Source organism: Streptomyces sp. NPDC050264 (assembly GCF_040655895.1).
Lineage (GTDB): Bacteria > Actinomycetota > Actinomycetes > Streptomycetales > Streptomycetaceae > Streptomyces.
This window is the reverse complement of sequence record NZ_JBFAKV010000041.1, coordinates 1-41,468: the sequence shown is the minus strand read 5'-3', so window position 1 is coordinate 41,468 and position 41,468 is coordinate 1. Positions and strand designations below refer to the sequence as shown.

Annotated in this window: 41 protein-coding genes and 5 pseudogenes; 29 read left to right on the top strand and 17 right to left on the bottom strand. The window is 68.3% G+C overall.

Going from position 1 to position 41,468, the window contains the following annotated elements; translation table 11 throughout:
* Positions 1-822: 822 nt before the first annotated feature.
* Positions 823-2,316 (bottom strand): MFS transporter, encoded by a 1,494-nt coding sequence (locus AB0J02_RS41025; RefSeq protein ID WP_363199021.1) that lies wholly within the window; start codon positions 2,314-2,316, stop codon positions 823-825.
* A complete protein-coding gene (locus AB0J02_RS41020) occupies positions 2,316-2,486 on the bottom strand; it encodes a hypothetical protein (RefSeq protein WP_363199020.1) in 171 nt (56 codons plus the stop codon). The genes AB0J02_RS41025 and AB0J02_RS41020 overlap by 1 nt, the downstream gene beginning before the upstream one ends.
* Positions 2,487-2,579: 93 nt before the next feature.
* Between AB0J02_RS41020 and AB0J02_RS41015 the strand changes: the two genes are divergently transcribed.
* Both AB0J02_RS41015 and AB0J02_RS41010 read left to right on the top strand, forming a co-directional pair.
* Complete coding sequence (locus AB0J02_RS41015; protein WP_363199019.1) at positions 2,580-3,140, top strand: TetR/AcrR family transcriptional regulator; 561 nt, start codon at positions 2,580-2,582, stop codon at positions 3,138-3,140.
* Between the two features lie 59 nt (positions 3,141-3,199).
* Positions 3,200-3,298 (top strand): annotated as a pseudogene (locus AB0J02_RS41010) (PPOX class F420-dependent oxidoreductase); the annotation flags it as partial.
* Positions 3,299-3,344: 46 nt separating this feature from the next.
* Here the strand turns inward: AB0J02_RS41010 and AB0J02_RS41005 are convergent.
* Positions 3,345-4,514: a mandelate racemase/muconate lactonizing enzyme family protein gene (locus tag AB0J02_RS41005; protein ID WP_363199018.1), complete on the bottom strand. Its 1,170-nt coding sequence runs from the start codon at positions 4,512-4,514 to the stop codon at positions 3,345-3,347.
* A gap of 187 nt (positions 4,515-4,701) precedes the next feature.
* On the opposite strand from AB0J02_RS41005, the gene AB0J02_RS41000 reads away from it, so the two are divergent.
* Complete coding sequence (locus AB0J02_RS41000) at positions 4,702-6,018, top strand: hypothetical protein (protein ID WP_363199017.1); 1,317 nt, start codon at positions 4,702-4,704, stop codon at positions 6,016-6,018.
* A 49-nt stretch (positions 6,019-6,067) separates the two neighbouring features.
* Complete coding sequence (locus AB0J02_RS40995; RefSeq protein WP_363199016.1) at positions 6,068-6,772, top strand: FadR/GntR family transcriptional regulator; 705 nt, start codon at positions 6,068-6,070, stop codon at positions 6,770-6,772.
* A 37-nt stretch (positions 6,773-6,809) separates the two neighbouring features.
* Here AB0J02_RS40995 and AB0J02_RS40990 read toward each other — a convergent pair whose 3' ends face one another.
* The 3 genes and pseudogenes from AB0J02_RS40990 to AB0J02_RS40980 all read right to left on the bottom strand — a co-directional run bounded on the left by AB0J02_RS40990 (position 6,810) and on the right by AB0J02_RS40980 (position 8,556).
* On the bottom strand, positions 6,810-7,235 hold the full coding sequence (locus tag AB0J02_RS40990) for a PPOX class F420-dependent oxidoreductase (RefSeq protein WP_363199015.1): 426 nt from the start codon (positions 7,233-7,235) through the stop codon (positions 6,810-6,812).
* 82 nt (positions 7,236-7,317) lie between these two features.
* Entirely contained in the window at positions 7,318-7,833 is a 516-nt protein-coding gene (locus AB0J02_RS40985; protein WP_363199014.1) for an SRPBCC family protein, read from the bottom strand.
* Positions 7,834-7,866: 33 nt separating this feature from the next.
* Positions 7,867-8,556, bottom strand: a pseudogene (locus AB0J02_RS40980) (type 1 glutamine amidotransferase domain-containing protein).
* 159 nt (positions 8,557-8,715) lie between these two features.
* Between AB0J02_RS40980 and AB0J02_RS40975 the strand changes: the two are divergent.
* Together AB0J02_RS40975 and AB0J02_RS40970 are read left to right on the top strand one after the other, a co-directional pair.
* Complete coding sequence (locus AB0J02_RS40975; RefSeq protein WP_363199013.1) at positions 8,716-9,654, top strand: LysR family transcriptional regulator; 939 nt, start codon at positions 8,716-8,718, stop codon at positions 9,652-9,654.
* 102 nt (positions 9,655-9,756) lie between these two features.
* Positions 9,757-10,296 carry a hypothetical protein gene (locus AB0J02_RS40970; protein WP_363199012.1) on the top strand — a complete coding sequence of 180 codons (540 nt, stop codon included), beginning with the start codon at positions 9,757-9,759 and terminating at the stop codon, positions 10,294-10,296.
* Positions 10,297-10,512: 216 nt separating this feature from the next.
* Here the strand turns inward: AB0J02_RS40970 and AB0J02_RS40965 are convergent, their stop codons facing one another.
* Both AB0J02_RS40965 and AB0J02_RS40960 read right to left on the bottom strand, forming a co-directional pair.
* Positions 10,513-10,959 (bottom strand): ArsI/CadI family heavy metal resistance metalloenzyme, encoded by a 447-nt coding sequence (locus AB0J02_RS40965; RefSeq protein ID WP_363199011.1) that lies wholly within the window; start codon positions 10,957-10,959, stop codon positions 10,513-10,515.
* Positions 10,960-11,003: 44 nt separating this feature from the next.
* Positions 11,004-12,386 carry an NAD(P)-binding domain-containing protein gene (locus tag AB0J02_RS40960; protein ID WP_363199010.1) on the bottom strand — a complete coding sequence of 461 codons (1,383 nt, stop codon included), beginning with the start codon at positions 12,384-12,386 and terminating at the stop codon, positions 11,004-11,006.
* Between the two features lie 103 nt (positions 12,387-12,489).
* Between AB0J02_RS40960 and AB0J02_RS40955 the strand changes: the two genes are divergently transcribed.
* Positions 12,490-12,864, top strand: coding sequence for a metalloregulator ArsR/SmtB family transcription factor (locus AB0J02_RS40955; protein ID WP_363199009.1), 375 nt, complete (start codon positions 12,490-12,492; stop codon positions 12,862-12,864).
* A 79-nt stretch (positions 12,865-12,943) separates the two neighbouring features.
* Here the strand turns inward: AB0J02_RS40955 and arsB are convergent, their stop codons facing one another.
* Together arsB and AB0J02_RS40945 are read right to left on the bottom strand one after the other, a co-directional pair.
* On the bottom strand, positions 12,944-14,035 hold the full coding sequence (gene arsB, locus AB0J02_RS40950) for an ACR3 family arsenite efflux transporter (RefSeq protein WP_363199008.1): 1,092 nt from the start codon (positions 14,033-14,035) through the stop codon (positions 12,944-12,946).
* Positions 14,035-14,346, bottom strand: a complete 312-nt coding sequence (locus AB0J02_RS40945) for a metalloregulator ArsR/SmtB family transcription factor (RefSeq protein WP_363199007.1) — start codon at positions 14,344-14,346, stop codon at positions 14,035-14,037. Before AB0J02_RS40945 ends, arsB begins: the two co-directional genes overlap by 1 nt.
* A 69-nt stretch (positions 14,347-14,415) precedes the next feature.
* Here AB0J02_RS40945 and AB0J02_RS40940 point away from each other — a divergent pair, with 69 nt between their 5' ends.
* From AB0J02_RS40940 to AB0J02_RS40910, 7 genes and pseudogenes are all read left to right on the top strand, one after another.
* A complete protein-coding gene (locus AB0J02_RS40940) occupies positions 14,416-14,829 on the top strand; it encodes an arsenate reductase ArsC (protein WP_363199006.1) in 414 nt (137 codons plus the stop codon).
* A 970-nt stretch (positions 14,830-15,799) separates the two neighbouring features.
* The gene (locus AB0J02_RS40935) at positions 15,800-16,474 is read left to right on the top strand and encodes a GAP family protein (protein WP_363199005.1); all 675 of its coding nucleotides are present in this window, start codon (positions 15,800-15,802) and stop codon (positions 16,472-16,474) included.
* Positions 16,475-16,822: 348 nt separating this feature from the next.
* Positions 16,823-17,362, top strand: a complete 540-nt coding sequence (locus AB0J02_RS40930; RefSeq protein ID WP_363199004.1) for a hypothetical protein — start codon at positions 16,823-16,825, stop codon at positions 17,360-17,362.
* 63 nt (positions 17,363-17,425) lie between these two features.
* A complete protein-coding gene (locus tag AB0J02_RS40925) occupies positions 17,426-18,778 on the top strand; it encodes a peroxidase (RefSeq protein ID WP_363199003.1) in 1,353 nt (450 codons plus the stop codon).
* 53 nt (positions 18,779-18,831) lie between these two features.
* Positions 18,832-19,953: a catalase family protein gene (locus tag AB0J02_RS40920; RefSeq protein WP_363199002.1), complete on the top strand. Its 1,122-nt coding sequence runs from the start codon at positions 18,832-18,834 to the stop codon at positions 19,951-19,953.
* Positions 19,954-20,284: 331 nt separating this feature from the next.
* Positions 20,285-20,914: pseudogene (locus tag AB0J02_RS40915) on the top strand (IS5 family transposase); the annotation flags it as partial.
* A gap of 127 nt (positions 20,915-21,041) precedes the next feature.
* Positions 21,042-21,203, top strand: a complete 162-nt coding sequence (locus tag AB0J02_RS40910) for a hypothetical protein (protein WP_363199024.1) — start codon at positions 21,042-21,044, stop codon at positions 21,201-21,203.
* Between the two features lie 36 nt (positions 21,204-21,239).
* On the opposite strand, the gene AB0J02_RS40905 is transcribed toward AB0J02_RS40910, so the two are convergent.
* Positions 21,240-21,842, bottom strand: coding sequence for a TetR/AcrR family transcriptional regulator (locus AB0J02_RS40905; RefSeq protein WP_363199001.1), 603 nt, complete (start codon positions 21,840-21,842; stop codon positions 21,240-21,242).
* A gap of 197 nt (positions 21,843-22,039) precedes the next feature.
* On the opposite strand from AB0J02_RS40905, the gene AB0J02_RS40900 reads away from it, so the two are divergent.
* From AB0J02_RS40900 to AB0J02_RS40885, 4 genes are all read left to right on the top strand, one after another.
* Positions 22,040-23,365: an MFS transporter gene (locus AB0J02_RS40900; RefSeq protein ID WP_363199000.1), complete on the top strand. Its 1,326-nt coding sequence runs from the start codon at positions 22,040-22,042 to the stop codon at positions 23,363-23,365.
* A complete protein-coding gene (locus AB0J02_RS40895) occupies positions 23,358-24,323 on the top strand; it encodes a D-2-hydroxyacid dehydrogenase family protein (RefSeq protein ID WP_363198999.1) in 966 nt (321 codons plus the stop codon). Before AB0J02_RS40900 ends, AB0J02_RS40895 begins: the two co-directional genes overlap by 8 nt.
* Positions 24,324-24,373: 50 nt before the next feature.
* Positions 24,374-25,285: an MBL fold metallo-hydrolase gene (locus AB0J02_RS40890; RefSeq protein ID WP_363198998.1), complete on the top strand. Its 912-nt coding sequence runs from the start codon at positions 24,374-24,376 to the stop codon at positions 25,283-25,285.
* Between the two features lie 1,143 nt (positions 25,286-26,428).
* The gene (locus AB0J02_RS40885) at positions 26,429-26,620 is read left to right on the top strand and encodes an antitoxin (RefSeq protein ID WP_363198997.1); all 192 of its coding nucleotides are present in this window, start codon (positions 26,429-26,431) and stop codon (positions 26,618-26,620) included.
* An 88-nt stretch (positions 26,621-26,708) separates the two neighbouring features.
* On the opposite strand, the gene AB0J02_RS40880 is transcribed toward AB0J02_RS40885, so the two are convergent.
* On the bottom strand, positions 26,709-27,290 hold the full coding sequence (locus AB0J02_RS40880) for a hypothetical protein (protein WP_363198996.1): 582 nt from the start codon (positions 27,288-27,290) through the stop codon (positions 26,709-26,711).
* A 355-nt stretch (positions 27,291-27,645) separates the two neighbouring features.
* On the opposite strand from AB0J02_RS40880, the gene AB0J02_RS40875 reads away from it, so the two are divergent.
* The 3 genes from AB0J02_RS40875 to AB0J02_RS40865 all read left to right on the top strand — a co-directional run bounded on the left by AB0J02_RS40875 (position 27,646) and on the right by AB0J02_RS40865 (position 29,176).
* Positions 27,646-27,918: an Imm51 family immunity protein gene (locus tag AB0J02_RS40875; RefSeq protein ID WP_363198995.1), complete on the top strand. Its 273-nt coding sequence runs from the start codon at positions 27,646-27,648 to the stop codon at positions 27,916-27,918.
* 110 nt (positions 27,919-28,028) lie between these two features.
* Positions 28,029-28,442 carry a hypothetical protein gene (locus AB0J02_RS40870; protein WP_363198994.1) on the top strand — a complete coding sequence of 138 codons (414 nt, stop codon included), beginning with the start codon at positions 28,029-28,031 and terminating at the stop codon, positions 28,440-28,442.
* Positions 28,443-28,690: 248 nt separating this feature from the next.
* Positions 28,691-29,176, top strand: coding sequence for a hypothetical protein (locus AB0J02_RS40865; protein ID WP_363198993.1), 486 nt, complete (start codon positions 28,691-28,693; stop codon positions 29,174-29,176).
* On the opposite strand, the gene AB0J02_RS40860 is transcribed toward AB0J02_RS40865, so the two are convergent.
* Entirely contained in the window at positions 29,169-30,371 is a 1,203-nt protein-coding gene (locus AB0J02_RS40860) for an IS110 family transposase (RefSeq protein ID WP_363199022.1), read from the bottom strand. The genes AB0J02_RS40865 and AB0J02_RS40860 overlap by 8 nt on opposite strands.
* A 581-nt stretch (positions 30,372-30,952) precedes the next feature.
* Between AB0J02_RS40860 and AB0J02_RS40855 the strand changes: the two genes are divergently transcribed.
* The 4 genes from AB0J02_RS40855 (at position 30,953) to AB0J02_RS40840 (ending at position 33,791) form a co-directional block, all read left to right on the top strand.
* Positions 30,953-31,618 (top strand): HNH endonuclease family protein, encoded by a 666-nt coding sequence (locus AB0J02_RS40855; RefSeq protein ID WP_363198992.1) that lies wholly within the window; start codon positions 30,953-30,955, stop codon positions 31,616-31,618.
* Between the two features lie 230 nt (positions 31,619-31,848).
* Positions 31,849-32,178 carry an alpha/beta hydrolase gene (locus AB0J02_RS40850; RefSeq protein ID WP_363198991.1) on the top strand — a complete coding sequence of 110 codons (330 nt, stop codon included), beginning with the start codon at positions 31,849-31,851 and terminating at the stop codon, positions 32,176-32,178.
* Positions 32,179-33,052: 874 nt separating this feature from the next.
* Complete coding sequence (locus tag AB0J02_RS40845) at positions 33,053-33,277, top strand: hypothetical protein (RefSeq protein WP_363198990.1); 225 nt, start codon at positions 33,053-33,055, stop codon at positions 33,275-33,277.
* A gap of 253 nt (positions 33,278-33,530) precedes the next feature.
* On the top strand, positions 33,531-33,791 hold the full coding sequence (locus tag AB0J02_RS40840) for a hypothetical protein (RefSeq protein ID WP_363199023.1): 261 nt from the start codon (positions 33,531-33,533) through the stop codon (positions 33,789-33,791).
* 107 nt (positions 33,792-33,898) lie between these two features.
* On the opposite strand, the pseudogene AB0J02_RS40835 reads toward AB0J02_RS40840, so the two are convergent.
* Positions 33,899-34,015 (bottom strand): annotated as a pseudogene (locus AB0J02_RS40835) (GNAT family N-acetyltransferase); the annotation flags it as partial.
* Positions 34,016-34,505: 490 nt separating this feature from the next.
* Here AB0J02_RS40835 and AB0J02_RS40830 point away from each other — a divergent pair.
* Positions 34,506-35,276 (top strand): annotated as a pseudogene (locus AB0J02_RS40830) (helix-turn-helix transcriptional regulator); the annotation flags it as partial.
* Between the two features lie 93 nt (positions 35,277-35,369).
* On the opposite strand, the gene AB0J02_RS40825 reads toward AB0J02_RS40830, so the two are convergent.
* The 3 genes from AB0J02_RS40825 to AB0J02_RS40815 form a co-directional block, all read right to left on the bottom strand.
* The gene (locus AB0J02_RS40825) at positions 35,370-36,851 is read right to left on the bottom strand and encodes an FAD-binding oxidoreductase (protein WP_363198989.1); all 1,482 of its coding nucleotides are present in this window, start codon (positions 36,849-36,851) and stop codon (positions 35,370-35,372) included.
* A 109-nt stretch (positions 36,852-36,960) separates the two neighbouring features.
* Positions 36,961-38,229: an MFS transporter gene (locus AB0J02_RS40820; RefSeq protein ID WP_363198988.1), complete on the bottom strand. Its 1,269-nt coding sequence runs from the start codon at positions 38,227-38,229 to the stop codon at positions 36,961-36,963.
* A complete protein-coding gene (locus tag AB0J02_RS40815) occupies positions 38,226-38,969 on the bottom strand; it encodes an SDR family oxidoreductase (protein ID WP_363198987.1) in 744 nt (247 codons plus the stop codon). The genes AB0J02_RS40820 and AB0J02_RS40815 overlap by 4 nt, the downstream gene beginning before the upstream one ends.
* A gap of 226 nt (positions 38,970-39,195) precedes the next feature.
* Here AB0J02_RS40815 and AB0J02_RS40810 point away from each other — a divergent pair, with 226 nt between their 5' ends.
* Genes AB0J02_RS40810 through AB0J02_RS40800 form a run of 3 tightly spaced genes read left to right on the top strand, consistent with a single transcriptional unit; the run spans position 39,196 to position 41,454 of the window.
* Positions 39,196-40,236 carry a phosphotriesterase-related protein gene (locus AB0J02_RS40810; RefSeq protein WP_363198986.1) on the top strand — a complete coding sequence of 347 codons (1,041 nt, stop codon included), beginning with the start codon at positions 39,196-39,198 and terminating at the stop codon, positions 40,234-40,236.
* Complete coding sequence (locus AB0J02_RS40805) at positions 40,226-40,567, top strand: cupin domain-containing protein (protein WP_363198985.1); 342 nt, start codon at positions 40,226-40,228, stop codon at positions 40,565-40,567. Before AB0J02_RS40810 ends, AB0J02_RS40805 begins: the two co-directional genes overlap by 11 nt.
* Positions 40,564-41,454 carry an SDR family NAD(P)-dependent oxidoreductase gene (locus tag AB0J02_RS40800; RefSeq protein ID WP_363198984.1) on the top strand — a complete coding sequence of 297 codons (891 nt, stop codon included), beginning with the start codon at positions 40,564-40,566 and terminating at the stop codon, positions 41,452-41,454. The genes AB0J02_RS40805 and AB0J02_RS40800 overlap by 4 nt, the downstream gene beginning before the upstream one ends.
* Positions 41,455-41,468 lie beyond the last annotated feature (14 nt).

Here is a 41,468-nt window from a genome sequence, read left to right as displayed (position 1 = left end):
GTCGCCGACCAACATCCTGGTGACGCCCCCGAACGAGACCCACACCGTGACCCTGGACTGGCCCGCGGCCGCGGGCGACATCAAGGGCGCCTACACCGACGTGCAGGTCTACCCCACCCACACCACCAAGTAGGGGCGGTGCCCGCGGCCGGCCTCGGTGGCTGACCGCCGTACCCGGTCAGGACCTTGGCGCCCCCAACGTGTAGCCGGCCCGTGTCGGCGGTGCTTGGCATGCCCCTTTCGCGGCAGGTTGTTCAGAAGAGGAGCACAAAAGCCCGCCAGGGAAATTGAGTGGGATTGGTCATCGGACGAGTCTTCACCTCGTGGAACCATCCGGAACCTGTTCGCGGACCGCCCTCGGCGGACGCATCGCGCGATGGGTCGACGGCGCACCCCAAGGTCCACCCCGTACACCAGAAACTTCTGAAATACGAAGGCCGATCTGTACGCGGCGATCCGCCGTGACCGCCGTGCCGGACTGGAGGAACGCGCCCTGATGCGCAAGTACGGGGTCGGTCACCCCACGGTGCAGCGCGCTCTGGAGTCTGCGTGGCCGCAACCGCGGAAGAGGCACCCGCCCCGACCGACCCGGCTCGATCCGTTTTCCCCGAGGAGTTGACGAGCGCGATCGCGTCCCGCTTGAACTCCTCCGAGTACCGCTTCGTGTACTTGCTTCCTACTTGGTGCTATTTCCGCTGGAACCTCAGGTCCCAGTCTCCAACTGTCCACGATCAAGGGGAATCTTCACCACCGATGTCTCCGCCTCACTGGACGCCCGAACGCGCTGGGTGAAACGGCTGTAGCCGCGTTTCGGCTGCTGAGTCAACGGTCTTCGCCGAGTTCCGCTTTGACGGTTTCGGATCCAGGCTGTGCGGTGACGGCGCCTCGGGTCACGGTCGCGGCGGCTGCGCAGAGCGCGATCGTGGCGGCGACGACGAACGCGGCGGTGTAGCCCGATTCCGCCGGTGGCTGTCCGGGCGCGGTCGCTGATGACGTCACGATCACGGCGGCGAGTACGGAGCCGAGAGCGCCGCCGACGGTGCGCAGGATGGTGTTGATTCCGGTGGCCGCGCCGGTCTGCTCCTGATCGACGGCGCCGACGACCAGGCCGCCGAGCGAGGCGAAGGCAAGGCCGTAGGCCAGACCGAGAAGAGCGCACCAGACAAGCAATTCTGCGATGTGCTCGTGGAGCAGGCCGAGACCGCCCAGCGCGACTGCCGCGAGGATCGCGCCCGTCCGGAAGGCCGCTCGCGCGCCCAGGGCGCTGGAGATCCGTGCTGCGAGCGGTGCGGCGAGGAGCATGCAGACGGCCATCGGGGCCATCAGCAGCCCGGTCCGTGCAGGGGAGTAGCCGAAGCCGTAGCCGAGGGCGGTGGGCGTCTGGACGAACAGTGGCAGGAGCGTGACCGCGGCGAACATCCCCACGCTCACCACCAGGGTGGCGACGTTCGTGGTGAGCAGCCGCGGCCCGATCAGGAGGCGGAGATCGACCAGCGGCGCGGCAACGCGTTGCTCCACGAGCCCGAACGCGGCGGCGAGTGCGACCGTGGTGACGAACAACGCGACGATGCCTGGCGAGGACCAGCCCCATGCCCGGCCCTGGCCGATGACGATCAGGAGGGCGACCAGCGTGCCCGCGAGCAGGACTGCTCCGGCGATGTCGACCCGGCCCGCCGGGGACGCGGAGGCGGACAGCGACGGCACGCGGACCAGCCCGGTCAGGGCCAGGACGGCCAGTATGGCGATGAGCCAGAAAGGCGCCACGGGACCGGCGACGTCGACGAGCGGACCGGCGGTGACCATGCCGAGCGCCCCGCCGATGCCGAACATCGCGCTGAGTGCCGCGACGACGCCTCCCAGCCGCTCGGCGGGAATGGCCTGGCGGGCCAGCCCGAAGGCGCAGGGGAAGACGGCGCCAGAGAGCCCCTGGAGCACGCGTCCTGCCACGACTCCCGTGTACGAGCCCAGTTGGGTACTCACCGCGGCCGCCACCGAGCCGGCCAGCAGCAGCGCGAGACCGGTGACGATGACACGTCGATGACCGAACAGGTCACCGAGCCGCCCGCCCACCGGCGTCGCGACGGCGGAGGCGAGCATGAAGGCGGTCAGGAGCCAGGTCGCACCGGTCGCGGAGACGTTGAGTTCGCGGGCGTACACCCCCAGCGCGGCGAGCACGATGGTCTGCGCGATGGCCACGCCGAAGGCCGCGAGCAGCAGTACCAGCGACCAGCCGCCGGCGGGCCGTCGTGAACCGCTCCGGCGGAGCTTACGTACGACGAACATGACCGCAGCGATCGAGCCGGCCAGGACCCACATCAGCGCTCCTCCTCGGTGCCTGGCGCTGCCGCGGCCGCCTGTCGGCGGGCCCACGCGAGCGCGGCAGCCGGGTCGTCCGTGCAACGGGCCCCGGCTGCGGGATCGAGGGCCGATACGCCGAGGGCGACCAACGGCCACGGCGTGAGAGCGGTGTCGGTGGTTCGGCTCATCTTTACCCCTCCTCAGTGATGGATAAGGGCACCCTAAGTCATTTATGACCATCGGTCACTAAGTAGGTCGAGCGGCATTCGTACACTGAGTTCGTGGAGGCGAAGACACCCAGACTCGGCCGGCCCGCGCGACTGAGCCGCGAGCAGATCGTGGAGGCCGCGCTCAGCTGCGACCTGCGGACCGTGACGATGCGTGACATCGCGGAGAGGCTCGGTGTCTCCCACTCGGCCCTCTACCGCTGGGTCAATAACCGTGACGAGCTACTTGACCTTGTCGGCGAGGTCGTCGTCGAGCGCATCCTCCCGGCGGCCGAGCCCACCGCCGACACCTGGCGGCGGTGGCTTTCGGACCTGGCCTGGCAGATGCACGACCAATTCCTCGCCGTACCCGGCTACGCCGTCCACGTGGCGATGCCGCACCGTCACAACCCGCAAGCCTTCGGCCGGCTACGTGACCGCGTCATCTCGGCGTTCAGGCTCGCCGGCGTCTCCGACGACATGGCAGAGCAGAGCTGGCACATTTTCGGCCTGGGCGTCGTGCAGTGGCTCGGCGCCCAGCAGATGGGTCACCACGTCGGCCCGGACGCGCCTCGCTTCGACCTGTTCCTCGACGTACTCCTCCGCGGGCTGCCTGCGCAGGAGCCTGGTTCGTAGTCGTCCGACCAGGACATGGGGAACTCTGGCCCACAGCCCCACCCTTGGAAGCGATTATCTGGCCGGACCGCCTCCGGACCCGAGTCAGCGCCATGATCGAGATCGAGCGCTGGCACGGCTGGGGAGGGCACCGGGACAGCGACCAGGCAATCGTGTGAGCGCGCATTGCGAAGCGCGGAGGGAACGTCGCGGCCTTGAGGGGTGTCAGGCGACCTGGTAGCGCTCGACGAAGTCGAGGTCGACCTCGACGCCGAGTCCGGGGCCGGTGGGCACGTCCACGTAGCCGTCGCGCAGCGTCGGGGGCTCGACCAGGAGGTTGTCGCGCAGGGGATTGGGGGTGCGGTCGAACTCGATGACGGGCTCGTTCTGCAGCGGGACCGGGCGGAGTGCATACGGCGTGAGCGGCAGGGTGCTGCACGCGTGCAGCGCGGCGCTCAGGGCGATGCCGGAGCCCCAGACGTGCGGGATGACGCGGACGTTGTGGGCTGATGCCAGCGCGGTGATCCGCTGCAGTTCGCTCAGGCCGCCGCAGACGCAGAGGTCCGGCTGTGCGATGTCGACGCATCCGCTTTCGAAGAGGTCGCGGAAGCCGTAGCGGGTGAACTCCGCCTCGCCGCCGGCGATCGCAACGTCCAGGCGGGAGCGGAGCCGGGCGTAACCGGCGCGGTCCTCGGGCGGTACCGGCTCCTCGAACATCAGGAAGTCGGCGTCCTCGAGGATCCGTCCCATCGCCAGCGCGGTGCTGGAGCTGTAGGCGTGGTTGGCGTCAGCGAGTAGCGCGAAGTCGTCGCCGAGGGTCTCGCGCACGGTACGGATGCGTCGGGCGTCCTCGTGGACCGGCAGCAGCCCGACCTTCATCTTCAGCATGCCGAAGCCGTCGCCGGCGTACCGTGTCGCGGCCTCGGCGAGCGCGGGGAGGTCGCGGGAGGCGTCGAAGTCGGTGTGGGTGTAGTACCCGCCGGTGCCGTAGGCCTTGACCCGCTCGCGGAATCGTCCGCCGAGGAGCGTCGATACCGGTGCGCCGAGGGTCTTGCCCCACAGGTCCCACAGCGCGATGTCGAGCGCGCTGATCGCCTCGACGAAGGTGCCCTTCTGCCCGAAGTCCCGGGTGCGTCCGTAGCAGGTGTCCCAGGCGACGGTGGGGGAAGCTTCGGGAAGCGAGCGCAGGATCGGTGCGAGTACGTCGTCGATCGCTGACTTCACCGGCTCGGGCGGGCCGTACTGGCCGCCCTCACCCCAGCCGATCACTCCGTCGCTGGAGGTCAGCCGGACCAGCAGGCTGTTGCGTTCGGGGAACGCGGCCTGCGAGGAGTAGAACCTGGCGTCGCCCAGCGGCGCCTTGAGGACGAACGTCTCCACGCGGTCGATCTTCATCGGGTGCCCTCCGAGGGTTGGGATGCCGCCAACATAACAGGTCATCTGATGACTGGCAGAGGGCTTGGATCAAAGAAACCGCTTATCAGATGGGTTGACGTGACTGTCGACGCGACCTAGCGTTCAGGTCCTCAGAGGACTTGAAAGCAGGTGCGCCGTGAGCACTCCCTGGCTGATCGCCGACTTCGTGATCGTCTTCGTGGCGATCGCGCTACTGATCGTGAAGGCCCGGCTCAATCCGGCGCTGGCGCTGTTGCTGGGCACCATCGCCCTCGGCGTCGCGACGGGTGTCTCCCTCGACGACATCAGCGCCGGGCTCAACAAGGGCTTCGGTGCTCTGATGGCCGAGGTCGGGCTCTTGATCAGCCTCGGCGTGGTCATGGGCTTCCTGATGTCGTCGTACGGCGCGGTGCAGCGCATCGTCGAGGGCATCCTGAAGATCTTCGGACGCCGTGGTTCGCCGTATGCCGTCGCCCTGACGCTGTCGAGCGTCACGCCGGCCATCTACTTCGACGTGCTCCTGGTGATGGTCGCGCCGATCGCCCGCCGGGTCGCCGCTCGGTCGGGACGGCCGATCGCCTCGCTGGCCGGGCCGGTCGCGCTCGGGCTGGCTGCCGGCAACGCACTCGTCGTTCCCGGCGCCGCGATGCTCGCGTACCTGGGCGCGATGTCGCTTTCGTCGACCGACATGCTGCTCCAGGGCTTCGCGGTGGCGATCCCGGCTACGGCCATCACCACGTTCCTCTACGTGCTGGTGATCGAGCGGCTCCGTTTCTGGGATTCTGCCCGCGACGAGGACGAGGCCTCCCTGGCGGCCGATCCGGCTGATGACGGGGAAGGAGCCGACCGGGACGTGGCAAGGCCCAGCCTGTTCACCGCGCTCGCGCCGGTGGTCACCGTGCTGGTGCTGATCCTGGCGGGCATCCTTGCGCCGAAGGCCGACATCGACCTGGCGATCCTGGACTTCCTCGGCAGCCCGGTGATCGCCCTCTTCGCCGGCGTGCTGGTCGCACTGGGAATCGTCGTCTCCCGGCAGGGCCTGGCCGGCCAGGAGAAGGTGGTCGACCGGGCGCTCGAGATCGTCGGCACCATCCTGGTCGTCACCGCCGTGGCGGGCTCGCTCGGCGTCATCATCACCGAAACCGGCATGCAGGGCGTCCTCAAGGATCTGTTCGAGGCCAACGCGACGCTGCCCTTGCTGCTCGTGTGGTTCGTGGCCGCAGTGCTGCGGATGGCGATCGGCGGCCAGACGGTCTCGGGCCTCACCGCGATCGGCATCATCGCCCCGCTGGTCGGCGACCTCGGGCTGTCGCCGGTGCTGGTCGTTCTCGCGGCCGGTGCGGGTGGCTGCTTCGGTGGGCAGTTCAGCGACAATGCTTTCTGGATGGTGCGCAGCCTGTTCGGGCTCTCGACCCGCGGCACGCTGAAGACGTACACCCTGGCACAGTCGATGCTCTCGGTCGTGACCCTGGCCATCGTGCTCGTGGCCGACATCTTCGTGTGATCACCGCACCTGGCGATCGATATGCTCTCGGCTGTGGGAGGCGAATCACGTGACGGGAAGTGACCGGACCACTGTGCGCGGCAAGCGGTCCGACGCGGTGGCGCAGAAGCTTGAGGCGCTCATCGTCTCCGGGGAGTACGCCGTTGGCGCCAAGCTGCCCAACGAGAAGGACCTCGCCGAGCAGTTCGGCGTCGGCCGCAGCTCGATGCGCGAGGCCGTCCGGACCCTGCAGGCGGCCGGGTTCCTCCGCACCGCCCACGGGGTGGGGGTCTTCGTCGTCACCGACAAGCCGCAGGCGGTGGGTGGGATCGACCAGGCGCTGGTGGGCGGCATCAGCATGAGCGACCTCTTCGAGACACGGATGGCGATCGAGGGCAAGGCCGCCGAACTCGCCGCCCGGCGGCTCACCGACCACCACGCCGAGCTGCTGCAGTCCATCGTGGCGGCCGCAGATATCCCCGACATCAGCGACCCGGACTTCGTCGCACTCGACGGGCGGTTCCACCGCCAGGTCGCCGAAGCGAGCGGCAACCCTCTGCTGCTGCACATGTGGGAGTTGATCGCGCCGCAGTTCGAGCAATACTCGCTGCGTGTGATCGGCATGCCGGGACGTCTGCGACGGGCCCACGCCGACCATTGTGGAATCGTCGACGCCCTCCTGGACCGCGACCCCGAGAAGGCCGCGCGGCTGGCCCACGAGCACGTCGCCACCGTTCAGTCGGAGCTGCAGGAAGCTTCTGGATTCCGCCGCTGACATGAGGCTGTTTCTCGGGGTGGCGGGAGGTCTCGGCTCATCCGGTGAATGCCTGGTCGCTGTCGCGGTGCGCGCCCCAGCCGTGCCAGCGTTCGACCTCGATCCAGGCGCTGACGCGGGTGCGGACCCGGTCCGGGTAAGGCCTGCCCGTGTAATGGGTGGCGATGCGGTCGGCATCGGCGAGACCCTCGTCCTCGTACATCTCGACGACATGCCCGATGAGCGTCACGTGGGTGTACCAGTCGTCGCCGGCGAGGACGGTCAGGGTGATCCGCGGGTCGCGGCGCAGGTGCTTCAGACGGACGCGGCCCTCGTCGAGGCTGATCAGGGCCCGGCCGTCCTCCCACACGTACCACGTGGGGGTGGAAACGGGCGCGCCGTCGGAGCGCAGGGTGGCCATGACGGCGGGGTTGGGGCCGCGCAGCAGTTCCTGGGCCTCGGGCGGCAGAGGTGGCCTGGACATCTCGTGCTCCTTCTCATCGGTTTTCGGTGTGTTCATGCCCTCGTCGCGGGTGGGGGACGGGGCGAGGGCGTCGGAGGCGTGCTTACGCGGAGGCGGCGTGGACGACGCCGTCCAGCCACGCCTGGTGGCCATTGAGCATCGGGTTCGGGCGCTCGTTCGCAAGGGCTGCTGCGGGCTCGCCGATCTGGCTCTCCTGAGTCAGGATGCGCACCCGGCCGCCGGGCAGGTCCTCGACCAGCCAGGCGTGCAGCACGTCCAGCCGTTCCTCGGGCTTGCCGTCCTGCTCGGCCGTCCAGGACAGTCGGCCCGGAACACCCTGGTCCGGGGTCTGGAACTCGACGACCCGGGCGGCCAGGGGAGGGAAGCCGAACGTGCCGAAGCTGAAGACGAGGCCGCCCGTCAATACCGGCCCGCCGCCTTCGGGAAAGGAGATGTCGGCGACGTTGTCGTAGTACGACTCCCAGGTGGAGGTGTCGGTCAGGCAGTGCCAGACCCGGGCGGCCGTCACACCCTTGACGATCACTTCGTTGGAGACGAAGTTGTCGCCGGTGCCGGGGAGGTATTTCTCGGGCCAGTGGATCGCGTTCTGCGTGGTCATGAGGCGCCTTTGAGAGGGGTTCGAGTACGGGAGTCAGGCGAGCTTCTTGAGCAGCTCGGCGGTGAGAAGGCAGGAGGAGGCGGGGTGCTGGCCGGTGACGACATGGCGGTCGACGTCTACGTGCGGCGCCCATGGCTCACCGACCTCGACCCGAAGGCCCGCTTCGGTCAGCCGGTTCTGGAGCAGCCACTTAGCCTTCGCGGCGCTGCGCGCCAGCTGCTCCTCGGCGTTCGTGAGAGCGATGATCCGGTAGCCGGCGAGCGCGTTGGTGCCGTCCGCCCCGACCGCCCCGAGCAGAGCGGCCGGTCCGTGGCACACCACTCCGAGCGGCCGGCCACACGTCACCGCTCGCGCGAGGGGCCGGAGCCGGAGCCGACGGCGAGGCCCTCCGTCGGGCCGTGGCCGCCGGGCACGTACACCGCGTCGTAGTCGTAGAGACGTACATCGGTGAGCGCCACGGGGCTGCGGAATTCCGCAGTGGTGTCCACGAGGGCCCGCACCGCCGCCGCCTGCTCCACACCGCCGTGCGCCTCCGGTGCGAGACCGGCAGGCCACGGGCGGCACGACGCCGCCCGGAGTGGCCGCGACGACCTGGTGTCCCGCGTCCTTGAAAGCCTCGTACGGCACGACCGCTTCGTCGGTCCAGAAGCCGGTCCGGTGCTTGCTGCCGTCGGCCAGCGTCCACGCATCGGCGCCGGTCATCACGAAAAGTATCCTCGCCATGTGCTCCCTCCCGTGCTCCTGGCCGCATCGTCGCCCCGCGGCAGTCCGCGTGCGAGGCGACAGCGCCGACGGTAGGCCGGACGTTCATCCACCTGCCAATAGGTGAACCGATATCTGCTATCGGAAGTCCGATGCCAAGGGGCGCTATGCTCGGATGTCGTGAGCCACCAGCAATTCGCCGCGGAGGAACCACCAGCTGCGGGCGGGAAGCGGCTTCCGCCGCACGCGGACCTGAATCTGCTGCGCACCTTCCTGGGTGTGTACCGCGCGGGCTCGTTCACAGCGGCGGCTCCCGGGCTCGGGCTGTCCCAGCCGACCGTGACCGCGCAGATCCGCACCTTGGAGCAGCAGGCCGGATGGGTCCTGTTCACACGACTGCCGCGCGGGGTGGAGCCCACGCCGTACGCGCATGAGCTCGCCGCACAGATCGCCGGCGCGTTGGACTCGCTGGCGACCCTGGAGGACTCCGGCGCCACGGCGGCCCCGGTTCATCTGGCCGGGCCGTCGGAGCTGCTGTGCGTGCGGGTGCTGCCGGCGCTGGCGCCGCTGGTCGCCGACGGTGTCCAGCTGCGGGTCACTCAGGGGCTGCCGGAGCCGCTCCTGGAGGAAATGCGCGCAGGCCGACAGGACCTGGTGATCACCACGCGCCGTCCGCGCGGCCGGGCGCTGGAGTCGGTGCCGCTCGCCGACGAGGAGTACCTGTTGGTCGCGAACCCGGCATGGGCGGAGCGCGTCGAGGGGGCCGACGAGCCGTGCGCGGCGTTGAGCGCGGTGCCGATGGTGACGTACGCGGAGGATCTGCCGATCCTGCGCCGCTACTGGCGCACTGTCTTCGGCAAGCAGCTCACCGCCCGCGCGGCGGTCACCGTGCCCAACCTCTACGCGGTGCTCTCGGCTGTCAACGCGGGCGCGGGTTACAGCGTGCTACCCCGCTCGCTGTGCGAGGAGTACCTGCACTCCGGCCATCTGGCTCTCCTGCACGACCCGGAGGAACCCCCGCTCAATACCTTGTTCCTCGTTCAGCGCCCGGGCGACAACACCAACCCCGACCTGGTCCGCGTCCGCGACCGCCTCCGGCAGGCGGCGCTCGACTGGTAGGTCCGGTCGGCCAGCGCAAAAGGCGTACGACAGACGCCCGCGGAGATCAGGAAGATCCATCGGACGCGGACAGCCTCACTGGATGAACCGGAACTCGACATAGTGGCCGATGATCTGCGTCAGTTCCTGGAGCTGCTGGAAGGGTTTGGTCCGCCCCTGCAGGCCGTACCCGCCATCGACGACATTGACGTCGCGCGCACCTGGTTCGAGGTGCTGCCGGCGCAGGTGATTGAGGGAATCGTGGCCCAGCGCGCCTCCAGCCCGTACCGCCCCGGGCGGGCATCGTGGCGCAAGATCCGGCACAGCGAGACCGTGGACGCCGGCGTCGTCGGCTACACCGGTAGTCCTGCCCGCCCGAAGCAGCTTGCGGTCCGGCTTCCCGACGGCAGGACCGTCCTCACGCAGACCCTCACCGCCGTGCTCGCCGCTCAGATCACCCCCTGCCTCGCAGCCGCGGGCCCTTCCCGCCGTGCCCGCACCACTGCCGGCGAGAGCTACGCGGTGCTCGCCCGGGACATGGTCGTCGAAGTCGCGGCCGGCACCACCTGGCACGCGGTGGTGACGCTGATGCGCGTGCGGTCAGCGTCGGGTGCGGTGCGCGCGGGAGGACGGCCGTATCGGGCGACGCGGACTGACCTTTGATGTGACTTTTCGAGCTGCATGGCACCTGGCCCCCAGACTGACCGGGGCCAGTGAGCTGAGTTTTTCGGGCTGCTTGGCACCAGACACCAGATGGCCACCGCGGTTGGCACCAGTGCCGAATCTTCCAGGTGTCTGTCACCGGGACGCCGACGAGGTCGCGCCCGACGGCATTTGTCGGGTGCGGCCTCATCGGCGTGAAGGTTGCCGTCGGACGCGTCAGCAGCAGTTGGCTCCCGCGGCCGCGGATTCGTCCTGGCCGACACAACAGGTGCTCTGGGGCTGCTTGGCGAGGGCGTCGGAGTCGGCTTTGACGACGTACACCTCCCAGGGTTCCTGGCCGGGGCCGTGGACCCAGACCTTGTCCTGGAGGGCGTAGCAGCAGGTGGTGTCGTTCTCGACCGTGGTGTCCATGCCTTGGTCGGCGAGGCGGCTGGTGGCGGCGTGGACGTCTTCGGAGGAGGCGACTTCTACGCCGAGATGGTCCATGCGGGTGTCCTGCCCGGCCTCGCCCTGGACGAGGACGAGCTTCAGCGGGGGGTCGGCGATGGCGAAGTTGGCGTAGCCGTCGCGGAGCTTGGCCGGCTTCGTGTTGAACAGCTTGCTGTAGAAGGCGATCGAGGCGTCGAGGTCGGGCACACGCAGAGCCAGTTGCACACGGGACATGGCAGTTCTCCTGCTGTGATGGGTGGCGTGGGCGTGGTGCGGGATCAGCAGCCGCCGGAGGCGGGGGTCTGGGCGGTACCGGGAGCACCGAGCTGGATCAGGGCGGGGGCCGGGGCGCAGCAGCCGCCCGCTGCCTCCTCGTCGGCGTTGGGGGTGTCGAAGAGGCCGGCGCCGCCGCACACCCCGGTTTCGGGGAGGGTGAGTTCGACGCGGTCGGCGGATTCCTCGTCTCCGGCGAGGGCGGCGACGACCGAGCGGACCTGTTCGTATCCGGTCATGGCGAGGAAGGTGGGGGCGCGGCCGTAGGACTTCATGCCGACCAGGTAGATGCCTTGTTCGGGGTGGGACAGTTCGCGGTGGCCGTGTGGGTAGACGGTGCCGCAGGAGTGCTGGTTGGGGTCGATCAGTGGGGCCAGTTCGATGGGGGCCTGGAGTCGTTCGTCGAGGCCGAGGCGGAGTTCGTCGAGGAAGGTCAGGTCGGGGCGGAAGCCGGTGAGCACGATGACCTCGTCGACCGCTTCGAGGCGGCGGCCGTCCTCGGCGACCAGGATCAGGCGGCCGCCGGTGTCCCGCTCGATGGCGTCGGTGCGGAAGCCGGTGACTGCGTCGGCGTGGCCGTCGTCGACGGCGGCCTTCGCCGCGAGCCCGAGCGCGCCGCGGGCGTGCAACTGGTCGGCCTCACCGCCGCCGAAGGTGGATCCGCTGATGCCGCGCCGCAGGATCCATACCCCCTTGGTGCCGGTGCCGTCGTCGGCCTTGGCGAGGCTGGTCAGGGAGGCGAGGGCGGTGAAGGCGGAGGCGCCGGAGCCGATGACGGCGGTGCGCTTGCCCGCGTAACGGGCGTGTACGGACGGGTCGTTGAGGTCGGGCACGCGGTAGGTGATGTGGTCGCCGGCCGCCTTTTCGCCGAGGGCGGGCAGGCCGCTGCCGCCCGCTGGAGACGGGGTGGCCCAGGTGCCGGAGGCGTCGATCACGGCACGGGCGACGATCCGCTCCTCGCGGTCGTCGGCGTGGGTGATGTGGACGACGAAGGGCTGGGCCTCCCGGTCTGCGTCGACGATGCGGTCGCGCCCGGAGCGGGAGACGCCGGTGACCCGCGCGCCGGTGCGGACCTTGTCGCCGAGGATCTCGGCGAGCGGCTGCAGGTAGTCGTCTGCCCAGTCGCCGCCGGAGGGGTAGGTGTCCGGGGCGGGGCGGGTCCAGCCGGTGGGGGCGAGCAGCTTCTCGGCGGCGGGGTCGACGACTTCGGCCCAGGTGGAGAAGAGGCGGACGTGCGACCAGTCGCGTACAGCGCCGGCTGCGGACGGTCCGGCTTCCAGGACGAGCGGTTCGATGCCGCGCTCGAGAAGGTGGGCGGCGGCGGCCAGGCCGATGGGGCCGGCGCCGATGACCACGGTCGGCAGGGCGGCGGGCGTGCTCTCGCTCATCACGTTCTCCAGGGGCAGGTCAGGAGGCGTCGATCTTCTGATTTGACATCTGTCGATATGGGGAACCTTGCCATATGGCATCGACGGATGTCAATATTGATGTATGTCGAATTCGAGCGTGGTGGAGTTGCCGGTCCTGAACCAGTCGGACGAGGCGGTCGCGCCGTGCTGCCCGCCGCTGAACGAGCGGCCCCTGAGTGCCGAGGAGGCGGAGCGGACCGCGAAGATGTTCAAGGCGCTCGGCGATCCGGTGCGGCTGCGGCTGTTCTCACTGGTCGCCTCCCACGAGGGCGGCGAGGCGTGCGTGTGCGACATCTCCGACGTCGGCGTCTCGCAGCCGACCGTCTCCCACCACCTGAAGAAGCTCAAGGACGCCGGTCTGTTGGCCTCCGAGCGCCGCGGCACCTGGGTGTACTACCGGGTCGAGCCGAGCGTCTTGGCCGCGATGGGCCAGCTGTTGACCGCGGCGGCTCGCTGACCGACACCGGCCCCTATGCGTACGCGGCCGGGGTGCCCCTGATGGGGGCGACCCGGCCGCTTCGTGGTGCCAATGCAGGTCAGGCGGCGCTGAACCTCCGCCGCCAGGCCAGCGACACATAGACCAGCGCCACCAGCACCGGCACCTCGATGAGCGGGCCGACCACACCGGACAGGGCCTGGCCGCTGGTGACGCCGAAGGTGGCGATGGCGACCGCGATGGCGAGCTCGAAGTTGTTGCCGGCCGCGGTGAAGGCGAGCGTGGCGGTGCGGTCGTAGGCGAGGCCGATCGCCTTGCCGAGCGCGAAGGCTCCGAACCACATCACCGCGAAGTACACGAGCAGCGGCAGCGCGATCCGGGCGACGTCCAGCGGCTGCGAGGTGATCGTCTTGCCCTGCAGCGCGAAGAGGATGACGATTGTGAACAGTAGCCCGTGCAGCGCCCAAGGCCCGATCTTCGGCAGGAAGTTGGACTCGTACCTCTCGCGGCCCAGCTTGCGCTCGCCGATCCGGCGGGTCAGGAACCCGGCAAGGAGCGGGACGCCGAGGAAGATGACGACGTTCAGGGCGATCTTCCACATGGAGATGTCGAGGTGCTCGCCGTCGCCCAGGCCGAGCCAGCCGGGCAGCAGGTCCAGATAGAACCAGCCGAGCAGGCCGAACGCCAGGACCTGGAACACCGAGTTCAGCGCGACCAGTACGGCCGCCGCCTCGCGGTCGCCGCATGCCAGGTCGTTCCAGATGATGACCATCGCGATGCAGCGGGCCAGCCCGACGATAATGAGGCCGGTGCGGTACTCGGGCAGATCCGCCAGGAAGATCCACGCCAGCGCGAACATGACCGCGGGGCCGACGATCCAGTTGATGACCAGGGACGACACCATCAGCTTCTTGTCGCCGGTGACGGCGTCGAGCTTGTCGTAGCGGACCTTGGCCAGCACCGGATACATCATCACCAGCAGGCCGACGGCGATCGGCAGGGAGATGCCGCCGATCTCGACCTTCGCGAGTGCGTCGTTCAGGCCGGGGATCAGGCGGCCGAGCCCGAGGCCGAGGGCCATGACGAGCAGGATCCATACGGCGAGGAAGCGGTCCAGGGTGGAGAGCTTGGCGACGACACCCGCGTCCTCGCTGCCCGTTGTGCCGGTCGTGGTGGGTTCGGTGGTCGTCATCAGCAGGCCCGCTTCCGGCCGGTTCCCACGGTCTCTCTGGCGGCAGCGGCCAGCTCGGCGAATGAGGCGGCCAGGGCGTCGATGACCTCGGGCTTCAGCCTGTAGTAGATGAACCGGCCGCACGGCTCGGTGTCCACCACACCCGCCTCGCGCAGCACCTTCATGTGGTTGGAGAGGTTGGTCTGCTTGGCGCCGGTCTCCTCGACCAGGTGCGTGGTGCACAGCGTCTCGCGGGCAAGCAGGGTCACGATCTGGAGCCTGAGCGGGTCGGCCAGCACCCGCATCAGTTCAGTGTCGACTGACGTCATCATGGACTGATATTTTCACATCAGTTGAGGCTGGCACCAGTCCGCCCTGATCTGCCCCGCGAAGGACCCACCATGAACACCGCGCCGCTCGCCTCCGTGCTGTTCGTCTGCGTCCACAACGCCGGACGCTCCCAGATGGCCGCTGGATTCCTCACCCACCTCGCCGGCGACCGCATCGAGGTCCGCTCCGCCGGATCGCTGCCCGGCAACCAGGTCAACCCGGCCGCCGTGGCAGCAATGAAGGAGATAGGCATCGACATCTCCGACCAGAAGCCGAAGGTCCTCACCACCGAAGCGGTCCAGGCATCCGACTACGTCATCGCCATGGGCTGCGGCGACGCCTGCCCGATCTTCCCCGGCAAGAAGTACCTCGACTGGCAGCTCGAAGACCCCGCCGGACAGGGAGTCAAAGCGGTACGACCCATCCGCGACGAGATCCGCACCCGAATTGAGGCGTTGATCGCGGAGATCGACGCGAAGCAGTAGACGGTCAACCCCGTGCGCATGGACTGCACTGGCGCCACCCCGAACGAGTAGCGGCACCCAGCCGCCTAAAATCAGCTCCCGCTTCTCTGTCCTGTCGCAGTGCATCTGGCAAATTCCTCGACACGGCCAATGGGTACAGCGCCGGAAGCAGCGAGGAGATCGTCGGCTGCGCATCCTGCCGCACCGTCGAAGACGCTCTTGAGCTGCGCGGATGACATTATCGGCAGGCGCACATCTGAACTGGCTTGCCCTGTGGGGCGGGTGGGAAGGATGCCGTTGTGCCCGGACGGGTCCAGGCGTCGACATGGTCCTGCCGTACCCACGTGCGCAGCGTCTCGGTCGTGCTGATGCCCGGCTTGTGGGCGATCGCTCTGATCGCGGCCCACTCGGTGTCGTACTCCGGCCCTACTTCGGCGACCATCCGCACCGTACGTAGGCGCAGCTCAAGTGGGTACTGGGAAGGAGTGCCAGAACTCGATCCTCTCACCGGTCGAGTCCCTACCGAACCCGGAGCGGTTCAGCGGGAGCGGTGCCGTGTTCGAGAGGTGCGGTAGACCTTGAGTGGGCGATTTCGAGGGTGTGGCTACTGTGCCCGTAGTGGTGCGGCGGTACGAGCTCTTCCCAGTCGGTAGCTGTGGGCAGATGTAGACGTCCGTCGCTGTGCTTCGCCCTGGGGCCTTGCGAGGCAGGCTGCGCGTACCCCAGCATTGGCACGGCCAAAGGGCTGTCATACGCCGAAGACGGCATCGTCGCTCGCCGGCGTGGGCGGTCCGGCAAGGGAACTTACGCCCGTACAGGCCGCGCGAAGGTTGTCCGTCCGTCCGGATGTCTCCGGCGGCACTCCAGCGGCAGAGGATCTGCCGCTCATGTCAGTGGTAAGTCCGCATCTGCCCGTGCCCTGTGCGGCACGGGTCTTGGGCCGTGCGCACTGTCGGCCGGCCGTGTTCCTCTTCGCCGCCCGGAGGGCGCCATGGGTCAAACTCTCGGTGATGTCATGGGCTACGCGGCAGGTGTCGCGATCAGCCCGCTTCCGATCGTCGCCGTCATCCTGATCCTGGCCACACCACGGGCCCGGCTCAACGGAACCCTGTTCGTCATCGGCTGGCTGGTGGGCTTGTCGGCGCTGGGGGTCGTGATGCTGGTGATTGGCGGGTCAGCCGGTTCCTCTACCGGCAAACAGCCGGCCACTTGGGTGGGCGGTCTCAAAACCGGCCTGGGAATCCTGCTTGTGCTCTTCGCCGTACGGCATTGGCGTAGGCGTCCTGCCGACGCCTCGCAGGCGCAGCTCCCGAAGTGGATGGCTGCCGTCGACCGCTTCACGCCGGTCAAAACCCTGGGCCTGGGCCTGGCCCTGTCGGCCGCCAACCTCAAGAACGCCCCGTTGACCGTTGCGGCCGGTGCCACGATCAGCTCGTCCGGGATTCCCGCAGGACAGCAGGCCGCATCGCTTGCCGTGTTCGTGGCCATCGCATCCCTTGGTCTGCTCGTTCCACTGGCCGCCTTCCTGCTGATGGGCGAACGGGCACGACGCACGCTCGACAGCTGGAAGGACTGGGCCGTCCGGCACAACACCGCCGTGATGGCTGTCCTGTTCTTCGTTCTCGGGCTGAAACTGCTCGGCGACGGTATCGGCATCCTGGCCTGATGACCGGCATCACCGGCACCGCCCTGTCCGGGGAATCCGGCGGCCTCCCCTCCACACCGGGTTCACACCGGGCAAGCGACGGCCAGCTGGTTGACAGCGCGGTTGCGGACGGTGCGGGCGCGTTCGCTCTGTCTGCTGTGACCGGTGGGGGAACGACCCCGTGCCCGTAACGCTGTGGCCGGTTTGCCGGGCTGTCCGGACGCGGGCGGCGCGCTATGAATGGGCACGAGGGCGATGGCGCCTCATTCGCGAGCGCTTGGCGCCCCTCGGACGGACACGTTGCAGGAGTGACGCACGATGGCTAAGACGTCAGACAAGGCCTCGCCGGGTCAACCCGAGCGTCCGGGTATGAAGGACGGGGTGTGCAGCGAGTTCACGGTATTCACCAAGGTCAAGGCGGGCCATGCGGATGCGCTGCGTGAGGAGCTCGCGCGGCTCGCAGGCGGCTCGTCCGACACGGAGGCCCGCGAGGCGCTGCGGCAGATCGGCACCCTGCACGACGCACGCCACGTGTTGTTCGACAACGACACCCGGCACATGTTCGCCAGTGTCTTCGATGGATCCTGGGACACCTACATCGACGACTTCGGCAAGACGTCGATCGGGGGCCGTTTCGACAGGGTCTTCGCGCACACCGAAGGGTTCCCCGGCATCACCGATCCGGGGGTGAAGGACTGGTTCGTCGCCCATCAGGCGCCCGCGGGGGTCTTCGTCAGCTCCTATCCCGACCTGACGGTCCAGCAGGTCTGGAAGGACCAGCGTGTGAGCGAGGCATTCCAGGCGGTGCTGGACATCCCCGAGTTCCGAGCGGCGCTGGACAATCCGGCCAACGCGGAGTTGTTGGCCACACCTGCTTTCCAGAAGCTGATGGAGGAAGCCGCAGGCTAGCCGGCCAGCAGGAGCGGCCACCGCAGGTTGCCCAGAGAGACGGACGCGGAGGGGGAGGCGATCGTGAACGCGGTGGCAAGCAAAAGCGGGGCCGGAGCAGACGTCGAGATCGACGATGTCCAAAGTGGAGCGTTGCATCCCCGGCCGGTGCCGTATGTGGGAAAGTTCGTCTTCCTGCGGGTGGATGACCGTCATGCTGGCCGCGCCCTGTTGCGACGGCTGCTCCCGGCCGTCGAGGGCGGTTTCCCCAGCGTGGATCCGAACCAGGATGCCTGGGTGGCGGTCGCCTTCACCTACCAGGGACTGCGGGCGCTGAAGGTGCCCCAGGAGTCGCTGGACAGCTTTCCGCGGGCGTTTCGCCAGGGCATGGCGGCGCGGGCGCATCTGATCGGCGACGTGGGGGAGAGCGCTCCGGCCCATTGGGAGCCACCGTTCGGATCGGCCGATGTGCATGTCGTGTTGAGTGCTCTCTCCCCCGATGCGGCGCGGCTGGAGACGGCATTGACGCGGGCCCGCGCCGCCTTCACCGACACGCCCGGGGTGAAGATGATCTGGCAGCAGGAGGTCCGCCAACTCCCGACCGGACGCACCACCTTCGGGTTCCGGGACGGCATCAGCCATCCGAACATCGAAAGCCTCGGGCTGCCCGGCTCCAACAGCGGGGAAGTCCCCCTCAAGGCAGGCGAGTTCCTCCTCGGCTACCCCGACGAAACCGGCAATCCGCCGCCCATGCCCAGCCCCGATGTGCTGGGGCGGAACGGTACCTACGTGGCGGTACGCAAGCTGCACACCAAGGTGGCGGCCTGGCGTCAGTACCTGCGCGCGAACACCTCCAGCGCTCAGGAGGAAGCGCTCCTGGCGGCGAAGATGGTCGGGCGCTGGCCCAGCGGGGCGCCCCTGACACTGTCCCCGGAGCACGACGACCCGGAGTTGGGTACCGACCCGCAGCGCAACAACGACTTCTTGTACCGGGAGGACGACGAACGGGGTTTCCGGTGCCCCGCTGGTGCACATATCCGGCGTGTCAACCCCCGCGATGCCGCCATCATCGGCGACGCGCGGATGCACCGCCTCATCCGGCGCGGCACCACCTACGGCCCGCCGCTGCCAGAGGGCGTGCTCGAAGACGACGGCGCCGACCGGGGCCTGGTCGGCGTCTTCATCGGAGCCCACCTGGAACGACAATTCGAGTTCATCAAGGCCGAGTGGGTCAACGACGGCAACTTCATCGGCTACCCCGGCGAGAAGGACCCGGTGGCCGGGCATCACGACGGCAGCGGCAGTGCCACCATCCCGGACCAGCCGATCCGGCGCCGTCTGCAGAACCTGCCCAGTTTCGTGGTCACCCGAGGTGGCGAGTACTGCTTCCTGCCGGGACTGCGTGCCCTGCGCTGGCTCGCCGACCTGAAGAACTGAGTGCCTGCCCTACTCCCTGAGGCCATTACGGCCTGTGAGACGAGGTCGACGCCATGGCAGCACACTTCGTTCCCTACACACGGGACATCGAAGACCATGAAGCGCACTTCGAGCACCACCTGCAGACGGTGATCGAGAAGACGCGCCGTTTCATCGCCGGGTCCGTTACGGCCAGTGGCACCGGCCGGGCGGTTCGTGACGCCCACGCCAAGGGCTATGGGCTGGTCCGAGGGCACGTGGAGATCCTGACCGGGATTCCCCCCGAATACGCCCAAGGCATCTACGCGACCCCCGGCACTCATGACGCACTCGTCCGCTTCTCCAACGGTTCACCCCACGCCGGAGCCGACGCCCGACTGGGCAGCGCGACCGGACTGGCGCTGAAGATCTTCGGTATCAGCGGCCCGTCCCTGCTGGAGGACGAACCGGACACCGGCACATTCGACTACACCAACATCAACGCACCGATCTTCTTCTGCAACACGGTCGAGCATTACCTGTTCATCCAAGACCTGTTCCTGAACGCACCGGACTACTTCTCCCAGGGCCGGCCCGGTGCCCATCGATTCTTCACCGAGTTCGTGACCGGAAAGGGAACACTGGACCAGGACGACTGGGCATGGGACGAACTCCTGGCCTTCCTGCGCCTGTCGCAGATTCCCCCGGTCAACGTCCTGTTGTCGAGCTACTGGACGATGGGGGCCGTCCGGCACGGGGAGCACATTGCCAAGGTACGTATCGCCCCCGACCCGCTCTCCGCGGAGACGGTGGTTCACCGCGCCATCGACCCCACCTCGGCGCCAGAGGTGTACCGGCCGGCCCTGCTGGCCGAGCTGCAGGAGCGGCCCTACACCTTCGACATCCAAGTCCAGCTCTGCACCGACCTGGAACGGATGCCGGTGGAGGACACCACCGTGGAATGGCCCGAGCAGCTGTCCCCGTTCGTCACAGTGGCCAGACTGCGGTTGCAACGACAGGACATCTCCGGTCAGGACAACTTGGAGAAGATGGACGCACTGTCCTTCACACCCTGGCGGGTCACCGCCGAGCACGCCCCCCTGGGCAACATCATGCGAGCCCGCAAGGAGGTCTACCGACAATCCTCCATCGAGCGCCACAAGCTCAACCAGCAGCCGCGCACAGAACCTCGAAGCGCCGACGACGTCCTTAAATGATCGACGACGTGATCTTCGACCAGCCTGCTCCACGTCAGCCGACCAGGGCGAGGATGTGGAGGCGGGCGGGTGTTGACGAGCATGGCGTAGCGGACACCATCGCCCTTCAGAGGAAAGAGAGCGGTCGCTGAGATGACCTGCGCCCCGCAGCCCTTCCGCTGGCATACACCCGCAGGCGCTTTCCGAAAGGCCCCCTTAGTGGGCGTTTGACTCCCTTTTAATGGCATTAGTTGGGCTTCGGACGGCCGAAGTTGAGTAGCCGGGCGCCGGAGTCCGCATCAGCCTGCGCTGCGGACTCGCCCGTCACGGTCGGCGGGCCATCCCTCCGCATATGCTCCGCCTCAATTTGAAATGCCCGACCCGCACGGAAACGCCCGCCATCCGCCGGCCCTCTGGCGCGAGCCCCCGCCCGGCAGTACGCCAGATCCATGCCCGCGCGACGGGGCCCTACCCCAGCGACCTCTCCGACGCCCGCTGGGAACTCATCCGCCCGGTCCTGGAGGCCTGGCGCGACGCCCGCACCCCGAAGATCCGCCCACCCACCCACGACCTGCGCCGGATCATGGGCGCCATCCTGTACGTCGACCGCTCCGGCATCCCCTGGAGCTACCTGCCGCACGACTTTCCACCCCACCAGACGGTCTACGGCTACTGCGCGCACTGGGAACGCGACGGAATCTTCGACCAACTCGCCGGCACCCTGCGCCGCCTGGCGTGCGAGGCCAGCGGTCACGACGCGGAGTCCAGCGCCTGCCTCATCGAGGCCCGGAGCGTCAAGACCTCCGCCAACGTGCCCCTCGCCGACCAGGGCTTCGACGCCGCAAAGCAGATCGCCGGACGCAAACGCCACCTCGGCACCGACACCCTGGGGCTGCCGCCGGCCGTCGCAGTCACCGCGGCCAACATCCACGACTCGCACGCCGCCCGCCCTCCTGGCCGCCGTCGCCCACCCCACGCTGACCAAGGTCTGGGCGGACGCCGGCTACAAGCACGCCGTCATCGAGCACAGCGCCACCCTCGGCCTCGACCTCGAAGTCGTCCAACGCAGCCCCGCGGTCCGCGGATTCACGCCGCTGTCCCGGCGCTGGGTGATCGAACGCACCCTCGGCTGGCTCATGCGGCACCGGCGCCCCGTCCGCGACTTCGAACGACACCCCCACCGCTCCGCCGCCATGATCCAACTCTCGGCCATCGACCTCATGACCCGCCGCCCCGCCCGCGAAAACACCCCCACCTGGCGTGACACCTAACACCAAACCAAACAGACAACACCGAATCAAACGACCCTAAGCGCGGCGCCAGTTGAGCAGGAGTACGTCAACCGCCGAGTGCAGGGTCGCCGCGGTCACCCCATCGCGCAGCTGCGTGGAGAGGCCGAGGAGAAAACTGTGAACCATGGCGGTCATCCCGTCGACGTCGGTGTCGGCGTCGAGTTCGCCCGCGGCGACGCCCCGCTCCACACAGGCCCTGATGCGCACCCGGTCCGCTTCGCGCCGTGCCACGACGGCTGCGCGCACTCCGATGTGCTCCTCTCCTGGCACCCGCATAGTGCCGGACAGGGCGATGAGACAGCCGGCGGGGTGGGACGAGTCGGCCTGCATGTCGATCGAGCCGTGCAGCAGGCCGGCCACAGCTTCTCGCGGGTCGACCGTTTCGTCCTCGATGACGTCGACGGCGCCGCCCGGCCCCTTCATGTAGTGCTCGACGACCTGCTTGAACAGCCCTACTTTTGAGCCAAAGGCGCCATACAGGCTCGCGGAGGACAGCCCGGTGGCGGCTCGCAGTTGCGCCAGCGAGGTCGCCTCGTACCCCTGCTCCCAGAACAGCAGCATCGCGGCCTCCAGTACGGCCTCCATATCGAAGGCGCGGGGACGGCCGGCCGGCGGCATATGGACCTCCTCCATCACAAGACGGGCGTTCCAGTTCGGGGAGCGCTTTGCTGCCTCCCATAGTGGACCAACTGCTCCACAAAGCGCCAAGCGCCGAAGCGGTCCGGCCGCCGTCAGCCACGTGACGTCGATCACTTATGGATCAATCGATCTGGAATAGCTTGACCTGCCCATCATGGCGAGGTGAGTATTCCGGCATGAACGATCCAAAATTCAGAAGCCACGGCGCCGACATCCGCCCCTCGCTGAGCCGCGCGATGGTGCTGTTGCTGGCCGTGACGTGCGGTGCCGCGGTCGCGAACATCTATTACGCGCAACCGTTGCTGCCCGTTGTCTCCCGGGCGCTGGGGGTATCCGAAGGGGCCGGAGGCCTGATCGTCACCGCCTCGCAGATCGGCTACGCGCTCTCGCTCGCACTCCTGGTGCCCCTGGGGGACGTACTGGAGCGGCGCCGACTGGTGAGCGGGCTGCTCGCGCTGAGTGCCGTCGCACTCCTCGGTGCGGCGGCCTCCCCCTCGCTGGGCGCGCTGTACGGCTCGGTCGCGCTGGTCGGGGCGACCTCCGCCGTAGCGCAGATCGTGGTACCGATGGCTGCCTCGTTGGCCGCCGACCATGAACGCGGCGCGGTGGTGGGCACGGTCATGAGCGGCCTGCTCATCGGCATCATGCTCGCGCGGACTGTTGCCGGGGTGCTGGCCGAATTCGGTAACTGGCGGCTGGTGTTCGTCTTCGCGGCGGGCGTCATGGTGGTGCTGGCGATCGCCCTGCGCCGGGTTCTGCCGCTCGTACCACCGGCCGCGAACACCCCCTATCCCCACCTGCTGCACTCGGTGGTGACACTGGTGCGCACCGAGTCGCTGCTGCGCAGGCGCATGGCTCTGGCCGGCGTCGGCATGGGCGGCTTCACGGTCCTGTGGACCGCCTCGTCGTTCCTGCTGGCCGGCCCCACCTACCGGTACGGTCCGGCGATCATCGGCCTGTTCGGTCTGGTCGGGGTCGTCGGGGCGGCTGCCGCGTCGGTGGCCGGCAGGCTGGCGGACCGTGGTCGCGCCCGCCAGGTGACCTCCGGCGGGCTGATCGTGCTGACCGGCAGCTGGGGTGTGCTCGTCTTCGCCGGAGAGGGAGGCCCGCTCGGTCTGAGCGCGCTGATGATCGGCATCGTGGCGCTCAACCTGGCACAGCAGGCCTTGCTGATCAGCCATCAGAGCGTTTTGTACCGCCGCATCCCGCACGCACGCAGCCGGGTCACCACAGCGCTCATGGTCTCCGCCTTCGCCGGAAGTACTGTCGCCTCCGCGCTGACGGCGGCGCTGTATCCGCTCGTGGGCTGGGCAGGGGTTTCCGTGCTCGGAGCGGCGATCGCGCTGATCGGCCTGGCGGTCTGGGCGCTGGAACTGCTCCGCCCGAGCCCCGCGGAACCGCTCGCCGACCCGTCAGCGGACGACGACGTCCACGCGACCCGTACCTCTGACGCACGCGCGGACCGCACCCAAGCACACGCCGAGGAGTGCGCTCATGCCTGAGATCCGCCGAGTGGCGATCCTTGACGACTACCAGCACACAGCACACCAATACGCCGCCTGGGATGCCCTGCCCGAAGGCGCCCGCCTGACCTGCTTCCCGGAGCACTTGGGCGGCCCCGAGAACGTGATCGCCGCCCTGGAGCCGTTCGACGTGATCGTCGCCATGCGCGAGCGCACCGCCTTCCCCGCCGAGGTACTCGACAGGCTGCCGAACCTGAGCCTGCTGGTGACCACGGGCCCGGCCAACGCGGCCATCGACACGGCCGCGGCCGCGCGGCACGGAATCGTGGTGTCCGGCACCCGAGCCGCAGGACTGACCTCGACAGCCGAACTGACCTGGGGACTCCTGCACGCCCTGACCCGCTCGCTCCCCACCGAGGACCGCAACCTGCGTACAGGCGCTTGGCAGCAGACCGTGGGACGTGACCTGCACGGCGCCCGCCTGGGCGTCATCGGATTGGGCGGCGTGGGCCGTCGCGTGGCCCAGGTCGGCGTCGCCTTCGGCATGGACGTCGTCGCCTGGAGCACGCACCTCGATCCCGGGCACGCAAAAGCCCTGGGCGTCACCCCCGTCAGCAAACGGGAACTGCTGACCACCTCGGACGTGGTGACGCTTCACGTCCGCCTCTCTCCACGCACCGTCGGCCTCATCGGTACCGACGAACTCGCCCTCATGCGACCGGACGCGCTGCTGATCAACACATCCCGGGCGCCCGTCGTCGACGAGGAGGCACTGCTGGCCGCGCTGCATGCCGGAACATTGGGCGGAGCCGCCCTGGACGTCCACTTCACCGAGCCGCTGCCCTCCGCGTCGCCGTGGCGCAGCGCTCCGCGAACCGTCCTCACCCCGCACCTTGGCTACGTCACCGCCGGCGCGTACGAGATCTTCTACCGCGACGCGCTCGACGACATCCTCGCCTACACCGCCGGCGCACCGGTCCGCGTACTCACGCCGTGAGCCGACCACGCCCCACCGCCCGGACGCACGAACGAGACACGGGATCCACCATGACCACCAGTGACCAGACCACGACCACGCACCCGCAGCACGATCCCTCCGACGATTCGGGGGGCCGCCTGCCGCAACTGTGGACGCGGACCCTGGGAGACCTCACCATCACCTATGTCCCCGATGCCGGCGTTCACATGATCCCCACGCGGGTCTACCCCGCCTCCGCCGACGAGGACTGGACGGACCACGGTCCCCACATGACGGACGCGGGCCACCTGGCCATGGGATGCGGCGCTCTGCTCGTCGAGCGTCGTGGGAAGCGCCTGCTCCTGGACGCCGGTCACGGCCGCATCTCGGGCGAGGACCCCGAACACTTCCAACACGGCTTCGACCACGTACGGACCCTCCCCGATCACTTGGGCCGCCTGGGCGTCGACCCGGCCACGCTGGAGACGGTCGCCTTCACCCATCTGCACGACGACCACACCGGATGGGCCCGGCCGGACGCCGTCGACGACGCACGCAGCCTGTTCCCCAACGCGCGCTGGATCGTCGGGGAAGGAGAACTGCAGGGCCTGGACCCCGCCTCCGGCCCACGGCTCGCCGGACAGAGCGAGCGGACCACAGCCGTCGCCGACGGAGCAGTGATCGCTGAGGGAGTACGTGCCTGGGCGCTGCCCGGACACACCACCGGGCACACGGCCTGGATCCTCGACACCGGTGACGGCCGCCGCATCGTGGCCTTCGGCGACGCCATGCATTCCCCAGTCCAGATCCAGCACCCCGACTGGGACGTCGTCCTCGACCACGACGGTGTCCAGGCCGAGCACTCACGCCGCCGCCTCGTGGAATTCCTGGCCCAGGACAACGTCTTCGGCTTCGGCGTACATTTCGCCGACCAGCAACTCGGCACCGTCGACGACATCGGCCAGTGGCGCCCTTGGGAGGCCGGGACGGACAACCGGTAAGCCTCACCCAGCGGGTTTCGGGGCATCCGACCGTGCCGCTGCCCGCATGCTGTCCTGCGCTGGTCACCCCCGGCCGCCTGCGTTGGTTGACCAGCGCGGTCGGGTCAGCCCGCGACGGGTGGCTTCGATGCTCCGGCGAACCGCGTTCTCCTCATCTGCGTCGCTTCGGAGGCGCGGTTGCAGCTCGACCGGTTTGCCGTCCATCCGTCGCGCATTCGGTCCTCATGACGTGGCCGAGTCGCCACCGGCCTCATCCTGGCCCCAACTCCCGCTGCGCATACAGGGGATCCGGCAACACCTCGATCGCCTCAGGTGCAAACTGGAACGGCCAAGGTGGCGAGTTTTCCCTCACCCGGCCGGATACGCGGAGCGCGGCCCACCATTTGCACAATGAGGGGTGGACCGGCACGCTGCGCATCCGGCGGGTCTGCCGGATGGAGTCGGCCGACGACGAGCGGGGCAGCGGAGTGAACCACCTCGGTCACCTGGCCATCGACGAAGCCTCCTGCCTGGTCGAGGCCGACCGCAAGAAGGCGTTCGCACAGTTGACAGCCGACATGCCGGAGCTGGCCCGCCGACTGACGGAAGCCGGCGTCCTGGAGGGCGCCAGTGGTGTGCGCTCACGGGTCCGACGGGTGAAGGGGACCCTGCAGGATTGGTCCGGCGGGTCACCAAGCTGCGCTGGAAGCTCACGCCGACCCGGCCGAGATCGCCGCGCTGAACAAGGTGGCCGACGGGTGCGGGTATGCCGCCGTCGCCTGCGAACCCGCCCCTTGAAGTACATCCAGGATCGGTCCGTGATCCGCTGGCGCTGAAAAGAAGCCGGCCCGGACAGTGCGGGCATGCCGTGGGTGGTGGCGCATTCCCGCGGCACCGCCCTCCACGGCCGGAAGTTTGGGCAGGCCACGGTGGTGGTGAGCGTGTGCCCTGTAGCCGGTCGGCGGCCGTGGGAACGGGTGGGTCCAGGCGGGGGTCTGTTCGGCCACCTGGCCGGTCTTTCCCGGGCCGGAGCAGTGTGTGGTGCCTTTGCGGGTGGTTTTCGGTGTCTGGCCGTGGGCCCGGATGGGGCGGCTGGGTGTAGGGGCGTGCTGGTCGGGTACCTGCGGCTGGGTACGACGCACGCGCAATTTGCGGGAGGTACTCATGGGCAAGCTGGGAGACATGGCGGGCAAGGCCAAGGAGATGGCCAAGGGCCACCCGGACCAGGCCGACAAGGGTGTTTCGGGCGCCGAGCGGCTCGTCGATGAACGTACGGGTGACAAGTACGACGCCCAGACCGACAAGGTGGCCGACGCGGCCCGCCGTTCCTACGGCAGCGACACGTCGCAGCGCTGACCCCTCGTTCCGGACATCGTGTGGCCCGGCGCGGTCGCGCCGGGCCACACGTCTGCGCAGGGGAGTCCTCCGTAGGAAGCTGCTGCGGTCAGGCCTGGGCCCTGTGGACCTTCCAGTCGGCGACGTTGGAGCTTCGGTTGAAGTAGGCGTTGGTGCAGATGTCGTACTTGCCTCCGGAGGTGGCGGCACTGCCGCCGTTGGTCTCCAGGAAGCCGCCGTTGTCGCCGTAGGTGTTCCAGAAATGGACCAGGTCGCCGATCCGGATGTTCTGGTCGGTCGGTGAGGAGGTCTGGGCGAAGATCCGCCAGCGGCCGGTCCCCGTTGCGCGGTCCCGGCTCTGGGACGTGGACACGTTGTACTTGCCGCCACTGTTCGCCTGATCGCTGCTGGCGCCGCCGTTGGTGTCGAGGTAACCGCCGTCGCCACCGTAGAGGTTGCGCAAATATACGAGGTCTCCGCTGGCAACGGTCTGACCGGTGGACTTGCCGGAAGCGGAGAGGATTTCCCAGGTTCCGGTGCCCTTCCCGCGCGCGGAGCTGTCAGCGGTTGACACCCCGAACTTGGCGCCCGACTCGGGGCTGCCCCCGTTGGTGTCCAGGTAGCCGCCCTGCCAGCTGTTGTAGCCGTTCTGCAGGTGGATCTGATCGCCGTACTTGAGCTCGTTCGCCATGTGGCTCTCCCTAGTCCCTCGAAGACGGTCGCAGATCCTGGCCTGTCGATGGCCGTACGCCCACGGGCGGCACGAATCGGTCCCGATATGTCGGCCTAGTAAGAAATGCCCGACACATCGGCTGCCCGGAAAGGACTGTAGAGCGGCTCAAAGGGCCCGGACAGTCGCATTCAGGGCAAGCTGTGGCAGCGAGAGAGCCACTCGCTAGTGCGGTGACCGGAAAGGTCAAGGGGTCGGCAGGGGGGGGAGGGGCCGGATGGGCGGTCCGAGGGGTCGGCAGTCCTGTCACAGGGCGGTGAGAGGATCACGCCGTGACGATCAACCTGCATGACTTCGACGGCAGCACTCGCTGACCTTGAATGCCGGCGGTTTGGCTGCCGATGTCGCTGTAGCTGCCGCCGGGCACGAGCCGAACGGGTACTTCTGGGTAGGTCTCGTGCAGTTCGCCTGGCCGGACATTGCCGAGGGGCTCGACTTCGACAGCGAGGGCGGCATGTTCTGCGCAGTCGGGAGTCCGAGTGACCTCGCACGACTCAAGGCGGCCCTTGAAGCCGTCATCACGAGCCCTGAGGCAGTCCACGACATCATTGCCCGTGCAGAGTCATCGGGCTTCGAGTTCGACGACTGAGGGCTGTCCCGTAAGCGATCTTCGACCGGTTGCGGTCAGAGTCCCTGTACACGGGCGACCGAGCCCTGATGGCAGGATGATCGCCCCGACGATCCTGAGGGGCCCTGCCCGTGCACACGCCTGCCGACTACCTCGAACTGGCGCATGCCGAGAACGACAGCGCCGTCCTGCATCGACTCGCGCGTTGTCCATACCCCTTCGTCTGGCAGGCGCTGGCCGCCAATCCCTCCACGGCGCCCGCCACGCTGCTGGAACTGAGCACGGCCCAAGACAGTGCCTGGAACGACAACAAGCTCCTTCGCCTGCTGTCGGAGCATCCGAGCGCGGACCACACAGTGCTGCAAGCCGTCCGTGACGCCGTGGCGGCGAAGCTAGCCGAAGGCGAACGACCCTATGCCGCTGTGCTCGCGCTGGCAGGACGGACGGAACTAGCGGCGGCAGAAGTGCGACAACTCGGGACTCTGCGTGGCGCTTCTGCGCGTCTGCGCAGTCAGCTGGACCGGCACCTCGGGCTCCGTACTTGACCCGTGTCCATCCCGGTCGGCCCCAAGTGGAACGATCTTGACGTGACTGCAGTGATCACGGCGTCGGTGCCGTCCTGGCCAGGCCCCTTCACCGGGCTGCGTCCGCGCTGCTTCGGCAGGCTGGTGACCGCCGTGCGGCGCGAGACCGCTACCGAGCTTCAGCGTGGGCGGCCCGGGGGGGTGCCCCTATCTCTTTGGTCAAGGGAAACGGGGCTGCGTTGGTTCGGGTAGGCGGGCAGCATGGCGGCATGGCTGATCTGCTGTGGGACGACGTGAGCTGCTTCTTCGATCCGGACTTGATGGGGTCACTGCCGGATGTGCGTGTTCCAGGGGCCTCGGTGGAGGACTGGCAGTCGGTCCTGGATCTTGTCGTTGAGCGGGGCTGGAAGTGCCAGTATTCCGAGGGCGAGGCGGTGCTTCCGGTGCCTCGTGCGGAGGTCGTGCCGGCCCGTCCTGCGGATGCCGAGTGCCCGAACCTGCAGGTCTGGCCGGTTGCCGGTGTGCTGGCGATTTTCCGGTTCTATGCCGACGATGAGATCGACTTCGACGTCAATCTGCGGGAGTTGCAGGGCCAGGAGCGTCTGGATGTTTTCTGCGGCTTCCTCCGTGAGATTGGGCGGCACTTGGGCAAGCCGGTGCTGATGGATCCGGAGAGCGACCCTGGGCATCCGGTGCTCGGGTTCGATGTCGAGACTGATCGAGTTGTCCTCCTCGCGGAGCCGTTGGTCAGGTGACCGCGGCCGTCGGCCGGGATTCGTAGAAGGTTCCGTCGCGGAGCATCGCGTAGAGCACGTCGGCTCGGCGTCTGGCGAGGCAAAGCAGGGCCTGGGTGTGGTGCTTCCCTTGGGCGATCTTCTTGTCGTGGTAGGTCCGCGACTCCGGGTCGCCCAGGGCCGCGAACGCGGAGAGGAAGAACGCCCGCTTGAGCTGCTTGTTTCCCCGCCGGGATGGTTGTTCACCGCGGATCGAGGACCCAGAACTGCGGGTCGCAGGCGCGAGTCCTGCGTAGGCGGCGAGGTGGCCTGCGGTCGGGAAGGTGCTGCCGTCACCGACCTCGATCAGGATGCGGGCTCCGGTCCTGACGCCGATGCCCGGCATCGACCTCAGGACCTTCGAAAGAGGGTGGGCCTCCGACAGGTCCTCGATCCGTGTGGCCAGCAGCTTGCGCTGATCCAGGACAGCGGTCAGCGATCCGGCCAGGCTCGGGACGATCAAAGCGGCCGCCTCGGTGCCGGGAACGGTGACGGTCTGCTCGCCCAGGGCGGCGAAGATGTCCTCGACCAGCCGCTCGGCCATCCTCGGCGCCTTCGGCCGCAGCAGCGTGACCAGGCGTCGTCGTCCGGCCTTGCGGATCTGGGACGGCGATCCGAACCGTTCCAACAGGGCGAGCACGGCGGGGTGTTGCAACCGCGGGCCGAGTACTCGCTCCAGCGACGGATGGATCTGGGTCAGCAGGCCGTGCAGCCGGTTCGCGACGCGGGTCGCTTCGCCGGCCAGGTCGTCGTCGAAGCCGGCGATCATCTCCAGCTCGGCGATCGTCTCGTCCTCGCCGTCGATGGCCCGCAGCGTGTGGGGCATCGCGCGGGCGGCGTCCGCGATGATGAACGCGTCCCTCGCATCAGTTTTCGCCTCGCCCGGGTAGAGGTCGGCGATCCGACGCATCGTCAGGCCCGGTAAGTAGGCGATGGGGCAGCCCAAGTCCCGCGCGACGGCCAGCGGCAGGGCGCCGATCGAGGCCGGCTGGTCGACCACGACCAGCACCGTTCCGTGCTTGGCCTGCAGCTTGGCGAACAGTTCGCGGAGTTTGGGTTCGGTGTTGGGCAGGCGTTTGTCGAAGGCTTTCTTCCCCGCCGGGGTGACGGCGGTGGCGTGGTGTTCGCCCTTGCCGACGTCCAGGCCGAGGAAGACGTCAATGTCGCCGGTGTCGATCACGTGCAGGCCCCTCCGCTCACGCTTTCGTCCGGCCTTGCCTCGGCATCGAGCTGCCACACCCACGTTACGGAGAGCTCTTCCGGCTCGGGTGAAGCCGATGCTCAAGCCCCTCATCAGCGGTCCGTCGATGCCTTCGGGCCCGGTGACACCACCCCCCGGATCATCAACCTCAACAAGGGGGGAAGTCATGCCGGACCCGAAGGCCGGTAGCCCCATTGCGGAGCCACGAAAAAGGTAACTGTGATAGTCGGGTCTGATGCAGGGTTGGGTGACAGGTTGACCTGCCCCACCATTTGGGCTCCAGGTTCGGTGACTAACTGGCAGCCGGGATGGTGTCGTTGTTCGAGAGTAGTTCGTACTCGATGGGGGTGCGGTAGCCCAGTGCTGAGTGCCGGCGCATCCGGCGCCCGGGCTGTGCTGCCGCTGGCGGAGGCGGTCGGCCGGCTCCCGGTCGCTGCCGAGCACCGGGCGGGCTACCAGCGGGACTTGTACAGCACTGGAACCGCGGCCTGACTACCGGGGACGGATGCGACAACCGCAAGGAAGTCATCCTGTCCGAAGCCATCGAGGTCCCGGAGGTGGCCGCGGGCTGCAAGCTGGCGGGCGGATCCTGGCGCAGCGCCTACGACGGCCTGCAGGTCACCGATGCCGCCCGGCTCGAAGTCGACCATTTCGTCCCGCTTGCCGAGGTCTTCGACTCCGAACAGACACTGTGGAGCGCCGCACGGCGCGAGGCCTACGCCAACGACCAGGACAGCCCCGACACACTGATCGCGGTCTCGGACGCCTCCAACCGGTCCAAGAGCGACAAAGACCCGGCCCAGAGGCTGCCCGCGAACACCTCCTACCACTGCGCCTACGCCCCGACCTGGGTCGCCACCAAACTCCGCTGGGACCTGACCGCCGACGACGCCGAACAACAGACCCTGCAGACGCTCGCCACGCAGTGCCCCGCCACCACCGTCGCTTACGAGCCAGCCCTGTGGCCGGGGACCCGTACCTGGTCAGACGTGCGCGGGGGTGCCCGCCCCCGGACTCCGGGTGAGCGCCCTTGGTCCTGCACTCCGGCCGGGTCTGGTGCTGTCCCGACGCGCGCGACCTTCTCGCAGCGAGGACAGCACACGAGGACAGCACACGAGGACAGACTCGAGGAAGTCGTGCTGCGTGGGTCCCGGAACCGACCGTGCGTGGAGATCGGACTCATCGGATCTGCGAGCCAAGCGCCGAAGGCTCCTACCGGATAGACCTCAAGCGCACCCACACCGACTCGGCTTCACGCATAGAGGTCCCGGTCGCGTCAGCACGCGCCTGAAAACCTGAGCGAGATGCAGTGAAATCTGCCGGCGCCCCGGGGTGCTCTGCTGAATGGCGAATCGCCATCCCATGTCGGGGCCCGGCCATGCAGGTGCGGACTGACGACCGAATCGGTTCGTAACTTCTTGCCCGGGGCGCACAGTTGGCTAAAGTCAGGTACATGCCAGAGGTCGACCCATCCGCGACCAACCCGAACGAGCCCTCCCCATCCTGGGCATCACCTACAAGCCCGACCTCAACGGAACTTGATCAAGCCCTGGCCTCGGTCCCCTTCGACGTCCGCGACCGACTCGGCGAGATCACCGCGCCGACCGTGGTGATCGCGGGTCGGCACGATTTCATCTGCGGCCCGCGCTGGGCCGTGCTGCTGCGGGACGGCATTCCCGGGGCCCGGTTGACCGTGCTCGAACACAGCGGCCACTTCGGCCACATCGAGCGGCCGGCGCAGTTCACCCGCGCGATCACCGAGTTGCTTCCGAACCAGTCCTGAGGCGGCCGCGCACAGTTGTCCGTCCGCTCAAGGACTCCCGTCGAATGGCGAGTCGTACGAACGCCGGGTGGTACGAAGCCGTCGAACGAACGATGGCCGACACCGGTCGCCCCCACCAGGCACCGGGGGTCTCAGCATGCCGGGGGTTGCCGGGTCTTCCGCCGAAGCGGCGGAAGACCCGTGCGGGTTCGCGGCCGACGCCGCGTCCGCAGACTTCGGACGGCTCCCCGCGCCGGCCGGCGCCGAGGACGTGCTCCGTCCCACCCCCGCCCGTACGGAGTTCGCGAGTGATGTGCTGAGGCTGCTTGAGGCCGGGGGCAGGGGTGTAGAGGAACTCACTCCCCGGTACTTCGGTGTGGACGGGAAGGGGCGTGAAGTCCTCTCACTCACGTACATACCCATCCGGATAGGCCGGTCAGGAGTCGGTGGCGGTTGGGTCAGCGATCGATCCAGCGCATCCGTCAGGGGATGCCTGGGTCTGTTGGTCGGCCCAGCCGGTGCCGTTGTTGCGGCGGTACTCGGTGGAGTTGGCCGTGTGGGCGCCGCAGGATGGGGCGCATGAGTCTGCCGATCGTCACGCACCGGGTGGAGTTCCTGCGCCACCCCCACCCCGGCTACCCGCACCTGACGGCCTGGGGCATCCGGATCGACGGCACCGACCTGCGAGTCCTGGTCGCGGAGGCAACGCGCGAACTGTGGAATCGGGAACTCGTCGAGGACGACGACACCCCGCAGGAGCGCGAGGAGTTCCTGCTGGGCCAGCACGCCCCGCTGCACCTGGGACGACGACCCCGATGGCGCCCGAGCCCGGGCCCATTTCCTGGGCGACGCCCCGCCGGAACTCCGTCACCGCAACACCGGGGCCTTGTGCCTGATGGGCTGCTCCTGCGGGATCGACGCCTGCTGGCCCCTGCTCGCCAATGTCCGCGCCACGGCGACGGAGGTCGTCTGGTCCGGCTTCCACCAGCCCTGCCGACCGGAGTGGGGCGAACTGCCCCTGGGCCCCTACGTCTTCCCACGCCCGTCCTACGACGAGGCCCTGGCGGCGCCGGTCCCGCTCACCCAGGACCCTCTTGCCCCGCTGCTGGGGGAGGAGTAGTCGCCGACAGGGGGCCGACGTCGTCGTGAGCGGCCGCCACCGCGGGCCGAGCCGCCACGGGTGACCGATCCCAGTGCACCCCCGTGATTGAAGAGTTGCTGTCCAGGGCCCTGCTCGTGCGCGATCGCAGCGTGCCGCGCGACGTCATCCCTCTCTCCCAGACGGACCACACCCGTGGCAGCGGCCCCCTGGCACGCAGCAGCGCTTCAACGAGGCCGCCGAGGACCTGCGGTCCCTGTGCGAAGCGCAGGTCGTGCACACTTCCGCCTCCGCGGTCGCGGACTTCGTCACCGAACAGGTCCCCCAGCCGCGCAGCGCTCTCGTCCTGGCTTGCCTGCTGCAGCTCACCGAGACCAGCGACGGCGCCCGTTCCTGGTGGGAGTACGCCGCCGGGGCCGGAACGACGGTTGATCTTGGTCGACAACTCGTCTGCCAGGAGCTTCGCCGTTCTGCAGACCCGTCCAACTCGCACCCGTCCGCGTCAGGTTGGAAGAGCCTCAGTGTGATCCAGTAGCGCCGTACCGGGCCGTGCTCGGTGTCCCGAATTCCCTCGAAGACGCCGCCGTGCCGCTCCATCGTCTTCACCGAGGCGACATTGTCGACTGCACAGACGAGTAGCGCCCGGTCCAAGCCGAGTGTCCGTGCCTCATCGAGCGTCAGGCCCAGTGCCCAGGTGGCCGGCCCACGGCGCCGCGCGGACGGCCGGATGCCATGTCCGATGTGGCCGAACTGCCGCACATAATCGTTGAGCCCCGAACCGCGAGGCTATTCCGCCGAGTATTTGGTCGTGCTCGACGATCCATCGATACCTCCGACTGATCTGGTCAGCCCCCGCCGGCGGATTCGGAGCCATCTCCTGGGTGAGCCGCGTCACCCAAGCCTCAAATCCGCTGGGGGAGTGCACGGGTCCGTATACAACTCGACTCGTCAGCCTCTTCTCCCGTCGCGTTGATCTGCGTCCACCACCCCGGAATATTTCTTTCCGTAAAATCTCATCTCACATTCTGAGCATCCGTGGTGGGCTCCGCTATAACCCTAGGCGTCCCGAGCAGAAAAGTGAAGCTTTCAGTAAGGGTTGGGCAAAACTTCAGAAAAGGTTTCGCTAAAGGTCGTATGTTTCGCTGGGTCGTATGATTGTTTCCCTCGGTGCGTGCGCGTAGGTGGCGACTGTATATTTGATCAGGCCTACCACGGTCCGGTGGGTTCATGATGCTAGGGGGAGCGCAGCATGGCAATCACTGAGCAGCAACGAAAAGAACTCGCCGCATTCCTTAGGAATCGGCGAGAACGGCTCACGCCGGACGTCGTTGGCATCAAGAATTCATATGGGCGTCGCCGTACCCCGGGCTTACGCAGAGAGGAGCTCGCTCAACTCGCGGGCGTGAGTGTGACCTGGTACACGTGGCTCGAACAGGCCCGGAAGATCAGGGTGTCGAGCCAGGTCCTCAACGGCCTCGCGCGAGCCCTTCGACTCGATACGACTGAAACCGGGCATCTTTTCCGTCTTGCCGGTGAACTGATACCCGCGGTACCGGCGCCGTGTTCTCGGGAAGATATCCCTGAGCAGTATTTGACATTCCTTGAGTTCCAGGATCCGCTCCCCGCCTTTATCGTCAATCATCGCTTCGACGTGCTGGCCTGGAATCTAGGATTCTGTGCACTGTTTCCGTATTTTGAATCGCTGGAGCAGTGTCGACGCAACAGTCTTGTGATGACGTTCGACAAACGGGCCAGGGAAATGCATCCAGACTGGGAGCAGGATGCCCTCGAGGCCGTCGCATTGTTCCGCGCTCAGGCCGCCGATCGACTCACCCATCCCGCATATGCGAAACTGATCGACGACCTGCAGGGGGAGTTCCCGGAATTCCGGGAACTGTGGGAGCGGCTTGATCTCGCGCCGCCCGTCCCCTCGGTACGCTGCTTCGACCATCCGACCCTCGGCCGGATCGAACTCGGCTATGTGAAGTTGCGGCTCGCTGGCGCTGACGCGACTCTTGTCGTCTACCAGCCCGTCCTGGACGGCCGCCTGCTGGCCCGCTTCCGAGATCTGGTCGAGGAGCGGATCAGAATACGACTGCGGTCGGCCGGGGGCTCAGTCGGACGCCCGTACCGACAGAGCGTGACGGAAGACTTGCTGCGGATCCCAGACAGCCTTGATCCGCTGGAGCCGGGAGTAGTTCCCTTTGAAGTACAGCGCGTGCCAAGGAACTCCTGAGCTGTTCCACCGTGGATCGGCCAGATCCACGTCCGGATAGTTGATGTACGACCCGTCGGTGTGGGCGTCGGAGACGGGTACACCACCTGTCTCCGCGTACAAATCCCGGTAGAGCTCGCGGAGTCGCCGGATGTGGCGCTCGTCGTCGTCGGGGTCCGTCCAGTACGTCCCGAGGTAGCTCTTGAGGACCGAATCTCGCTGGGCGACGACGGTCGCCGCCGGGTCCACGGCGTTGACCTGCCTGCCGTACGAGAACAGCACCACGGTCGTGTGACCGTCATAGCCGGGATCGGAAAGGTACCGGAACAACAGCCCCGTCTCCGCGTCGGAATAGGGCCGGCGCAGATAGGCACCCTTGCTCTTGGAGCGCGTCAACTCCCCGCGGTTCTCCACGTCCCGCTGGGTGGCCCGTAGCCACGGCATTGCGATGTAGGTGACCCGGCACGGGGTCCGCACACCGCTGCCGACCGCCGCGATGTAGTCCTCGAGTCGCCCGCGCGCACCGGGCTCCGAACTGTCCAGCTGGGCGCTGAGAGTGATCCGGCCCACCGCGCGCTGGTTGAGGTAGAGCGCGCTGTACAAGCTCTCGTACGCCGGATCCGTGCTGTCCTCCTGGCGGTGCCAGCGGCCGTGATTGCGGACGAGCTGCGCGAAGTCCTGTTCGCCCAGCGACTCCCAGGGCCATTCGGCGGTGGCGAAGAGGACCGTTTCCGGAGGCCTGGGCAGTAGGTCCTGCGGCGCGTCCGTCACGGCCTGAGGCGACCGGAACCAATACCGCGTGACCACACCGAAGTTGCCGCCGCCGGCACCGGTGTGCGCCCACCACAGAGCGTGGTGGGGGTCGGCCGGATCCCGTGAGGCCACCACCGTGCGGGCTTCACCCGCACCGTCGGCGACCACCACCTCCACCGCCTCCAGGTGATCGACGATCAGCCCGTGTCGCCGACACAGCGCGCCGAAGCCGCCGCCCTGGACATAGCCGCCGAGCCCGACCGACGGGCAGGTGCCACCGGGCACGGTGACACCCCAGTTCAGGTACAGCGAGCGGTAGACGGAGCCGAGCAGCGCCCCCGCGCCGATGCCGAAGGCCCGCCGCCCCGGGTCGTACGTCACGTCGTTCAGATCGGACAGGTCGAGCAGCGTACGCACTGCCGGATCGTCCACCAGGCCCTCCAGGCCATGGCCGCCACCGCGGACTGCGAGCCGAGATCCGGCGCGGACAGCGGCGGTGACCGCTTGGCGCACGTCCTCTGCCGTACCCGGCACGTATACGCGGTCCGGACGACCGGCGAAGCGCGTGTTGCGCGAGCGCGTGGTCAGCGAGAGATAGCGATGATCGGTGCGGGTGATTGCGGGCACGCTCAGCGTAGGAATCGGTGGCGTCGCGTGTGCGCCGGGAGCGACCGCGTCGGAATCGGGAGTGTCGGAGGAAGACGCGCCGGCAACGGACACGCCGGGCCCAGATATGTCAGGCATCGGTGGCCGCAGCCGCCTTTCGTGAGGTCACGGTGCGGCGCACGGCCGCGTAGCCGAGGAGCAGGAGCAGGGCGCAGCCACCCGCCAGGCAGCCGAGCAGGGATGTCGCCGGCCAGCCGCCATGCGCCCAAAGTGGCCCCGTCAGCGCGGAGCCCGCCGCACCGCCCAGGAAGTAGCAGGTCATGTAGACGGTCGTGACACGGCTGCGCATTTCGTCACCGACCTGTCCGAAGACCGCTGTCTGGTTGGAGATGTGCGAGGCCTGGACCGCGAAATCGATGAGGACGATCGCCGTGCCGAGCACGAGCAGCGAGGACGACAGGGCCGCCACCACGGCGAAGGACACGGCGATGAGCGCGAAAGCGGCTGCGCTGACGGCTCGCTGGCGCCCCCGGTCGGCGAACCTGCCCGCGAGATTGGCGCCGAGTGCGCCTCCCGCGCCGAGCAGCCCCGTCGCGCCGATGGCCGCGGAGCCGTAATCGTAGGGGGCTTGGATCAGCCGGAGTGGCACGGCGGTCCACAGCACGGTGAACGCCGCGAAGCCCAGGGCGCCGTACAGGCAGCGCTCCACGATCACCGGCTGGGCGCGCACGAGGGCGAACAGCGAGCCGATGAGCCGGGCGTACGTGCGTGCCGTCAGCGGTGCCCGGGCAGGCTGTGCGGGCAGGATGCGGCGCAGCAGCGCGCAGACTGCAAGCATCATGACCGCGGCGCCCCAGAACACGGCTCGCCAGTCGACGAGGTCCGCGACCACCCCGGCGAAGGTCCGGCACAGCAGCGCGCCGAGGATGACCCCGGTCATGACGGTGCCCACCACCTGGCCGCGTCGCTCGGGTGGCGCCATGCCCGCGGCCTGCGGAACGATCACCATGGCGGCGACGCTTACCAGGCCCAGCAGGAAAAAGAGCCAGCCGAGAAGCGCGTCGTCGGCCCACGGGATCACCGCAAGCACCGTGGCCGCCGTGGTCACCAGGAAGGTGAGCAGCCGTCGGCGGTCGACGGCGTCGCCCAGCGGCACCAGAGCGAACAGCCCGAGCGCGTAGCCGGCCTGAGTGGCGGAGACGCACGAGGTGAGCGAGCCGGGCGCCCGGTGCAGGGACGCCGCGAGCTCGGGCAGGATCGGCTGTAAGTAGTAGAGGTTGGCCACGCACAGTCCGCAGGCGGCCGCGAGCAGCAGGACGGTGAGCCGGCCTGCTTGCGGCCGTGGCGGTGCGACGGGTCCCGCAAGTCCCGTCGCACCGCCACGTGCCGCCTTGCTCACAGCGTGCCGCCGCCATCGACGTGCAGCACCGCACCGGTTACGAAGGTGTTCTGCAGCAGGTGGAGCACCGATGCTGCGACATCGTCAGGCTGCCCGACGCGCCTTACGGGCGTGCCCTGCGCGGTCTGCTCGAAGAGGCCCGCGCGGGCATCGTCGGGCAGGAAGGACCACAGCGGGGTGTCGATCAGACCGCCGACAACGACGTTGACGCGCACCGGCGCGAGTTCGACGGCGAGCGAGCGTCCCATGCCGCCGATGCCCGCGTTGGCCGCGGCTGTTGCGCTCATGTCGGCGTATGACTTGAAGCCCGCCGCACCGGCGATCAGCACGATCGAGCCCTGTTCCGAGATCTTCTTCCCTGCGTGCCGGACGCTCAGGAGCTGGCCGACGATTTTGGTGTCGAGAGCGGCCCGCACGGAATCGAGGGAAACGTCGTAGACGGAGCCGACGGCCATGTCACCGGGGCAGACGACGAGGTGGTCAAGGGAGCCGATGCCGGCGAAAAAGGATCGAACGCTGTCCTCGTCGGTCACATCCACGACGCCGGTGGTGATGCCCTCGATCTCCTTGGCGGTCTGCTCCAGCTTGTCCTGTGAGCGGGAGCCGACGACGACCTGCGCGCCGACGGCCGCGGCCTGACGGGCAACCGCCTTGCCGATACCGGAAGAACCACCGATCACCACGATGCGGGTGCCGGACAACGAGGCGGGGGAAGCGGGGGAAATGGGGGAAATGGACAAGGTCGTCTCCTGGTCATGAGCGAATGAGTGCTGTCGGCCAGGACGAAGGTGAGGCTGAGGACCCGGCCGGGAAAGACGCTGTCAGCTCGCGGGAAGGGCAGGGAGACGAGGAATCATGCTAGTTGGAACAGCACCTGGTTAGGTCCTCGCGGCCGCGCCACCATGGGGTGTCGTCAGGTCCACCAGTCGGCCTGGCGCAACGGCTGATATTCCGAGGCGGTTCTTTGTGACTACGGAAAGTCCACTCCCGCACGATCAGATACCAACGGTCTGTGGCCCGGTTGCCGCGGCGGAACTGGGTATCACACTCGCGCATGAGCATCTCTTCGTGCTGAGTTCCGAGTTCCAGTCGAACTTCCCGCACCTGTGGGACCGCGAAGCCGGAGTGCGTGAGGCGGTGCGTCAGCTGGAACGGGCGTACGCGGCCGGGGTGCGGACCCTGGTGGACATGACGGTGCTCGGCCAGGGCCGTGACGTAGGTCTGGTGCGTGCGGTCGCCGAGCAGACGCCGGTGCACATCGTTGTGGCCACCGGCGTCTACAGCGTTGACGGCATCCCACTCTTCGCCCGATTCCGCGGTCCCGGTACACCCATCGAGTCGGAGGACCCACTGATCGAGCTGCTCCTGGGCGACATCACCACGGGCATCGCGGGCAGCGATGTGCGGGCGGGACTGGTGAAGTTCGCCTGTGAGCGCACCCCGCCCGATGCGGCCGCCCACCGGATGGCTGCCGTCGTCGCTGAGGTGCACCGGCAGACCGGTGTCCCCGTGGTCGTGCACTGCGACCCCTTCGAAGGCAACGGCACCGAGTTGGTACGTCTCCTGGAAAAGGAGGGCGTGGCCGCGGGCTCCGTAGTCGTGGCGCACGCTGGGGACTCCGCCGACCTCGAGGGGCTGCGTGCCCTCGCGGACACTGGCTGCATGCTCGGTTATGACCGGTACGGCATGACGCCCTTCGCCCCCGATGAGCAGCGCAACGCCACCCTCGCCGCACTCGTACGGGCCGGCCACATCGCTCAGTTGCTCGTCTCGCAGGACCACCCGGTGCACATCGACTACCTGACGGCCGAGCAGCGAGAACGCGTGTACCCGGGCTGGAGCTATGTGCATCTCCTCGAGCGTGCACTGCCGCAGCTCCTCAACGAGCCCGGCATCGACGAGGGCGCCGTGCATACCCTCCTTGTCGACAACCCGCGGCGGCTGCTCTCCCGAATCGCCGCGCCTCAGCCCACCGACACGCGTCCGGAGGTGCGGGATGCCGCTTGAGCCCTGGCAGGAGCTGGAGGCTGAGCTGCTCATCGATGACGACGCGGTCAAGTGTTGGGTGGAGACCGTTCCGCCCGGCGAGCAACGGCCCGCTCACACCCACCGCCACCCCTGGGTGACCGTCGTGCTCTCCGGGGCGCACGGTGAATCCCTGGACGAGAACGGTGAGCTGATCAAGTCCGTGTCGCTGGAGACGGGCCAGGTGGTGCACAACCGCGGCGAGTCCCTGCCCATGCGGCATTACGTCCACAACCTTTCCGACCAGACCCTCGTCATGGTTGCCATCGAACTCCGCACGCCCACGGCGCCGGAGGAAGGACCGAGTTCATGAGTCGACACGAGCGGCGAGCGGAGCAGAACGGCGAAGGACAGCCGCAGCCGGGCGCACCCGCGCTGATCACAGGGGCAACCTCCGGCCTCGGCCGGAGCCTCGCACGGCACCTCGCCGGCCGCGGCTGGACCGTTTTGGTGCACGGCAGGGATGGCGACAAGTGTGACGCGGTCGTCAAGGAGCTGCACGAGGCGGGCGGCACGGCCTACCCCTACCTCGCCGACCTGTCCTCGCTGGGCGAGGCCGCCGAACTCGGCAGGAGAGTGGCAGCCGAGCATCCTTCGCTGGGGCTGCTCGTGAACAACGCAGGCGTGGGCGCGGGGCGGGACGCGCACTGTCGGGAGGTGAGCCGTGACGGTTACGAACTGCGGTTCGCGGTCAACTATTTGGCGCCGGTTCTCCTCACCCGCGCGCTGCGCGCCCCGCTGCGCGCAGCCGCCTCGGCCCAGGTGCTCAACATCGGGTCGATCGGGCAGAGCCCTGTAGACCCGGATGACGTCCAGTTCACCCGGGGCTACGACGGCATGGAGGCCTACACGCGCAGCAAGTTCGCGCTCGCGGCCTTCACGTTCACCATCGCCGAGGAGTACGCGTGCGATGGCATCCGGGTCAACTGCGTGCACCCCGCGAACTACATGGATACCGCGATGGTCACCGAAGCGGGGGTGCGCCCCTGGTCCTCCGTGGAGGACGGGACCAGGGCCGTTCTGCACGCCATCGACGAGGGCGCGCGGGGCGCGAGCGGCCACTACTACAACGAGAGCCGCCGGGAGAAGGCGCACCGCCTCGCCTACGCCGTCGAAACCCAGCAGCGGCTCGCCTCGCTCACCGACCAGCTCATCGTTCCGCCGAGGCTGGGGTGGGCGCCGAATCCGGGCAGCCAGTAGACGACGGGGAAGCG

Coding starts and splice junctions, on each gene's coding strand:
- AB0J02_RS40985 (WP_363199014.1), bottom strand. CDS start 7,833: ATGACCACGCAGAACGCGATCCACTGGCCCGAGAAATACCTCCCCGGC.
- AB0J02_RS40900 (WP_363199000.1), top strand. CDS start 22,040: ATGAACGATCCAAAATTCAGAAGCCACGGCGCCGACATCCGCCCCTCG.
- AB0J02_RS40965 (WP_363199011.1), bottom strand. CDS start 10,959: ATGTCCCGTGTGCAACTGGCTCTGCGTGTGCCCGACCTCGACGCCTCG.
- AB0J02_RS40850 (WP_363198991.1), top strand. CDS start 31,849: ATGCCAGAGGTCGACCCATCCGCGACCAACCCGAACGAGCCCTCCCCA.
- AB0J02_RS40930 (WP_363199004.1), top strand. CDS start 16,823: ATGAAGGACGGGGTGTGCAGCGAGTTCACGGTATTCACCAAGGTCAAG.
- AB0J02_RS41020 (WP_363199020.1), bottom strand. CDS start 2,486: ATGAGCCGAACCACCGACACCGCTCTCACGCCGTGGCCGTTGGTCGCC.
- AB0J02_RS41005 (WP_363199018.1), bottom strand. CDS start 4,514: ATGAAGATCGACCGCGTGGAGACGTTCGTCCTCAAGGCGCCGCTGGGC.
- AB0J02_RS40940 (WP_363199006.1), top strand. CDS start 14,416: ATGAACACCGCGCCGCTCGCCTCCGTGCTGTTCGTCTGCGTCCACAAC.
- AB0J02_RS41025 (WP_363199021.1), bottom strand. CDS start 2,316: ATGTGGGTCCTGGCCGGCTCGATCGCTGCGGTCATGTTCGTCGTACGT.
- AB0J02_RS40805 (WP_363198985.1), top strand. CDS start 40,226: ATGCCGCTTGAGCCCTGGCAGGAGCTGGAGGCTGAGCTGCTCATCGAT.
- AB0J02_RS40945 (WP_363199007.1), bottom strand. CDS start 14,346: ATGATGACGTCAGTCGACACTGAACTGATGCGGGTGCTGGCCGACCCG.
- AB0J02_RS40890 (WP_363198998.1), top strand. CDS start 24,374: ATGACCACCAGTGACCAGACCACGACCACGCACCCGCAGCACGATCCC.
- AB0J02_RS40990 (WP_363199015.1), bottom strand. CDS start 7,235: ATGTCCAGGCCACCTCTGCCGCCCGAGGCCCAGGAACTGCTGCGCGGC.
- AB0J02_RS40800 (WP_363198984.1), top strand. CDS start 40,564: ATGAGTCGACACGAGCGGCGAGCGGAGCAGAACGGCGAAGGACAGCCG.
- AB0J02_RS40935 (WP_363199005.1), top strand. CDS start 15,800: ATGGGTCAAACTCTCGGTGATGTCATGGGCTACGCGGCAGGTGTCGCG.
- AB0J02_RS40880 (WP_363198996.1), bottom strand. CDS start 27,290: ATGGCGAACGAGCTCAAGTACGGCGATCAGATCCACCTGCAGAACGGC.
- AB0J02_RS40865 (WP_363198993.1), top strand. CDS start 28,691: ATGGCTGATCTGCTGTGGGACGACGTGAGCTGCTTCTTCGATCCGGAC.
- AB0J02_RS40960 (WP_363199010.1), bottom strand. CDS start 12,386: ATGAGCGAGAGCACGCCCGCCGCCCTGCCGACCGTGGTCATCGGCGCC.
- AB0J02_RS40885 (WP_363198997.1), top strand. CDS start 26,429: ATGGGCAAGCTGGGAGACATGGCGGGCAAGGCCAAGGAGATGGCCAAG.
- AB0J02_RS40955 (WP_363199009.1), top strand. CDS start 12,490: ATGTCGAATTCGAGCGTGGTGGAGTTGCCGGTCCTGAACCAGTCGGAC.
- AB0J02_RS40845 (WP_363198990.1), top strand. CDS start 33,053: ATGGGCTGCTCCTGCGGGATCGACGCCTGCTGGCCCCTGCTCGCCAAT.
- AB0J02_RS40895 (WP_363198999.1), top strand. CDS start 23,358: ATGCCTGAGATCCGCCGAGTGGCGATCCTTGACGACTACCAGCACACA.
- arsB (WP_363199008.1), bottom strand. CDS start 14,035: ATGACGACCACCGAACCCACCACGACCGGCACAACGGGCAGCGAGGAC.
- AB0J02_RS40905 (WP_363199001.1), bottom strand. CDS start 21,842: ATGCCGCCGGCCGGCCGTCCCCGCGCCTTCGATATGGAGGCCGTACTG.
- AB0J02_RS40920 (WP_363199002.1), top strand. CDS start 18,832: ATGGCAGCACACTTCGTTCCCTACACACGGGACATCGAAGACCATGAA.